The sequence below is a fragment of the Glutamicibacter sp. V16R2B1 genome, from assembly GCF_005774635.1.
Lineage (GTDB): Bacteria > Actinomycetota > Actinomycetes > Actinomycetales > Micrococcaceae > Glutamicibacter > Glutamicibacter creatinolyticus.
Window position 1 is genome coordinate 114,105 of record NZ_VATX01000010.1, and the last position, 43,265, is coordinate 157,369.

At 67.7% G+C, this 43,265-nt stretch carries 35 protein-coding genes and 1 tRNA gene (1 of these 36 only partly in view); 12 read left to right on the forward strand and 24 right to left on the reverse strand.

From position 1 onward, the window contains the following. From FDN03_RS06885 to FDN03_RS06895, 3 genes are all read right to left on the reverse strand, one after another. Nucleotides 1-858 carry the 5' portion of a SufS family cysteine desulfurase gene (locus FDN03_RS06885; protein ID WP_138175353.1) on the reverse strand. 441 nt of this gene lie to the left of the window's left edge, so the window shows 858 of its 1,299 coding nt (coding positions 1-858); the start codon lies at nt 856-858; the stop codon falls past the left edge of the window. Between the two features lie 336 nt (nt 859-1,194). Beyond that, on the reverse strand, nt 1,195-1,776 hold the full coding sequence (gene pth / locus FDN03_RS06890; RefSeq protein ID WP_138175355.1) for an aminoacyl-tRNA hydrolase: 582 nt from the start codon (nt 1,774-1,776) through the stop codon (nt 1,195-1,197). A gap of 29 nt (nt 1,777-1,805) precedes the next feature. Further along, nucleotides 1,806-2,090 (reverse strand): 50S ribosomal protein L25, encoded by a 285-nt coding sequence (locus tag FDN03_RS06895; protein ID WP_138175357.1) that lies wholly within the window; start codon nt 2,088-2,090, stop codon nt 1,806-1,808. Nucleotides 2,091-2,430: 340 nt separating this feature from the next. Here FDN03_RS06895 and FDN03_RS06900 point away from each other — a divergent pair, with 340 nt between their 5' ends. Next, entirely contained in the window at nt 2,431-2,841 is a 411-nt protein-coding gene (locus FDN03_RS06900; protein ID WP_249354395.1) for a DUF1801 domain-containing protein, read from the forward strand. A gap of 87 nt (nt 2,842-2,928) precedes the next feature. Here FDN03_RS06900 and FDN03_RS06905 read toward each other — a convergent pair whose 3' ends face one another. The 3 genes from FDN03_RS06905 to FDN03_RS06915 form a co-directional block, all read right to left on the reverse strand. Beyond that, entirely contained in the window at nt 2,929-3,909 is a 981-nt protein-coding gene (locus FDN03_RS06905; RefSeq protein ID WP_138175361.1) for a ribose-phosphate diphosphokinase, read from the reverse strand. Between the two features lie 70 nt (nt 3,910-3,979). Next, the gene (gene glmU / locus FDN03_RS06910) at nt 3,980-5,431 is read right to left on the reverse strand and encodes a bifunctional UDP-N-acetylglucosamine diphosphorylase/glucosamine-1-phosphate N-acetyltransferase GlmU (protein ID WP_138175363.1); all 1,452 of its coding nucleotides are present in this window, start codon (nt 5,429-5,431) and stop codon (nt 3,980-3,982) included. 123 nt (nt 5,432-5,554) lie between these two features. Continuing rightward, nucleotides 5,555-5,626: transfer RNA gene (locus tag FDN03_RS06915), tRNA-Gln, on the reverse strand. Nucleotides 5,627-5,932: 306 nt separating this feature from the next. On the opposite strand from FDN03_RS06915, the gene FDN03_RS06920 reads away from it, so the two are divergent. Then, nucleotides 5,933-7,720 (forward strand): ABC-F family ATP-binding cassette domain-containing protein, encoded by a 1,788-nt coding sequence (locus FDN03_RS06920; protein ID WP_138175365.1) that lies wholly within the window; start codon nt 5,933-5,935, stop codon nt 7,718-7,720. 31 nt (nt 7,721-7,751) lie between these two features. Here FDN03_RS06920 and FDN03_RS06925 read toward each other — a convergent pair whose 3' ends face one another. Then, on the reverse strand, nt 7,752-8,453 hold the full coding sequence (locus tag FDN03_RS06925) for a methyltransferase domain-containing protein (RefSeq protein ID WP_138175367.1): 702 nt from the start codon (nt 8,451-8,453) through the stop codon (nt 7,752-7,754). Nucleotides 8,454-8,799: 346 nt separating this feature from the next. Between FDN03_RS06925 and FDN03_RS06930 the strand changes: the two genes are divergently transcribed. Both FDN03_RS06930 and FDN03_RS06935 read left to right on the forward strand, forming a co-directional pair. Continuing rightward, entirely contained in the window at nt 8,800-9,513 is a 714-nt protein-coding gene (locus FDN03_RS06930; protein ID WP_138175369.1) for a PIG-L family deacetylase, read from the forward strand. Between the two features lie 126 nt (nt 9,514-9,639). Continuing rightward, entirely contained in the window at nt 9,640-10,698 is a 1,059-nt protein-coding gene (locus FDN03_RS06935; protein ID WP_171021154.1) for an aminotransferase class I/II-fold pyridoxal phosphate-dependent enzyme, read from the forward strand. Between the two features lie 35 nt (nt 10,699-10,733). On the opposite strand, the gene FDN03_RS06940 is transcribed toward FDN03_RS06935, so the two are convergent. The 7 genes from FDN03_RS06940 to FDN03_RS06965 all read right to left on the reverse strand — a co-directional run bounded on the left by FDN03_RS06940 (nt 10,734) and on the right by FDN03_RS06965 (nt 17,312). After that, nucleotides 10,734-11,012 carry a hypothetical protein gene (locus FDN03_RS06940; protein WP_054820608.1) on the reverse strand — a complete coding sequence of 93 codons (279 nt, stop codon included), beginning with the start codon at nt 11,010-11,012 and terminating at the stop codon, nt 10,734-10,736. Nucleotides 11,013-11,238: 226 nt separating this feature from the next. Beyond that, nucleotides 11,239-12,609, reverse strand: a complete 1,371-nt coding sequence (locus FDN03_RS06945; RefSeq protein ID WP_138175373.1) for an FAD-binding oxidoreductase — start codon at nt 12,607-12,609, stop codon at nt 11,239-11,241. A gap of 121 nt (nt 12,610-12,730) precedes the next feature. Then, a complete protein-coding gene (locus FDN03_RS16395; protein ID WP_171021155.1) occupies nt 12,731-12,895 on the reverse strand; it encodes a hypothetical protein in 165 nt (54 codons plus the stop codon). Between the two features lie 88 nt (nt 12,896-12,983). Beyond that, a complete protein-coding gene (locus FDN03_RS06950; RefSeq protein ID WP_138175375.1) occupies nt 12,984-13,922 on the reverse strand; it encodes a 4-(cytidine 5'-diphospho)-2-C-methyl-D-erythritol kinase in 939 nt (312 codons plus the stop codon). Beyond that, on the reverse strand, nt 13,919-14,800 hold the full coding sequence (rsmA, locus tag FDN03_RS06955; RefSeq protein ID WP_138175377.1) for a 16S rRNA (adenine(1518)-N(6)/adenine(1519)-N(6))-dimethyltransferase RsmA: 882 nt from the start codon (nt 14,798-14,800) through the stop codon (nt 13,919-13,921). Before rsmA ends, FDN03_RS06950 begins: the two co-directional genes overlap by 4 nt. A 120-nt stretch (nt 14,801-14,920) precedes the next feature. Next, nucleotides 14,921-16,090: a resuscitation-promoting factor gene (locus FDN03_RS16925; protein WP_171021159.1), complete on the reverse strand. Its 1,170-nt coding sequence runs from the start codon at nt 16,088-16,090 to the stop codon at nt 14,921-14,923. A gap of 265 nt (nt 16,091-16,355) precedes the next feature. Beyond that, nucleotides 16,356-17,312, reverse strand: coding sequence for a TatD family hydrolase (locus FDN03_RS06965; protein WP_249354397.1), 957 nt, complete (start codon nt 17,310-17,312; stop codon nt 16,356-16,358). Nucleotides 17,313-17,553: 241 nt separating this feature from the next. On the opposite strand from FDN03_RS06965, the gene FDN03_RS06970 reads away from it, so the two are divergent. The 3 genes from FDN03_RS06970 to FDN03_RS06980 are packed head-to-tail and all read left to right on the forward strand — an operon-like array spanning nt 17,554 to nt 22,263. After that, a complete protein-coding gene (locus FDN03_RS06970; protein WP_138175381.1) occupies nt 17,554-18,525 on the forward strand; it encodes a MoxR family ATPase in 972 nt (323 codons plus the stop codon). Beyond that, complete coding sequence (locus FDN03_RS06975) at nt 18,512-19,882, forward strand: DUF58 domain-containing protein (protein ID WP_138175383.1); 1,371 nt, start codon at nt 18,512-18,514, stop codon at nt 19,880-19,882. Before FDN03_RS06970 ends, FDN03_RS06975 begins: the two co-directional genes overlap by 14 nt. After that, on the forward strand, nt 19,879-22,263 hold the full coding sequence (locus FDN03_RS06980; protein ID WP_138175385.1) for a transglutaminase domain-containing protein: 2,385 nt from the start codon (nt 19,879-19,881) through the stop codon (nt 22,261-22,263). Before FDN03_RS06975 ends, FDN03_RS06980 begins: the two co-directional genes overlap by 4 nt. 65 nt (nt 22,264-22,328) lie before the next feature. Here FDN03_RS06980 and FDN03_RS06985 read toward each other — a convergent pair whose 3' ends face one another. Then, nucleotides 22,329-23,813: an NAD-dependent succinate-semialdehyde dehydrogenase gene (locus tag FDN03_RS06985; RefSeq protein ID WP_138175387.1), complete on the reverse strand. Its 1,485-nt coding sequence runs from the start codon at nt 23,811-23,813 to the stop codon at nt 22,329-22,331. Nucleotides 23,814-24,127: 314 nt separating this feature from the next. Then, a complete protein-coding gene (gene rsmI / locus FDN03_RS06990) occupies nt 24,128-24,961 on the reverse strand; it encodes a 16S rRNA (cytidine(1402)-2'-O)-methyltransferase (RefSeq protein ID WP_246049847.1) in 834 nt (277 codons plus the stop codon). Nucleotides 24,962-25,119: 158 nt separating this feature from the next. Here rsmI and FDN03_RS06995 point away from each other — a divergent pair, with 158 nt between their 5' ends. From FDN03_RS06995 to FDN03_RS07005, 3 genes are all read left to right on the forward strand, one after another. After that, nucleotides 25,120-26,730, forward strand: coding sequence for a phospholipid carrier-dependent glycosyltransferase (locus FDN03_RS06995; protein ID WP_138175391.1), 1,611 nt, complete (start codon nt 25,120-25,122; stop codon nt 26,728-26,730). A 73-nt stretch (nt 26,731-26,803) separates the two neighbouring features. Next, nucleotides 26,804-28,645, forward strand: coding sequence for a long-chain fatty acid--CoA ligase (locus tag FDN03_RS07000; protein ID WP_138175393.1), 1,842 nt, complete (start codon nt 26,804-26,806; stop codon nt 28,643-28,645). A 69-nt stretch (nt 28,646-28,714) separates the two neighbouring features. Further along, nucleotides 28,715-29,365: a methyltransferase domain-containing protein gene (locus FDN03_RS07005; RefSeq protein WP_138175395.1), complete on the forward strand. Its 651-nt coding sequence runs from the start codon at nt 28,715-28,717 to the stop codon at nt 29,363-29,365. Between the two features lie 92 nt (nt 29,366-29,457). Here the strand turns inward: FDN03_RS07005 and FDN03_RS07010 are convergent, their stop codons facing one another. The 3 genes from FDN03_RS07010 to FDN03_RS07020 all read right to left on the reverse strand — a co-directional run bounded on the left by FDN03_RS07010 (nt 29,458) and on the right by FDN03_RS07020 (nt 33,169). Continuing rightward, nucleotides 29,458-30,882 carry a TIGR01906 family membrane protein gene (locus tag FDN03_RS07010; RefSeq protein ID WP_138175397.1) on the reverse strand — a complete coding sequence of 475 codons (1,425 nt, stop codon included), beginning with the start codon at nt 30,880-30,882 and terminating at the stop codon, nt 29,458-29,460. 189 nt (nt 30,883-31,071) lie between these two features. Next, complete coding sequence (ahcY, locus tag FDN03_RS07015) at nt 31,072-32,538, reverse strand: adenosylhomocysteinase (RefSeq protein WP_138175399.1); 1,467 nt, start codon at nt 32,536-32,538, stop codon at nt 31,072-31,074. Between the two features lie 247 nt (nt 32,539-32,785). Beyond that, nucleotides 32,786-33,169 carry a DUF3499 domain-containing protein gene (locus FDN03_RS07020; RefSeq protein WP_138175401.1) on the reverse strand — a complete coding sequence of 128 codons (384 nt, stop codon included), beginning with the start codon at nt 33,167-33,169 and terminating at the stop codon, nt 32,786-32,788. 86 nt (nt 33,170-33,255) lie between these two features. Between FDN03_RS07020 and FDN03_RS07025 the strand changes: the two genes are divergently transcribed. Beyond that, complete coding sequence (locus FDN03_RS07025) at nt 33,256-33,714, forward strand: metallopeptidase family protein (protein WP_171021156.1); 459 nt, start codon at nt 33,256-33,258, stop codon at nt 33,712-33,714. Between the two features lie 9 nt (nt 33,715-33,723). On the opposite strand, the gene FDN03_RS07030 is transcribed toward FDN03_RS07025, so the two are convergent. The 4 genes from FDN03_RS07030 to FDN03_RS16930 form a co-directional block, all read right to left on the reverse strand. Beyond that, nucleotides 33,724-35,349, reverse strand: a complete 1,626-nt coding sequence (locus tag FDN03_RS07030) for an ATP-dependent DNA helicase RecQ (protein WP_138175405.1) — start codon at nt 35,347-35,349, stop codon at nt 33,724-33,726. A gap of 183 nt (nt 35,350-35,532) precedes the next feature. Further along, complete coding sequence (locus FDN03_RS07035; protein WP_138175407.1) at nt 35,533-38,031, reverse strand: DUF5719 family protein; 2,499 nt, start codon at nt 38,029-38,031, stop codon at nt 35,533-35,535. Then, the gene (locus FDN03_RS16795) at nt 38,031-41,522 is read right to left on the reverse strand and encodes a glycosyltransferase (RefSeq protein ID WP_283205477.1); all 3,492 of its coding nucleotides are present in this window, start codon (nt 41,520-41,522) and stop codon (nt 38,031-38,033) included. The genes FDN03_RS07035 and FDN03_RS16795 overlap by 1 nt, the downstream gene beginning before the upstream one ends. Next, complete coding sequence (locus FDN03_RS16930) at nt 41,522-42,043, reverse strand: WhiB family transcriptional regulator (protein WP_138175411.1); 522 nt, start codon at nt 42,041-42,043, stop codon at nt 41,522-41,524. The genes FDN03_RS16795 and FDN03_RS16930 overlap by 1 nt, the downstream gene beginning before the upstream one ends. Before the next feature lie 286 nt (nt 42,044-42,329). On the opposite strand from FDN03_RS16930, the gene FDN03_RS07050 reads away from it, so the two are divergent. Continuing rightward, a complete protein-coding gene (locus tag FDN03_RS07050; RefSeq protein WP_138175413.1) occupies nt 42,330-43,049 on the forward strand; it encodes a TIGR03089 family protein in 720 nt (239 codons plus the stop codon). Here the strand turns inward: FDN03_RS07050 and FDN03_RS07055 are convergent. Continuing rightward, nucleotides 43,046-43,265, reverse strand: a 220-nt coding sequence (locus FDN03_RS07055) for an integrase core domain-containing protein (RefSeq protein WP_138175415.1), incomplete at its 5' end; no start/stop codon positions are given. The two genes, FDN03_RS07050 and FDN03_RS07055, sit on opposite strands and share 4 nt — an antisense overlap.

Sequence of the window (43,265 nt, forward strand, 5' to 3'; positions counted from 1 at the left end):
TTCCATGTCCACCAGGGTGATCATGGATCCACCGGTGAGGAACGGGGGCATCGCGTCGAGCAGTTCGGCCCGGCCGTAGAGGGCCCCGATGCCTGTGGGGCCGAGCATCTTGTGCCCGGAGAAGGCCATGAAGTCCACGTCCAGGTTCTTCACGTTCACCGGCAGGTGTGGAACCGATTGGCAGCCGTCGAGCACCGTCAGGGCCCCGACCCGGCGGGCGGCCTGCACGAACTTCGGTACGTCGATCACGGTGCCCAGCACGTTCGAGACGTGGGTGAAGGCGACCACCTTGGTGCGTTCGGTGACCAGCTCGTCCAACAGGTCGTAGCGCAGCACCCCCTGGTCACTGACCGGGACGTAGCGCAGCGTGGCGCCGGTGCGGAAGGCCAGCTCCTGCCACGGGATCAGATTCGCGTGGTGTTCGAGTTCGGTGACCAGGATCTCGTCGCCCGGGCCAAAGGCGAAGCGGCGGGCCTCCGCTCCCCCGCGGCCCAGTGAGGCGTTGGAGAAGGAGTAGGTCAGCAGGTTCAACGCCTCGGTGGCATTCGAGGTCCACACCAGCTCGTTTGGTGCCGCCCCAATGAAGGAGGCGACCGTCGTACGGGCGTTTTCGAAGACGTCGGTGGCCTCCACAGCCAGGCTGTGCGCACCACGGTGCACCGCCGCGTTGGCGGTTTCGTAGAAATGCTGCTCGGCCTCGTAGACGCAGCGCGGTTTTTGGCTGGTGGCCCCGGAGTCCAGGTAGACCAACTCGTGACCGGAGACCGGTTGATCGAGAATCTGGAAGTCTGCCTTGATCCGCGCGACTTCCTGACTCGTCAATGGCTGCTGCAGGGTCGAAGTGGTGCTACTTGCCAAATGCACGTGTCCCTCCGGTGGTGGTGGTGGCCTCTCCCCGCGCAATGATTAGGGAAAGCGAACATGGGCTAATTATTCCACCTCATCCGCGAACTGACACCTAAGCCGGTCCTTAGTTAGCGGCCCCTGCCCGTTAACGCGAAGACGCCGACAACTGACTCTTGGGGGAGTTAGGCCGTACTTGGGGGAGGCCTGTCAGCTGTCGGCGACTTCATTCGGCTTCTCAACCGAAGCCGAATGAGAGAATATAGCCATACTTTTTGGCGCACAACTGGACTATTACTGCTTGGTAGATTGCTTGCGCGTACTCTTAGCAAACGGGGTTGACTAGGTATTTTAGGAGCCGTGGAATTTTAGTTGTGTGCGTTCCAGGCCCTGGGTGATCAGGCTTTCCACCGCGTCGGCCGCACGGTCCAAATGCAGCGGCAGGCTGGCGCGTTCGGTCTTGGAAAAGTCGCGCAGCACCCAGTCCGCGGTCTCCATGCGGCCAGGTGGACGACCTACGCCAACCCGCACGCGCAGGTAGTCTTTGGTGCCCAGTGCCTTGGAGATATCCCGCAGGCCGTTGTGTCCACCCTCTCCCCCGCCCTGCTTGAGCTTGATCTGCTCGAAGGGGATGTCGACCTCGTCGTGCACGACGATCACGTGGTCGGGGCTGACGGAGAAGAACTTCGCCAGTTTGCCCACCGGTTGACCCGATAGGTTCATATAGGTGCCGGGCTTGGCCAGTACGAGGCGTGGCCCGCCGATTCCCATGCGGCCCTGGATGATTTGGGCGCGTGAAGGATGGGATTTGAACTTGCCGCCCACGCGGGAGGCCAGTTCGTCGAGCACCATGTGCCCGACATTGTGTCTATTGCCAGCGTAGCCGGGCCCGGGATTCCCGAGCCCGGCTACCAGCCAGGTCTCATCACTCATGATGATCAGCTATGGGTCTGCTGCGTTGGTTAGGCGGCAACCATCAGGTCGATGTGATCGATGTTGCGGCTCAGCGCGTTGATCTGCAGCTCCTTGACGGTGGTCTTGACTTCCTTGCCATCCACGTTCAGGACCAGCTCAACGGAGCGGTCGCGGACGGCCAAGGTGGTTTCCTGGGCCGGCAGCAGCACGTGCAGCGGCTGGGAGCTTGCGCCGTAGACCACGGCAGGGATCTTGGCATCGCGGCGGGCACGGCGGGCAGCGCCCTTGCCGAAGTCTTCGCGGACGATGGCGTCGAGGTTTACAGAGCTCATGGTGTTCTCCTTCGGTTGTTCAATGCTTCGTTGTCGCCCTCGCGCGGACCAGGGAAGCATCGGCACAAAGCCCACCGAAGTGGTTCTCACCGAGCGTTTCCGGCCTTGTCGATAACGGTCCCGGCTTTTGACAGCCGGTCCCCTCGCCTGGGCACAGTCAATGATTCTAGCAGTGCCTGCGCGCTGGATGAAAACCTGTTGCCGGAAACACACGGCGGGAAGCCCGCCAAGTCGGTGGACCAGCGCTCCGGCACCGTCCAAGGGGTGCGCGTCATCGCATAGGATGGCGAACAATCAGCTGTTTTTCGGAAGGACGATCATGGCAGGCAAGGAACCGGCAATGTCACCCTCGGATCTGCCCGTCGGGCCGGTACTGGATCGCGCCAGCGGTCCACGCCGCGCTGAGGTCGAGCAGCTGCTGGAGCTGTTCGGGCAGATCAGTGGGCAGGAACCGGTGGTGTGGGCCGGACGCATTATCGGCTTCGGGCAGTACGAGTACCGGTACGCCACCGGCCATGGGGGGCATGCCCCGTTGCTGGCCTTTGCCCCGGGCGCGAGCCGGCACACCATCTACCTGGTCAGCGACTTTGCCCAGCGGTGGCCGCAGCTGCTGGAACGACTGGGCAAATACAAGGCGAGCAAGGCGTGCCTGTATTTGACCCGGCTTGAGGGTGTGGACCAGGCGGCGCTGCGCGAACTGCTGGAAGCTTCCCTCGCCGCAACCCTGGCCGACCCCTTTGCGGTGAACTGAGCCGGGCCGCCGGGCACCTTCCCAAAGACCGCTGGCCGGCACCCCGGGAGCGGGGGCCGGCCAGCGGTCGTGGAAGTTCAGCTGCGCTTAGGCGCGGCCGTCGAACAGGTTGGTCACCGAACCGTCCTTGAACACTTCGCTGATGGCGCGGGCCAGCAGCGGTGCGATGGACAGCACGGTCAGGTTCTCGAAGCGCTTTTCCTCCGGGATCGGCAGGGTGTTGGTCACCACGACCTCACGGGCACCGCATTCGGCCAGGCGCTGGGAGGCCGGCTCGGAGAACACGGCGTGGGTGGCGGCGATGATGACGTCCTTCGCACCGGCTTCCTTCAGCACGCGCACCGCCCCGGCGATCGTGCCGCCGGTGTCGATCATGTCGTCAATCAACACCGCTGTGCGGCCCTTGACCTGGCCGACCACGGTCTTGGACTCGGCCTGGTTCGGCATGGTCAGATCGCGGGACTTGTGCACGAACGCCAGCGGGGCGCCGCCCAGGCGTTCGGCCCACTGCTCTGCCACGCGCACGCGTCCGGTGTCCGGGGAAACCACGGTAATCTTGTCATCCTCGACGATGTCGCGGATGTAGTCGGCCAGCAGCGGGAAAGCGAAGAGGTGGTCAACCGGACCGTCGAAGAAGCCCTGGATCTGCGCGGTGTGCAGGTCGCAGGAGATGATGCGGTCCGCGCCGGCGGCCTTGAACAGGTCGGCCACCAGGCGGGCCGAGATCGGCTCGCGGCCGCGGCCCTTCTTGTCCTGGCGGGCGTAGGGGTAGAACGGGGCGACCACGGTGATGCGCTGGGCGCTGGCCCGCTTCATCGAGTCGATCATGATCAGCTGTTCCATCAGCCAGTTGTTCAGCGGTGCCGGATAGGACTGCATCAAAAAGACGTCCTTGCCGCGCACCGACTCGTCCGAGCGAACGTAGATCTCACCATTGGCGAAATCGTAGGCGTTCAACGGAAGCAGTTCGGTGTCCAGTGCCTTCGCCACTTCTTCCGCAAGCTGCGGGTGGGCGCGGCCGGTCGCCAAGACCAGCTTCTTGTCGACGTTATGGCTAATTTCACTCATGGGTTTGCTTTCTCGCTCGCTTCGCTATCACGTAGAGGTGGTTTCTGAGGAAATTCCGGGGGATGCCTGGCTACTCGATATCCGAGGTGTCCAGGGCCGCCTTGAAGGCAGCGTCTGCCGAGGCGCTGCCCGGGCGCTTGGCCAGGGTCCACCCTTCGGAGTTGCGCTGCGGAGCCACGGACAGTGCCAGGGCACCGGCCGGGACGTTCTTGCGGACGACGGCTCCGGCACCGGTGTACGCGCCGTCCCCGATTTCGACCGGGGCCACGAACACGGTGTTCGAGCTGGTGCGCACGTGCGAACCGATCTTGGTCCAGTGCTTCTTCACGCCGTCGTAGTTTGCGGTGATGTTGCCACACCCGATGTTGGTGTACTCACCGATTTCAGCGTCCCCGGCGTAGCCGAGGTGCGAGAGTTTGGAGCCGCGCCCGATGCTGACGTTCTTCGTCTCATAGAAGGCGCCGATCTTTCCGTCCGAGCCGAGCTCGGTGCCGGGGCGCAGGTAGGTGAACGGGCCGACGGTGGCCCCTTCCCCGATGCGCGAGTCGGTGGCGTCGGTGCGCTTGACGGTGGCGTTCTGGCCGACGACCACGTTGGTCAAGGTGGTGTCCGGGCCGATCACCGCGCCGGTGCCGATCATGGTGTTGCCGTGCAGCTGGGTGCCGGGCTTGATGGTCACGTCCTGGCTGAGCACCACGGTGGTGTCGATCCAGGTGGTGGAGGGGTCGATGATGGTCACGCCCTGGCGCATCCAGTGCTCGCACAGCCGCTCGTTGAGCACCTGGCCCAGGCGCTGAACCTGGACGCGGTCGTTGGCGCCCTCGATCTGCCAGCGGTCCGAAATCTGGGCGGTGGCCACCCGGCCGCCGCGGTTGCGGGCGATGGCCAGCACGTCGGTCAGGTACATTTCGCCCTGCGCGTTCTCGGTGGTCACTTCCTGCAGCGCGCTGGTGAGCATGGCGGCGTCGAACGCGTAGATGCCGGAATTGATTTCCTTCACCGCCAGTTCCTCGGCGGTCGCATCCTTTTGTTCACGAATCGCGGTGACATCCCCCTGCGCGTCGCGCAGGATTCGGCCGTAGCCGGTGGGGTCATCCAGTTCGGTGGTCAGCACGGTGACCGCGTTGCCCTGGGCTTCGTGGACGGCAACCAGGTCCTTGAGGACTTCGCTGGTCAGCAGCGGCACATCCCCGTAGGTCACCACGACAGTGCCTTCCAGGTATCCGTCCACGGCCTGCAGTCCCTGCTGCACGGCGCGGCCGGTGCCAGGCACCTCGTCCTGATCCGCGATGGTCAGCTGCGGGAAGTGGTCCAGGATGTGCGCGGCGACCAGATCACGCTGGTGGCGCACCACGGCGACCAGGTTCTTCGGTTCCAGAGCCGCTGCCGCGTGCAATGCATGGACCACCATGGAGCGACCGGCGATCTCGTGCATGATTTTGGGTTTCGCCGATTTCATTCGGGTACCGGCGCCTGCGGCGAGGACGATGACAGCTACTGGTGCGTTGACCTGATCGCTCAAGTTGTGTTCTCCTGCGATGTCGTTTCAAGGCTCTCGTGCCTATATTGAGAAACCCATGGGATAGTCTAGCGCGCGGAATGAACATCGCATGAACGCAGTGGGCAGGGCCATACTGGCCGTGAGTTCCGCCCCTAGGATTCGAACCTAGAATGCACAGCTCCAAAGGCTGGCGTGTTGCCATTACACCAGGGCGGATCGTGCTCCGGCACCGGCTGCCCGGGTCAAGCACAGTTCATTATTCTGCCATGATCACCGCGCGTAGTGAAATCACAAATCGCCGTGCCCCGCACGGGATTCCTGCGTCTTTAAGACGAGGGGAGCACACGCTTCTCCCCTGCCCGAGTTCCCTTGTTCCCAGACCCCCTTCGCCGCTTACGCCCACACGCGCAGATTGGCCATTCCGGCATTCGCCCCATCCGCAGCCTGTGACAAGCGGCACAGTCTCAATCGCGTCATGGAGGTGGTATTCATGGATTTGGTACCGGTTCGTAGACTGGAGACGTGGCACATTTACTCGGGGGCGAAGCCCTGCATCTGGAATATCCCACCCACACCGTCTTTGATTCGGTAACCATCGGCATTTCCGACGGCGACCGCATCGGCGTGGTGGGGCGCAACGGCGACGGCAAGTCCTCGCTGCTGCGCATGCTTGCCGGACGGCTGGAGCCCAACTCGGGCCGGGTCACGCAGCGTTCGGGGCTGCGGGTGGGGGTCCTGGATCAGGCCGACACCCTGGACGAGGCCCTGTCAGTGCGCGAATCGGTCGTGGGCAACCAGGCCGAACACGAATGGGCCTCGGACCCCAAGATCCGCGACATCATCGCCGGGCTGGTCTCCGACCTGGAATGGGAAGCGAAGATATCCACGCTCTCCGGCGGTCAGCGTCGCCGGGTGGCACTGGCCGCGCTGTTGGTCGAGGACTGGGACGTGATCATCCTCGACGAGCCGACCAACCACCTGGACGTGGAGGGCATCGCCTGGCTGGCACAGCACCTGAACCACCGCTGGGCCAAGAACACCGGCGGGCTGATGGTGGTCACGCACGACCGCTGGTTCCTGGATGCGGTGTGCACCACCACGTGGGAAGTGCACGACCAGATCGTCGAGCCCTTCGAGGGCGGCTATGCGGCCTATGTGCTGCAGCGGGTGGAGCGTGACCGGATTGCAGCGGTGACCGAATCCAAGCGCCAGAACATGATGAAGAAGGAACTGGCCTGGCTGCGCCGCGGCGCCCCGGCCCGCACCTCAAAACCAAAGTTCCGCATCGAGGCGGCCAACCAGCTGATCACCGATGTGCCAGAGGTCCGCAACCCGATCGAGCTGAAGAAGATGGCCACCGCCCGGCTCGGCAAGGATGTGGTGGACCTGATCGACACGTCGGTCAGCTTTGACGGCCGGCAAATCCTCAAGCCGTTCACCTGGCGGATCGGTCCGGGCGAACGAACCGGCATCCTGGGCGCCAATGGCGCGGGTAAATCCACCCTGCTGGGCCTGATTGCCGGCACCGTGGAACCCAGCAGCGGGCGAATCAAGCGGGGCAAGACCGTGAAGCTGGCCGTACTGGACCAGCAGTTTCGGGAACTTCAGAAAATTGGCCAGGACAAGGTTCGTGAGGTGCTCTCCCGCTTCAGCACCACTTTTAACGTCGATGGCAAGGATCTGACCCCGGCACAGCTGCTGGAGCGCCTGGGCTTTTCCCGGGCGCACCTGTCCACCAAGGTCGCCGAGCTCTCCGGCGGACAGCGCCGGCGCCTGCAGCTGCTGATGATCCTCATGAACGAACCGAACGTGATGATCCTGGATGAGCCCACCAACGATGTGGATACCGACATGCTCGCCGCCCTGGAAGACCTGCTCGATTCCTGGCCGGGCACCCTGATTGTGGTTTCCCACGACCGCTACCTGTTGGAGCGCGTCACGGATCAGCAGTACGCGATCCTTAAAGGGCACTTCCGCCACGTGCCAGGCGGCGTCGATGAATACCTGCGTTTGCGCGAGGCCCAGGAATCCGGCTCCGGAGCCAAGCCCGAGGCCGGGGCAGCGCAGGTGCCCAAGACCGCTGGCCCCTCGGGTGCCGAGATCCGTGCGGCCCAGAAGGAAATGAACGCCAACGAGCGCAAGGTGGGCCAGCTGAACGAGAAGATCGGCAAGCTGCACGAGAAGATGGCCGCGCACGATCAAAGCGACTATGAGGCCTTGGGAAAGTTCACGGCCGAATTGCGGGAACTGCAGGAGCAGGTCGATGAACTTGAGGAACGCTGGCTGGAACTTTCAGAGATCGTCGGTTGAGCACCGGAGGCGGCTGCTGGCGGCTTTCTCGCTACCCATCGGGACGTAGAACGAAGAAGATGAAACTCAAAAACGCGGTTCGGTCTTTGAACTGAGGCGGAATGATTTCCGCGGGAGCTTCGGGCGAATACCCTGGCTCGCTGAGCACCTCGATTCGAAATCCAGCTTCCGAAAAGGCGTCGGTCATCATGTGCAGCGGGCGGTGCCAGTAAGTGAGCTTCGCGGATTGACCGTCGAAGGTGAGTTCATCGCTGTACCGGGTGAGCTTGAAGTAGTCTTGGCCCGGGCGAGTCCACGGGTAAAGGATTGGGTGATTGACGGATACGATCAACCGCCCATCGGGCCGAAGCACGCGACGAAATTCCCTAAGCGGCGCCACCCAATCTTTCAGGTAATGAAGAACCAGGGATGCCATTACCTCGTCGAATGAATCATCGGAATAGGAAAGTGGCCGGCTAAGGTCTGCAACCGACAAATCTGCCGCCGAACCGAGCCTGCTGCGGGCGAGGTCGATCATGGCTGCGCTGGCATCGAAGCCAACAACATTGGCGCCCCGATTGCGCAGCTCTTCCATGAGGGGGCCAGATCCGCATCCGGCATCCAGTACCTGATGCCCCTCAACGTCTCCGGCAAGTTCAAGCATGGCCGGTCGCTCGTAGTACGCGTTGAGCAGGCTACCCTGGTTTTCCGTGGAATACGCGGCGGCGAAATGGTCATAGTCGGTTTCTTTCATGATCCCTCCGGGTCGAGCACTTCATGAAACGATAGCTGGTCAGCCGACAGAGCACTGACCGAACGACGACTTCCACACAGGGCGACGGCAAACGCGCTCATTGCTGTCTTCGGAGTAGTCTCAGCAACCTCGGCACGGCTGACACTACCCCAACGGTCCGCAATTCCTCCGTCCCGACGGGCAGCTCGTTAACATGCAGTGCCCCAGAATCGCTGTCCTCCCTCTCTGATGGGCCGCTAAAGCAAAGGCCTTGGCCTGGAACCCAAGCAGGACGGCGCCTGTTTCTGGCTTCTGGCGATTTTTTTGAAGTATTGGCAAGTCACCGCTTATCGGGAAGAATCGCGGCATGAGCCTAGAACTGTTTGATGAGGACTGGAACCGGGCCCTGGTGCTGATGGCCCACCCCGATGACCCCGAATACGGAACCGCACTGGCGGTCAATCGCTGGACCGGGCAAGGCAAGGAAGTCAGCTACGTGCTGGCGACCTCAGGCGAGGCAGGCATCGAGGGCATCGCACCGGCACAGTCCGGTCCACTGCGTGAAGCGGAACAACAGCGGGCCATCGGACATGTTGGGGTGCAAAACCTCGAATTCCTCGGGATGCCGGACGGCCGCCTGGAATACGGCCTGCAGATGCGACGCAAATTCGCCCAGAAAATCCGGGCCTACCGTCCCGACGTCGTCATCACCCTAAACTTCGATCGGGCCTTTGGTGGAGTGAACCGCAACTCGGCTGACCATCAGGCGGTCGGCCGGGCAGTGCTGGATTCGGTCTCCGATGCCGCGAACTCCTGGATCTTTCCGGACCTGGAGGAACCTGTCTGGACCGGCGTGCGGATGATCGCGGTATTTGCCGACGAGAGCCCCACCCACTATGTTCCGGTCGGCGAGGCCGATATCACCGCCGCGATCGCTGCACTGTCTGAGCACCGGGAGTACCTCACCCGGCTGAGTGAAGACCCGATTGAGGAACAGGCACGGGCCCAGGTGGTGGATCGAGTGCTGGGCGGCATCGACCCCGCTGCCGGGGGCGAAGTCGCGTTCCGAGTGTACAACTAGGGACGGGGTGGACTGATGACGGAGCATCGGAAGCAGTGGGACCAACGCAGTGTTCAGTCCCTACGATCGGGCGGGTCCCTGAAGTGGACAGGTTTTCCCGACGCCATGGGCGCCTGGGTGGCGGAGATGGATTTTGGTCTGGCTGCGCCAATCCGCACGGCGCTGGAGGAGTATGCCTCCTCCGAACTGACCGGTTATGCTCCCCCGTGGCTGGAACACGAGCTGGCCCGGGCCACCAATGACTACTATTCGACGAACTTCGGTTGGGCCCCTGGCGTACAGAACATCGTGCCGACTGGAGACGTACTGGCCGGGCTGGGCGGCGTGCTGGATTATTTCCTTGATCCCGCGGCGCCGGTGGTGCTGCCCACCCCCGCCTACATGCCGTTCCTGAAGTTCCCGCGTCTGCGCCAGCGGCGGGTGATTGAAGTGCCGATGTTGCGGGATGAGCACGGCTGGCACATGGATCTGGCCGCCATCGACACGGCACTGGCCCCGGCTGGCGGCCTGGTGATTCTGTGCAACCCGCACAACCCCATTGGGAAAATGTACTCGCGCACCGAGCTGGAGGAGCTCTCGGCCATCGTGGCCCGGCGCGACGCACGGGTATTTTCCGATGAAATCCACGCGTCCATCAGCTTTGACGGACGGGATCACCTGCCCTACGCCTCGGTTAACTCGGCCGCGGCGCGCCAGACGATCACTGCGACCGCGGCGTCCAAGACCTTCAACATTCCCGGCCTGAAGTGCGCGCAGCTGATCTTCTCAAATCCGCAAGATCTTGAGCGCTGGCAGGAGTACGGTTTTTTCATCAGCCATGGCGCTTCCCTGCCGGGCATGCGGGCGACCGTGGCGGCCTATGATCATGGTGCTGCCTGGCGTGATGACGTGCTGCAGTACCTGCAGGGCAACCGTGATCTGCTGGGGCAACTGCTGTCCGAGCAACTGCCGGGCATTGACTGGCTTGCGCCGCAAGGCACCTATCTGGCCTGGCTGAACACCAGCGGGCTCAGCCTGCCGCCCAATGCCCAGCAGTTCATGCTGCAGCAGGCCCAGGTGGCGGTGGTGGACGGTGCGGAGTGCGGTTCCGGCCTGGAGGGTTTTCTCCGCATGAATTTCGCGATGCCCCGTCCGCTGCTGATCCAGACCGTACAGCAGATGGCTGACGCCGTGGCGCGCCGGTAGTTCCGGCGCGGGGCGGACCTGGATTGACAGGGTCGCTACATTCCGTCAACAAGCAGGGTGAGGATGATGGGCATGGGCAGCAGCCCCAGGCCCAGGATGGCCGAAGCGGTCGCCCAGGAATAGTCTCGGCGAGCGAGGCCAAGCAGGCTTCCGACGGACCCGAAGATTGGCGGCAGCAGGAAAACCCAGATCGGGCGTTCCTGGCCGGATCCGGTCCAGTCCACCGACATCAGGGCGACAAGAAGTGCGCCGCCCATCATGACCAGCGTGGGGATTGGATACGGAGTTTGGCGCAAAGCCACGCGCTCTTCCATAGTTCTCCTTAGGCAGGTGTTCGATAACTTATTCCAGGGTTTACACAGGCCATGACGTCCACTGCAATGGTCGCTAAAAATAACCGATCCCAGAACAATAAATCACTTCAGGTCACGGTACTCGTGATCTTCATAGTTCGCCATCGTTCTTAAGGAGGATAGCGCGAACAAGCTCTCTGCGTTAACTGGGAAGGATCTCAGATGTTCGAATTGCGGATTGAACAGCTCAAGATTTGCCGGTGATGAGATCGGCGATCCGGGCAATCGGCGAGGTGCGTTCACGTCCGGCGGCCTCAGACCGGTCGGCGGCATGATAGGCCGCATATAGTGAGGTGGTGGCGAGCCAGCGCAGCGGCTCGGGTTCCCATCGGCGGGCCTGGCGATCCACCCACGGCAGGTGCACCAGCTCGCTGTCGCGTCCCAGGATCAAGTCGGCCAGGGTCCGTCCGGCCAAATTGGTGGCGCTCACCCCCGTACCCACGTATCCCCCGGCCCAGGCCAGCCCGGTGTCCCGGTCCAGGCCCACCGTTGCCGCCCAGTCCCGGGGCACGCCCAGCACCCCGGACCACGCGTGCTCGATGCGTGCCTGACTGGTGACGGGAAAGAAGCGGTGCAGGATGCCGCTCAATGCCGCGACGGTCGATGACGCGGTGCGCCCATCAAGGTCGGTGCCGGACCCATATTTGTAGGGCACCCCGCGGCCCCCGATGGCGATCCGGTCATCGGCGGTGCGCTGGGCGTACATGTACACGTGCGCGTAGTCCCCCAACACCTCCCCCTTGGACCAGTTCAGCTCATCCCACACCACTGGCGGCAGCGGCTCGGTCACAATCATTGAGGAGTTCATCGGCAGCCACAGCCGGCGCAGCCCGGGCAGGGCGGCGGTGAACCCCTCGGTGGCCCGCACGATGTGTTCGGCTGCGACGCTGCCGTGGGTGGTGTGCAGCAGGTGGGGCAGGATATCGGTGACCCGGGTGTCTTCGTAGATCTCCACACCGATCCGTTCCACCGCCGCGGCCAGTCCGGTCACCAGCTTTGCCGGATGGATCCGCGCCGCATGCGGGTGCCACAGTGCCGCCCGTGTTCCGGCAACGTTGATCCGGGCGCGGGCCTCTGCGGCCTGCAGCAGCTGCACGTCGGTGTGCGCCCAGGTGCGCTCGGACGCAAAATCCGCGCGCAGCCGGGCCTCCTGGGCCGGGGTGTAGGCGACTTGGAATTCCCCGCCGCGCTGAATGTCGGCGTCGATCACCTCGGCCCGGCAGACATCGATGACCTCATCCACGCTGCGGTTCATGGCCTGCTGGAACGCCTCGGCGCCACTGCGACCAAAGCGGGCCACGTGGCGTTGCCGGCCGCCGGTGATGGAGTTGGTCAGCCACCCTCCGTTCCGTCCCGAGGCCCCGTAGCCGACGTGACGTTGTTCAAGCACCACCACGCGCAGCAGCGGCTGCAGCTTTTTCAGGTAGTAGGCGCTCCACAGGCCGGTGAATCCGCCGCCGACGATGGCCACGTCGGTGGACAGGTACCCGGGCAGCGCCGGACGCGGCTGGGGGCTGCCCAGTTGTTCCCACCAGTGTGAAACCTGCCCGTTGATCATCTAACGCACCGCCCCGTTGCAGCCTCGGGCCGGCGAAGACGGGCCCACTTGCAGCTAAGCGTAGGCGGGCGGCGCCTTCCTGGCAATGGCGGCGTTTCGCCGCCTGAGCGGCGCAAGGAATTCAGTATTCGCCACGCCGCTGGCCCGTGGGCGGTGCCTGGTTCCAAACCAGCAGGGCACCGGCGGCGGGGAAGAGCAGCAGCGCCGGCAGCCATTGAAAGACGGCCAGCAGTGCCAGGGCGATCAGCAGCAGCGTCAGAGCCGCGTTGCGGGGCCAGGCTTGCATCAGATCCCCTCCTCCTGATCCGCCCCCACGGGGGCTGGGTGTTCGCGCAAGCCTACCGGGGAAGGGCGGGGATGGGAAGGGCGGGAGGCTACTGGCTGTGGACGATCCGCGCCCCGGGCGCGGGGGCCTGCACGGCCAGGGTGGCGACCCCGACCTCATCGCCCAGCTGGGCCATGACCTCGCGGGCGTGCTCGGCGTCGCGCACCAGCAGCGCCAGGGTGGGTCCGGAGCCGGAAACCATGGCCCGCAGCGCCCCAGCCCCCTCGGCCAGGTCGCGCACGGTGCCCAGTTCGGGGGCCAGCGCCAGCGAGGCCTGGGTCAAATCGTTGACCAGGGTGTCGGCCAGCGCCTGCGCGTCGGGTTCCATCAGGGCCTTGATGACCTGCGGGTCCACTTCGGTGGGCACCGGGATCGACTGCCCGGCGCGCAGCCGGTCCAGCATGGCGTAGACCCGTGGGGTGGACAGCCCGTAGCTGGCCGGGATCAGCACCCAGTCGGTGCGCGCCCGGGTCAGCAGCGGGGCCAGCTGGTCCCCCACGCCCAGTCCGATGGCGGCCCCGCCCATCAGCGCAAAGGGCACATCGGCGCCCAGCCGGGCGCCGAGCCGGCCCAGTTCCTCACGGTCCAGCCCGGTGCCCCACAGTTCGTTGCAGGCCACCAGGGTGGCGGCGGCGTCGGCGGAGCCGCCGCCCATGCCCCCGGCGATCGGCACCCGTTTGAGGATCTCCAGATCGGCCCCCAGGTTCACCCCGGCGTGTTCGCGCAGCAGCTGTGCGGCCTGGTGGACCAGGTTGCCCGGGCCCAGCGGGAAGGTTTCGGGTTCGTCGACCACCGTGGAGGCCTCATCCAGGCGCAGGTGAAGTTCGCCGTCTTGGCGCAGGGTTGCGCGGATCTCCTCGAACAGGGAGACCGCCACGTAGAGGCTGGCCACGTCGTGGTACCCGTCCTCACGCGGCGGGCCGACCCGGAAGTAGCAGTTGATCTTGCCCGGGGCGTGGGCGATCACGAAGTTCTTGGGTTCGTTCATGGGGTTTCATCCGCTGCGTCGGTGACTTCTGCGGCGGCGCGGGCGATGGCGATGAACCCGTCGATGTCCAGCTTCTCGCCGCGTTCGCGCGGGTCGATCCCGGCACGGTTGAGGATCGCTTCAGCCCGGGCCCCGGAGCCGGCCCAGCCGGACAGGGCGGCGCGCAGCGTCTTGCGGCGCTGGGCGAAGGCGGCGTCGATGACGGCGAAGACCTCGGTGCGCGGCGGGGCGTCGCCGCGCTCCGCGTCCCGGGTGAAGGAGACCAGCCCGGAGTGGATTTTGGGGGCCGGCCAGAACACGTTCATGCCGATGACCCCGGCCTTGCGCATGGTGCCGTACCAGGCGCCCTTGACGGAGGGCACCCCGTAGATCTTGCTGCCCGGGACGGCGCTCATCCGGTCGGCCACCTCATCCTGGACCATGACCAGGCCGTGGCGGATGGAGGGGAAGTGCTCCAGCAGGTGCAGCACGACCGGCACGGCCACGTTGTAGGGCAGGTTGGCCACCAGCGCGGTGGGCTCATTGGGCAGTTCGGTGACCTTCAGTGCGTCGCTGAGGATCACGGTGAGATCCGCTTCGCGGCCCGGACGGAACTCGGCGACGGTTTCGGGCAGCCGTCGGGCCAGCGGCGGGTCAATTTCCACTGCCACCACCTTCGCGGCGGCGTCCAGGATGCCCAGGGTCAGCGAGCCGAGGCCGGGTCCGACCTCCAGCACCGTCTGGCCGGGGTCAAGGTCCGCGGCGGCGACGATGCGCCGGATTGTGTTCCCGTCGATCACGAAGTTCTGGCCCAGGGTTTTGGTGGGACGGATGCCCAGTTCATCGGCCAGGCGTCGGATCTCGGTGGCTCCCAGGAGCGGCAGGGGTTCTTCAGGCATCACGCCTCCAATACTAGTTCAGCGTCCGGCCCGCGTTCAGCGCCGCCGCGGCGCCCCATAGAACAGCGACGCGACCGCCCGCTGGGGTGGTCGCGTCGCTGTGGGGGGAAATTCGTGGTTCTAGAGCAGGCCGAGCTTGCGGGCGCAGGCCGGCCAGTGGCCCCAGCCGCCGCTGGCGCGCAGCTTCTCCGCTGCGGCCACCTGCTCCTGCGGGGTGGCCTGGTGCGGCAGCGGTGCGTACTTGGTGCCGCCCACGGCACGCCAGGAGGAGGCGGAGAACTGCAGGCCGCCGTAGTAGCCGTTGCCGGTGTTGATCGACCAGTTGCCGCCGGATTCGCACTTGGCCAGGGCCGACCAGGCGCCGGAGACGCTCTTGGGGGTGGCGGTCTTCTTCTTGGACTCGCTCTTGGATTCGGCCGGCTTCTTGGTGCCGACCTTGATGACCTTGGCGACCGGTTCCTTGGTGACCTTGGACTTCAGGACTTCTTCCTCGCCCTTCGTGCCGTTGCGGGTTTCCTGGCGCAGGGTCAGCTCGCGCTCGCCCTTTTCGCCCTTGGTCTTGACCTTGGTCTTGCCCTTCTGAAGCTTGGAGTCCTTGACTTCCTCGGTGCCGAAGGCGATGTCGCGGGTTTCTTCCCAGGTCTTGACCTCGACCTGGATCACGTCGACGTCCATCTTGTCGCTGATCTCGGTGCCCGGCTTGGCGTCCTTGGTGGTCTCGCCGTCGGCCTTCAAATTGATCTCGTCGTTCTCATCCAGCTTCACGCCCTCGGCGTCCAGCAGTTCGGCGACGCTCTGCGCGGTGGTTTCCACCTGCTGCCGCTTGTCCTTGCCGACCTTCAGGTTCACGACCTTCGGGGTGATGATTTCGATGCTTTCGCTCAGTGACATCAGGGCGATGTCATCGGAGAGGGACACTTCGGCGCCCTTTTCCAGTTCCAGCTGCTTGACCACGTCGGCCACGGTCATCCCGGTGGTGTGCACGACCCGGTCGGTGCCGTCCACCGAGACCTGCACCGACTTGTTGCGCTTGACCTTAACGGTCTGCTCGTCATCCAGCGAGGAATCCAGCGCCGGGAAGACCTCGTCGCGTTCCCCCAGGGCGATGTCCTGCTGGGCGAGCAGATCCTCGACGGTGGCGGCGCGGGTGTTCAGCACCTGCTGGTCCCCGTCGATGGCCAGGGTTACGGACTTCTGCCCGGCAATGTAGAAGACGGCGCCGGCGATGATGACGGCGACCGCTACGGCCTGGGCCAGGAACTTGACCGAGCGTTTCTTGAGCAAGTGCATCACAGTGAATGGTTCCCCATCGGTTGTGGGCCGCCGGTTCCCGGTGCCTGAGGCCCGGGCGGGCCCAGTGACCCGTGGGTCACCAATACGTACATACAATTTCCATGCGTCGTGCCGCTGCCACCCCGTACGGGGCTTTGCGGCGCTGTCGCGGCGTCGCTGTGGGGGCGGTTCCAGCCACTCCCGGCGCGAGACACTTGTAGTACCGTAACCGAATTGTAATAATCAGGCAAGCGTGAATGGCGCACGACACACCTGCCCGGGCTTAGAATGCGCCGTACACCTCCAGGGTGTTCGCCATGACCTGCGAGCACAGCTGCTCCAGGTCCGCACCCCGATGCCCGGCCATGAAACGCAGCGTGTAGGGGATCATGTAGCTGGCGTTGGGCCGGCCCCGGTAGGGGTGCGGGGTCAGGAACGGGGCGTCGGTTTCCACCAGGATCAGCCGGGGGTCGGCCAGGGCCAGGGCGTCCTGGATGCCGGTGGAGTTCTTGAAGCTCACGGTTCCGGCGAAGGACATGTACCAGCCGTTTTCGTTGCAGATGCGCGCCAGCTGGCCATCCCCGGAGAAGCAGTGGAAGACCACCCTGGGCGGCAGCTGCTCATCACGCAGCACGCGCACCACGTCCTGGTGGGCGTCGCGGTCGTGGATCTGCAGGGCCTTGCCGTGGCGGCGGGCGATCTCGATGTGGCGGCGGAACGATTCCTCCTGCACCGGCCGACCCTCGGGTCCGGTGCGGAAGTAGTCCAGGCCGGTTTCCCCCACGGCCCGCACCCGCTCCTGCCCGGCCAGCTCGTCGATCCGCTCGATCGCCGCGTCCAGCTGTCCGCGTTCGGCCAGCCGGGCCGCATCATTGGGGTGGATGGCCACGGCGGCCAGCACGGCCGGGTTTTGCTGGGCGGCGCGGACCGCGAATTCCGAGGAGGGCACATCGCAGCCGACCTGGATCAGCCCGGCCACTCCCACCTGGGCGGCGGCCTGCACCGCCTGCTCCACGCTCACATTCAGCTTCCCGTCCCGGAAGTCCAGGTGGGTGTGGTTGTCGATGACCGGCAGCGGCAGGGGTTCGGGAGCCTCGGGGTAGATCAGGTTCCGCTTGCTTCCGTCCTTCTCCTGCGTGGTCGAACGGCTGCGTTCGGCGTCATCCGCCGCGCCCTCCTGCTCACGGGGGCGGTAGGCCTCCGGAATTGCCTGATAGTTGATCTGCTTGCCTCGCCCCACCGTGTTCCCTTCACTTCTCCTTGCGGTGCCCGGCACCGGTGCCCGCCGCCTACGATTCTGCCATCCTGCCCGCCGCGGCGCAGTGTCCCGGGCAACGCCGCAGCACTGGTTGGCTGGATGTGCGCGGACTGCCGGAACCTATTCGTGATGTACCTCACCTTCCGTTGGTAGGGTTAAGCCAACCGGGCAGGACCTGTCCCGGAGCCGGCGACCGCCGCACTTTTCCACCGGGAGGGGCCAGATGAGCGTTCACCAGACGCTGCCAAGTGTTGATGCCGATTTCGGTGAGCAATGCCAGCGAATCATCCAGGGCATGTCCACGGTGATCGATGGCAAGCCGCAGGCCATCAAGACGGCGTTGGTGGTGCTCCTGGCCGGCGGTCACCTGCTGGTGGAGGACGTGCCGGGAGTGGGCAAGACACTGCTGGCCAAGGCGCTGGCCCGCAGCGTGGACGGCACCGTGAACCGCATCCAATTCACCCCGGACTTGCTGCCCAGCGACGTGACCGGGGTATCGGTGTTCTCCCCGCAGACCCAGGACTTCACCTTCCATCCCGGCCCGGTGTTCGCCAACATCGTGATCGCCGACGAAATCAACCGCGCCAACGCCAAGACGCAGGCGGCGCTGCTGGAGTGCATGGAGGAGCTGCAGGTCACGGTGGACTCGGTCACCCACCCGCTGCAGCGGCCCTTCATGGTCATCGCCACGCAGAACCCGATTGACGCGGAGGGCACCTTTGCGCTGCCCGAGGCGCAGCGCGACCGGTTCATGGCCCGCATTTCCATGGGCTACCCGGACCGGGCGGCGGAAATCTCCATGCTCTGCACCCACCACGGCCACGACCCGTTGGCCGAGATCGGTGCGCTGCTGGGCCTGGAGCGGCTGCGCCGGATGATGTTGCAGGTCCAGCGGGTGACCGTGACCGAACGCCTGGCCGGCTACGTGGTGGATTTGGGCCGGGCCACCCGGGAGCACCAGCACGTGCTGGTCGGTGCCTCGCCGCGCGCCCTGCTGCAGTGGGTGCGGGCCGCGAAGTCCCACGCGGCGGTCTGCGGGCGGGACCATGTGCTGCCCGAGGATGTGCGGGAGGTCGCCCCGATGCTGCTGGGCCACCGGCTGCTGCTGACCCGGCGGGCCCTGGCCGAGGGCGTGCACCCCGAGACGGTGGTCGGCGAGGTCCTGCAGCACACTGCGGTGGGTGGGGCGGGCTGAGATGGGCCCGGTTCCCCGCTTTGACCCGAACGACTCGCTGTCCTGGGTGCGCGAGCCCGAACGGTTCGGCGTGCTGCGCAGCTGGCACCTGGACTTGGTCTCCCGGCGCGGCTGGGTGGTGGCCGGCAGCGGGCTGGCGGCGCTGTGGCTGGCCCATCTGCTGGGGCGCCGTGAGCTGATGGCCGTGGGGCTGACCCTGCTGGCCCTGGTGGGGTGTGCCTGGCTGGTGGTGCGCCTGGGCCGGCTGGCCGGTCAGATCACCCGGGTGTTGCCCGAACGCCCGGTCAGCGTGGGCGAGGTGGTGCCGGTGAGCCTGCGCTGTGAGCAGCCGGCGGTGATCCGCGAGGTCTTGCCCGAGGGCTACCCGCCCGCCCCCAGTTTCCAGGCTCCGGGCCGTTTCGACTACGAACTGGTCTTCCGCCGCCGCGGTCTGCACCTGCTCGGCCCGGCCCAGCAGCGCCTGGCGGACCCGTGCGGGCTGGTGGACGGGCTGGTGGACACCGGTGAGGCAAGCGGCGTCGCGGTGCGCGCCCACTGTCTGCGCCTGGAGCACTCCACCGCGCTCGGCGAGCGCATGCTCACCGGTGAGGCTCGGCACACCCGGAGCGCCTCGGTGGACTACTACGATGTGGGGATCCGTGATCACCAGCAGGGCGATTCGCTGCGCCAGGTTCACTGGAAGGCGACCGCCCGCCACGGCCGGCTGATGGTGCGCCAGGAAAACTATGTGGCCACCGCGCACAGCCTGATCGTGCTGGACCGGCGGCGCAGTGCCTGGCATGGCCCCGGGGATTTGAATCATGAGATCCCGCAGGGCACCGGCGCCCCGCTAGCCAGCACGCTGCGCTTTGAAAAGGCCCTGTCCCTGTCCTGCAGCATCGGCGAGCTCTATGCCCGGCACGGCTACCAGCTGATGGTGCGAGATCTGGCCGGGCAGGAGCTGGACAACCCGCGCCCGGCCCCGTCCGGGCGGGCCGGTGAGATCCCGTTCCCGCAGGCGGCGGTGTCCGGCGCCTCGGCGCTGGACCGCTTCGAGGCCTTCCACGCCGCAACCACCAGCCTGGGCCTGAGCGAGGGCGGGCAGGAGGCTGACGCGCGCGGGCTGGCCGAATCGCTGGGCAAGCTGCTGTTGGGATTCGCCGATGAACCGGTGTTCCTGGTGCTCGGGGAGCTGGGCGTCGCCCAGGCCCGCTGGCTGGCCGGGCTGTCCCGCACGGTGCGCAACGTGGACGTGTTCCTGATCTGCGCGCACCCCGAACGGCACCGGGAGGCGGCCGCCCAGTTCGCGCTCACCCCGTGGCGGGTGCACCTGCATGGGGCGCAGGATCCGCTGGCCCGGCTGTGGGAGTCGCCATGAGCACCGCGCTGCGTGAGCCGCCGGCCCCCGCGGCAGCGGCACCGGCCGAACCGGCCGCAATGCCCCGGCCCGGGCACCCGCTGGCGCACCTGGTCACCGCGCTGTGCCTGTGGGCGGCCCTGCTGGCCGGGATGGCCAGCCTGCACGGGGTGGTGGAGGGCCACGGCTGGCTGTGGAACCTGTGGTTCCCGCTGTTGCTGGTGCACGGCACCGGGGCGGCGGTGCGTGCCAGCCGGTTGCCGGTCTGGCTGGCGCCGCTCGCCTGCCTGCTGGTCGCGGCCGGCTGCGCCTGGTTCTCCCCGGCGCTGGCCGATCCGGGCCTGGGCGGCGGGCGGGGGCAGCGCTTCGGGCAGCTGGTGCACAACGCGAACCTGGAGTTTGCCACCCAGGTGCCCCAGGTGGCGTACACCGCGGCGGTGGATTTCACGTTCCTGCTGCTGGGCCTGGTCCTGGCGGTACTGGTCGAAGCCCTGACCAGCTCCCGGCGCCTGGCCCTGCTGGTGGTGTTGCCGCTGGCCTTCGCCCCGGTGCTGGCCTCCCTGTTCAAGCTCAGCGGGGCCGGGACCGGCTACCTGCTGATCCAGTTCCTGGCCATGATCGGATACGCCACGTTCCTGCCCTACCGGTATCACCGCCGGCCTTCGGCACTGCCCGGGCGGCGGCAACTGGGTTTTTCCGGCCTGCTGGGCCTGGTGGCCGCGGTGGTGCTGGTGGCCAGCAGCACCTGGATGCCCGGTTTTCGCCAGGGCATGTTCCCCGAAGGCACCCGCCCCTCCGGGGAACTGTTTGCCAGCAACATCGACCCGCTGCTGAACCTGGGCCGGGACCTGCGCAGCAACGGAAACAGCACCCTGCTCAGCTACTACACCTCGGCGTCGGCCGCCCCCTACCTGCGCACCGACGTGATCCAGGACCTGTCCGCCGCACGATGGGAACCGCAACGCGACCCGCAGGCCCTGGCGTACAGCGGGAACACGGTGCTGCGCGATCAGTACATGTCCTTCGGGGCGAAGCAGGAGGTCACCCAGCTCTCCTGGGACCCGGTGCCGCGCAACCTGCAGCTGCCGCTGCCGCAGAATTCCTATCTCATCCAGGGCCTGCAGGGGGCCTGGCGCTGGCAGCCGCAGACCGCCATCGCCTCCTTCACCCGCGAGTCCCGGCAGCAGACCGGCAGCGTGCTGGTCACCCACAGCGTGCCGGAGCTGAACCCCGAGCTGGCGCGGAACTTCGCGTTCTTCGAAAGCCGCACCCCGCCGCTGGATGAGCAGCTCACCCGGCTGCCGGAGGACGGGGGCGGGGCGGTGCACGAGCTGCTGGCGCAGAACCTGCGCCGCGCCTTCGAGGCCAACGGCACCCCGGGCAGCGACTTTGACAAGGCCGTGGCCATCCAGAACTATCTGCGCTCCACCCGGTTCAGCTACTCGGAGCAGACCCCGCTGCGTGAAGGGTATGACGGGGCAAACATGAAGGTTGTCGCCGCGTTCCTCGAGCGCCGCCAGGGCTACTGCGTGCACTTCGCCTCCACCATGGCGCTGCTGGCCCGGCAGGCCGGCATCCCTAGCCGGATTGCGGTGGGCTTCGCCCCCGGAGAGGCCACCGGGCAGAGCATCACCCTGGACACCTCCTCCCTGGCCGGGATGAACCAGGACACGGACCTTACCGAACGCACCCTCAACGGGTACCGGGTCAGTGGCCAGGACGCCCATGCCTGGCCCGAACTGTACCTTCCGGGCTTGGGGTGGACCCCCTTTGAGCCGACCCCCGGGCGCGGGGTGACCCCCAACTACGCCCCGGTCCGCCGTTCCGAACCGGCCCCGGATCCCACCCTCAACGACAACCGGGCGCTGGAGGAGACACCGCCCAGCAGCACCCCGGCGCCCACGGGGCAGGCAACCGAAACAACGCCGGGCCCGGGCGAGCAGCGCGGCTGGCCGGCCGCCACCGCGTGGCTGCTGCTGCCGGCGGCAGCGCTCGGGCTGCTCATCGCCCCGCTGCTGCGCGCCTCCGTCCGCCGCCGGCGGCTGGAGGTGGCGCAACAGGGCGGTGCGGCAGGCGCCGGCGCCGTGTGGGAAGAACTGCGCGCCCTGGGCGCTGACTACCAGCAGCCACTACGGTCCGGGGAAACCGAGGCCGCCTACTGTGCCCGGCTCGCGGCCCAGTTCCCGGCAGCCGGCCCACCCCTGGCCCGGCTTGATGCGCTGATTGAACGCTCCTTCTACGCCGCCCAGCACCCCGGCGCCGCCCAAGGTGTGCAGGCCGGGCAGGACCTGGCGGTCCTCGCCCAGCGAATGCGGGGCGCCTCGCCTTGGGGCCTGCGCCTGCGGGCGCTGGCATGGCCGGCCTCGCTGCGCGGCACGCCGGCACCAGGGATCCGGGTTTAAACAACCGTGGCGGGTGGCCGGACCCGTAGGCCGGCCACCCGCCACGGCGGTGTTTTGGGGTGCGACTACTTCGCGGCGTACGGGTCGGCGATGCCGATGTACTGCACGGAGGTGTACTCGTCCAGGCCCTCGGCGCCGCCCTCGCGGCCCATGCCGGACTGCTTCACGCCGCCAAACGGTGCCGCGGCGTTGGAGATCACCCCGGCGTTGAAGCCGACCAGGCCGAATTCGATCTGCTCGGCCACCCGCAGCAGGCGGTTGAAGTCACGCGAGTAGATGTAGGAGGCCAGACCGTATTCGGTGGAGTTGGCCTGCTTGATGGCCTGCTCCTCCGTGGAGAAGGTGGTCACCGGGGCGACCGGGCCGAAGATCTCCTGGGAGAGGATCGCCGAGTCATTCAGCACGTTGGCCAGCACGGTGGGCTGGTAGAAGAAGCCCGGGCCATCGACGGGGGCGCCGCCGACCACCGCGGTGGCCCCTTCGGCCACGGCGGATTCAACCAGCGAGTGCACTTCCTTCACGGCCTTCTCCTCGACCAGCGGGCCGACGGTGCTGTCCGGTTCGGTGCCGCGTCCGGGCTTGAGCTTGCCCATGGCGGCGGCGAACTTCTCGGTGAACTGCTTGGCCACCGATTCGTGGACCAGGAAACGGTTGGCTGCGGTGCAGGCCTCGCCCATGTTGCGCATCTTCGCGGCCATGGCGCCTTCCACTGCGGCGTCCAGGTCGGCGTCCTCGAACACGATGAACGGGGCGTTGCCGCCCAGCTCCATCGAGGTGCGCAGCACCTTGTCCGCGGCGTCCTTCAGCAACTGCTTGCCCACCGGGGTGGAGCCGGTGAAGGAAACCTTGCGCAGGCGGTCATCGGCCATCAGCGGTGCGGAGATCTTCGAGGCCGAGGCGCCGGAGACCACGTTGAGCACGCCCGCGGGCAGGCCGGCCTCGATCATGGTGGCGGCGAACAGCTGGGAGGTCAGCGGAGTGAGCTTGGCGGGCTTGAGCACCATGGTGCACCCGGCGGCGATCGCCGGGGCGACCTTGCGCGTGGCCATGGCCAGCGGGAAGTTCCAGGGGGTGATCAGCAGGCACGGGCCGACCGGCTTGTGCTGCACCAGGACCTTGTTCTTGCCCTCCGGGGTGGTGATGTAGCGACCGTAGTGGCGCACGGTCTCCTCGGAGAACCAGCGCAGGAACTCGGCGCCGTAGGTCACCTCACCGCGGGCCTCGGCCAGCGGCTTGCCCATTTCCAGGCTCATCAGCAGCGCGAAGTCCTCGGCGCGTTCGGTCACCAGGTCGAAGCCGCGACGCAGGATCTCGGCGCGTTCGCGCGGGGCGGTGCGTGCCCAGGAGGCCTGCACGGCGTCGGCGGCGTCCAGGGCGGCCAGTGCGTCCTGGGAGGTGGCGCTGGCCAGGGTGGCCAGCTTCTGGCCGGTGGCCGGGTCCAGCACGTCAAAGGTGCCGCCATCGGAGGAATCGCGCCATTCCCCGTTGATCAGCAGACCGGTGGGGACCTTGGCTAGCAGCTCTGCTTCGCGTTCGGCGGTAATGCTCATAGCGGCTTCTCCTGTAGTAGTAAGGACTGATGTTGGCGTCATAACCCCGACCGGCAGTCAGGGCGCTGCCAGCCGGGACACTTTCGAGTCCCGGTGGCTTCGCCGGGCGGCATGCCGCGGCCGGCGGCGCCGGGAACTGATCTAGGTCTGCTTCCAACGCTAGGGGGTGCCGGCTGTGGTGTAAACCGCACCTTGCACCAGTGATATACGATCCAATTGTGCATTTAGACTATGCACTTTGGGCCTTGGCGGCACTATTTTGACGCACCAAACCGTGCGGATCGAAGTATTGTTGCGCCGCGCGGGCAAAGGCGCTATTTTTCGCCCTGCTGCCGTGCGGCCAGCACCGCCTCATACAGTTCGCGCTTCTTCAGCCCGCGGGCCTCGGCGACCTCGGCCACCGCCTGCTTCATCCGGGTGCCGGCCGTAATCAGCTGCTGCACCTGCCCCACATGGTCCTCCGGCTTCCCGGCAGCCGGGGCCTGGGCCCCGGAGACCACCACCGCGATCTCCCCGCGCACCCCGTCCTGCGCCCAGGCCAGCAGCTCGGGCACGCTGCCGCGCCGGACCTCTTCGAACTTCTTGGTCAGTTCCCGGGCCACGGCGATCTGCCGTTCGGCGCCGAACACCTCCAACAGGGACTGCAGGAAGGCGGCCAGGCGGTGCGGGGCCTCAAAGAACACCATGGTGCGCTCCTCGGATTCCAGCGCCTGCAGCCGCTTGCGCCGCTCCCCGGCCTTGCGCGGCAGGAACCCCTCGAAGGTGAAGCGGCCGGTGGGCAGCCCGGACAGGGCCAGCGCGGTCAGCACGGCGCTGGGACCGGGTACCGCGGTGACCAGCAGCCCCTCGTCCAGGGCCGCCGCCACCAGCGGGAACCCGGGGTCGGAGACCGCCGGCATCCCCGCGTCGGAGACCACCAGCACCGTCGCCCCGTCGCGCACCGCCTCCAGCACCTCGGAAATCTTGTGCGTTTCATTGTGCTCATGCAGGCTCATCACCCGGCCGGTGGGCCGCACCCCCAGGCCCTGTGCCAGGTGGTGGAAGTTGCGGGTGTCCTCCGCCGCGATCAAGTGCGCGCTGGCCATGATCTCGCGCAGCCGCGGAGAGGCGTCGGAGAGGTTGCCAATCGGGGTGGCCCCCAGCACGATCTGCCCCTGGCCCTCCGGATCCCGTGTGGCGCGGGCCTCGGGTGCCGGCGCGGAAACTGGGGATTCTGGGTTTTCTTTAGCCTGTTGCACCTTATTAGCCTATCCCTAGGTGTGTAACTGCGGCATTTGTATTTTGCCCACCGGTAGCATGAATGACAATGAGCCTCACCGAGTCAAAATCCCAGTCGGCCAGCCCGGTCCGTTCCCCGTACCAGGCCTTCACCGCCAGCGCATTGCGCGAGCGGCTGCTGCCGGCCACCGCCCCCGGCGGCGTCCTGGCGTGGCTCATCCCCCTGGTCATCACCCTCCTGGGCGGGTTGCTGCGCTTCGTGCACCTGAACCACCCGCACGAACTGATCTTCGATGAGACCTACTACGTCAAGGACGCCTGGGCGCTGCTGCATTTCGGACACGAGATGGAATGGGTGGATGAGAGCAATGACCGGTTCATTGCCGGGGACCCGCAGCTGGAGGGTGGGGCCTCCTACGTGGTGCACCCGCCCTTGGGCAAATGGCTGATTGGGCTGGGGATGCTGGTCTTCGGGGAGTACAACGGGCTGGGTTGGCGCACGGCCACCGCACTGTTTGGCACCCTGGCGGTGCTGCTGGTGACCCTGTGCGCCCGGGCGCTGTTCAACTCGCACGCACTGGCCGGGATTGCCGGGCTGCTGCTGGCCGTGGACGGGCATTCGATTGTCATGTCGCGCACGGCGCTGCTGGACGTGTTCCTGATGTTCTTCATCCTGGCCGGGTTCTACGCCCTGGTGCTGGATCGTGCCGACGGGCGGCGGCGGCTGATCGCCAAGCTGAGCATCCCGCCGGGCAACCGGGCGGACTACTGGATGCTGCGCCACGGGCCGATGATCTGGTTCCGGCCCTGGCGCCTGGTGGCCGGGTTGATGCTGGGCTGCGCGGTGGGCGTGAAGTGGTCGGCCCTGTCCTTCGTCGCGGTGTTCGGGATCCTGACCGTGCTGTGGGACTTGTCGGCGCGACGCACCGCAGGGATCCGCCACTGGGTGGTCTCGGGGCTGTGGCGGGACGGGATCCTGGCCTTTTTCCAGATCATCCCGCTGGTGCTGGCCACCTACCTGGCCACCTGGAGCGGTTGGCTGGCCGGCAGCGAGGGGCGCTACCGCAACTGGGCGGCCGAGCATCCCGGGGAGGGTCTTGGCTGGCTGCCGGCGCCGCTGCGGTCGCTGTGGCAGTACCACGTCTCGGCCTACAGCTTCCATACCGGGCTGGATTCGCCGCACAGCTGGCAGTCCCCGCCCTGGACCTGGATGTTCGCCGGGCGCCCGGTGCTGTTCTACTTCGAGGGCTATGACGAAGCGGTGAACGGCTGCACGGTCTCGCGGTGCACCGAGGTGATCACGGATCTGCCCAACCCGGTGATGTGGTGGGCGGCGGCCCTGAGCATGGTGTTGCTGATCCTGTGGTGGATCGGGGCCCGGGACTGGCGGGCCGGGGCGATCCTCTCCAGCGTTGCGGCCGGGTTCCTGCCCTGGCTGCTGTACCCGGAGCGGACCATGTTCTTCTTCTACACGCTGCCGATGACCCCGTTCCTGATGCTCGCCCTGACGTTCATGATCGGCAAGTTCCTCCCGCCCGGCGGGGCGGCCTCCCCGCGCTATCCGGCGCGGCTGGTGCTGGTGGTGCTGTTCCTGGCGGTGTTGCTGGTGGTCTCCGCTTTCTTCTGGCCGATCTGGTCCGGGCAGATGATCCCGGACACCGCCTGGCGGGCCCGGGTCTGGATTCCCAGTTGGAGCTAAGTACGTTATATTACCGTGAAGTAACTGCCAGGTATTGGCGGTATTTCCCCGACCTGGCAGGAAGATTGAGTTGATGCGCGAAGAGACTGTCGAGCTGCGGCATGACCTGGATGCGAACTACAACACCACCAACCTATTGCTCGAACGCGTCCGGCAGGCCCCGGACAAGCCGCTGTTCAGCGTGCAGCGCCAGGGCACCTGGCGGGACATCAGCGCCCGGCAGTTCCTCACCGATGTGCAGCGCCTGGCCACCACGCTGATGAGCAACGGGGTGCAGCCCGGAGACCACGTGGCAATCATGTCCCGCACCCGCTACGAGTGGGCCCTGGTCGAGGAGGCCATCTGGTTCGCCGGGGGCATCTCGGTGCCGGTCTATGAGACCAGCAGCGCCTTCCAGATCGAATGGATCCTGCGTGATTCCGGGGCCCGGGTGGTGTTCGCCGAAAACGCGGACCAGCGGGTGGTGATCCGCCAGGCGGCCGCGCAACTGGGCGAACGGGTGGAGGTCTACCTCTTTGACGCCGGCAACCCTGCCCGGGAGAGCTCCATCCCCTCCTCCAAGCTCAGCGAACTGCTCGCCGACCCCGACCAGGTCAGCCAGCGCCAGCTGGAGGCGGCCCGGAGCCGGGCCGGGCTGCAGGACGTGGCCACCTTGGTCTACACCTCCGGCACCACCGGGCGGCCCAAGGGCTGCATGATGACCCACGCGAACTTCTCCCTGGTCGCCTACAACCTGGTCGACTACATGCGCACCGTGCTCGGCGAGGACCAGCGCACCTTGATGTTCCTGCCGCTGGCCCACGTGCTGGCCCGCGCCGTGCAGCAGGCCTGCATCCACGGCGGGGCGGTGATCGCCCACTCCCCGAACACCGCAACCCTGGTCGAGGACCTGCAGGCGGTAAAGCCCGGCTTCCTGCTGGCGGTGCCGCGGGTGTTTGAGAAGATCCGCAACACGGCGCTGTCCAAGGCCGAGGAGGGCGGCAAGGCGAAGCTCTTCGCGCAGGCCGAACAGGTGGCCATCGCCTACTCCAAGGCCCTGCAGGCCAAGCAGCACGGCACCGGGCGCGGGCCCGGCCTGCTGCTCAAATCCAAGCACAGGCTCTTTAATGTGCTGCTCTACCCCAAGCTGCGCGAGGTCTTTGGCGGGCAGTGCGGTTACGCGATCTCCGGGGCCAGCGCCCTAAACGAGGATCTGGCCCACTTCTTCCGTGGCGCCGGCATCCAGCTGGTGGAGGGCTACGGGCTGACCGAGACCACCGCGCCGGCCACCGTGAACCAGCCCGAGCACACCAAGGTGGGCACCGTGGGCCGCCCGATCCCGGGCACCAGCGTGCGCATCGCCGAGGACGGGGAAATCCTGATCAAGGGCATCGGGGTGTTCGCCGGATACCACAACAACCCCAAGGCCACCGCCGAGATGTTCACCCCCGAGGGCTACTTCACCTCCGGGGACACCGGGGAGCTGGACGCGCAGGGCTACCTGAAGGTGACCGGTCGGAAGAAGGAGCTGATCGTCACCGCCGGCGGCAAGAACGTCGCCCCCGGCCCGCTGGAGGAAACCGTGCGCGCCGAACGCATCGTCGCGCACTGCATCCTGGTGGGAGACAACCGCCCGTTCATCTCCGCGCTGGTGGCGTTGGATCATGAGGAGCTGGCATTGTGGGCCAAGGCCCGGAACCTGGGTGACCTCTCGCTGCGCCAGGCCGCCACCCACCCGCAGGTGATCGCCCAGGTGCAGCAGGCGGTGGATGCGGCCAACCTGACCGTCTCCAAGGCCGAGTCGATCCGCAAGTTCCAGATCCTGCCCGATGAGCTGACCGAGGCCTCCGGGCACCTGACCAGCTCGCTCAAGCTCAAGCGTCAAGAGGTGCTCGATACCTACGCCACGGTGATCGGCGGGCTCTACCAGCGCTGAGCTGCCCGCCGGCTGGCAGATGCACCCCGGTGCTGGCCTTCCGGTCTCCGCGGGTGCAAGGATGGGGCCATGATCACCCCCGACCTGCAGCAGTACGCCCAGAAGATGCGGGACCTGGCCACGGCCGGCGTGGACCTGGAAACCGATGCCCGGTTCCTGGACGCGCTGCTGCCGCGCCGGGCCCGGGTGCTGGATCTGGGGTGCGGGATTGGCGCCGCGGTCAACGCGCTGCGTCGCGCGGGCCATCTGGCTTGGGGCATCGACACCTCCGGGGAGGTGCTCCAGGTGGCCGCGGAGCTCTTCGATCCCGCCTGGTACCGCCGGATGCCGGTCACCGACATCGGCTCCGCCCGGCTGCAGCAGGCCGGACTAATCCAGCGCTATGACGGGCTGCTGATGGCGGGCAACGTGGCCGCGTTCCTCTCCGCGCGCGAACTGGCCGGCGTGTTCCGGCAGGCCGGCGCGCTGCTGGATCCGCAGGGCGTGTTCATTCTGGGCACCACCGCCGCCGTCTTTGGCGGGCCCGCGGACCAGGACCGGGCGGCGGAAGGCACCGGGCTGCAGCTGCTGGGGCGCTACGCCGACTGGCACCTGCGCCCCTTCACCCCCGACTCCCCCTGGTGCGTGAGCATCTTCGCGCCCACCACTGCTCGCCAGCTGCCCGGGGCCCCGGACGGGATCTTTGTGCTGGGCGGTCAGGTCGCCCACCCCGACCGGTGAGCGGTGCGGCGCACCGCCGCTGGGGGCCGTTAACGCACCGTGGCCCCAAGGCAGGTTGATCTGCCTTGGGGCCACGGTGCGCGTTCGCGGTGTTAGCTGTTGCCCAGCCCGAAGACCCGCGCATCCTGGCGCAGCCGGGAGGCTTCGCGGCGCCGGCCGGTGGGCCAGCAGGTGATCAGCACGATGATGACCACCAAGAGCAGCAGCACCGCCAGGCTGATCGCCGAGTCAATCCAGAACTGCTGCGGGTAGAGACGGATCAGCGTGTCGGTGACGTAGAACGTCCAGCTGCCCTCGGAGAAGAAGAGCTCATGGAACTTGGTGAAGAAGCCCTGCCAGCCGATCACGGCGGCGACCACCAGCGCGGCCATCAGCCCGAGCGTAATCAGCGCCCCGGCGAACAGCCCGCGGCGCACTCCCCCGGCGTAGCGGCGCATCAGGTAGACGATCAGCACGATCGCCAGCACCGCCAGCACCGCACCGAGCACGTACGCGAACCCGATCAGGTTCTTCACATCCACCATGTGCTGCACCTCGGCGTCGGTGAACAGCGCCGAACCATCCGCCTGACGCAGCCCGGAGAGGTATTCGGGGCCGGCGAAGTTGTTCAGGTAATCCACCCCGTAGCTGCCATAGGTCAGCCGTTCGGGCCAGGAGAAGCCGTAGGCGTCGGCCGGGAAGCCGGGGCGGCCATAGGCCAGGGCCAGGAAGGCGGGGGTGGCGACCAGGCGGATCGCGGCGATCAGCGACAGGACCGGGAAGATCAGGGCCAGCAGCACCTGGGCGGTGCGTCCCAGCGGCGGCTTGGAGTTCAGGGCACGCTCCCGGGCGACCCGGCGCTTCACGGCGGCCTCGGAGGGCTCGGGTTCCGGGACGTAGCTGCCAAAGACCCGGGAGCGGGCTTCGGCCACGGCGGCGGCCGAGGCGTTGCTCTTCTGGCTGGCGTTGGGCCCGGCGACCGTCACCGGCGGCACGCTGGCGGGCCGGGCGGCGCTGGACCCGGTGTTTTGGGCGGCCTTGGCCTTCTTCTCCGCCGCGATCTCATGGGGCAGCTTAATGGCCCGGATGACATCCTCCACCGGTTCGGTGGCCGGTTCCAGCTTGCTGACCGGTTTGGTGGCCGGGGCGGCCGGCTTCTTCGTCACCGGCTGCACGGTGGTCTTCGGTGCCGGCTGCGCGGCTGGTGCCTGCTCGGCCTTCGGCTTGCCGGTGGCCGGCTGGGTTGCCCCCGAGCCCGGTGCGGCCGGCTTTTGCGCCCCCTTATCCGCCGCGGCGGGCTTGTCCCCGGTCGGGGTCCTCGGGCTGGGCTTTTGGGCCTGCTGCCCGGACGCGGCGGGCGGTGTTGCGGCTTCGGCCTGGGTCGGCTTGGGCTGCTGGTTCTTGTGCTCTTCGAGGCGCGCGGCCAGCTTCTCGGCCTTCTCGCTGAGCGAGGCCTTCACCGTCGGGGCGGGAGTCGTCGGTGCGGGTTGTGGCTTTGCACCTTCGTTCTGCTTGTTGTTCTCCGGCGTTTCAGCCATGAGATGTCCTCCCGGGTGTGCGCGTTGGGCGATCGACGATTTGCTTCAGCCTGCTGATGGCTGTCGCGATTTCAGCATAACCAGTGACCAGCGCACTTTCCCGGATTACCACACCGCTAGCCTCCAGCTTCGCCGGTGGGGTGCCGGGCCGGGCCGCCCGCCAAGGACCGGCCCGGCCGTCGGGCGCCTTTAGTAGCGGTAGGCGTCGGACTTGTAGGGTCCTTCCACCGGTACGCCGAGGTACTCGGCCTGTTCCGGGCTCAGGGCGGTCAGCTCCACGCCCAGGGCGTCCAGGTGCAGGCGCGCCACCTTCTCATCCAGTGCCTTGGGCAGCACATAGACCTGCTTGTCGTAGTGCCCGGTACCGGCCTTGGTGAACAACTCGATTTGGGCCATGACCTGGTTGGTGAATGAATTGGACATCACGAAGGAGGGGTGGCCGGTGGCGTTGCCCAGGTTCAGCAGCCGGCCTTCGGAGAGCACGATGATCGAGCGTTCCTGCCCGGTGCCGGGCTCCAGCACCCATTCGTGCACCTGCGGCTTGATTTCGATCTTCTGCACGCCGGGCACGGCGGCCAGCTCGGCCATCTGGATCTCGTTGTCGAAGTGCCCGACGTTGCCCACGATGGCCTTGTCCTTCATCGCCAGCATGTGCTCGACCCGGATGATGTCCTTGCCGCCGGTGGTGGTGATGAAGATGTCCCCCTGGCCGACCACGGATTCCAGGCGGGCGACCTGGTAGCCGTCCATGGCGGCCTGCAGGGCGCAGATGGGGTCGATTTCGGTGATGATCACCCGCGCGCCCTGGCCGCGCAGCGCCTCCGCGGCCCCCTTGCCCACATCCCCGTAGCCGCACACGACGGCGACCTTCCCGCCGATCAGCACATCGGTGGCGCGCATGATTCCGTCGGGCAGCGAATGGCGGATCCCGTACTTGTTGTCGAACTTGGATTTGGTGACCGCATCGTTCACGTTGATCGCCGGGAAGAGCAGTTCGCCGCGTTCGGCCAGCTGGTGCAGGCGCAGCACGCCGGTGGTGGTTTCCTCCGAGACGCCCTGGATCTGCCCGGCGATGCGGGTGAACTTCTGTGCGTCGCGGACCAGGGATTCGCGCAGCACCGAGAGGATGATCCCGTGCTCGTGGTTTTCCGCCGCGTCCGGGCCGGGCACCGCGCCGGCCGCCTCGTACTGCACGCCCAGGTGCAGCAGCAGGGTCGCGTCCCCGCCGTCATCCAGGATCATGTTCGCCCCCAGGCTCGGATCCTGTTCGGCCCCCGGCCAGGTGAGGATATTCTCGGTGGTCCACCAGTAGTCCTCAAGGGATTCGTTCTTCCAGGCGAACACCGGCACCCCGGCCGGCTGTTCGGCCGTGCCGGTGCCGACCACCACCGCGGCGGCGGCCTCATCCTGGGTGGAGAAGATGTTGCAGCTGGCCCAGCGCACCTCGGCGCCCAGGGCCACCAGGGTTTCAATCAGCACCGCGGTCTGCACGGTCATGTGCAGGGAGCCGGCAATGCGTGCCCCGGCCAGCGGCTTGGCGTCACCGAACTCGGCGCGCAGGGACATCAGGCCGGGCATTTCCTGTTCGGCCAGCCGGATCTGGTGGCGGCCTTCCTCATGGCGGGTAATGTCGGCGATCTTGTAGTCAATACTCATGGGCTCCCAGTCTTTCGCGACGTCGGTGGCTGGGCGCTGCCGGGGTACCGGCCTGGCGCAGCACTTAGTGCTTGATGCTAGTCACATTCGCCGGTGCGGGGGCAATCAGGTGACGTTTTATCGCGGCTTCTCTCAGCACCACCGGCACTGGACGCGGTGGGAGGCGGCGCAGGGCATTGCGCGCTAGGCCGCCGGCGGCGGGGACGGGGTGACTTTTGCGTCCACGGCGGCGCGGGGCCGCAGCCGGTTAGCGGCCGGTGTCCTGCTGGTCCTGGGGCAGCACGGCCAGGCGCGGGCGGGCGTCGAGCTTCGCGCCGCGGGCGCTGCGCTGGGCGGGGGCGGGCTTCTCTGGGGCCGGGCGTTCTTCCTTCACCGCATGGGCCAGCGCGTAGAGTTCATCGTCCTGCGCGGCGGACTGCTGCAGCGAGTCCGGCAGCTGCAGGCGCATCAGCTTCCAGCCGCTGGGAACGGTCAGCCGGTCGGCGTGCTGGGCGCACAGGTCATAGCAGTGCGGCTCCGGGTAGGTGGCCAACGGACCGAGCACCGCGGTGGAGTCCGCGTAGACATAGGTCAGTGTGGCCCGCGCCTGTTCGCGGCACGCGGGACGAGAGCATAAACGAAGACCTTCCACGGTGCTAAGTCTACTCGCCGCCGGCCCACAAACCCGGCAGGCGCGGGCACCGCACGGCCGGGGTGTTTCCTTGTATGCTGGCGGGCATGAAGGAGAAATCCCGACCCCCGGCCCTGCCCGCGCGCCGGCGCCGCCACGGGCGTGGCCGGCGTGGACCGCTGGTGCCCATGCACCTGCCCGGGTACCGCACCCGCCCGGAACGCTTCGACGACGCGGTGGTGGCCAGCGCGCAGCGCCTGGCCGAACGCTGGGGCACGGCGGTGGAGGCCATCGACTTCCGGATCCGCCCGGTGCCCAGCGGCAAGCTGCTGGAGAATGCGGCGGCCTCCGGGGACCGGGTGCCGCTGGCCTCCTCGCGCACCGCCACCCCCGGCCGGCGGGCAAGGATCAGCATCTACCGGCTGCCGATTGAGCAGATCGCCGAGTCCTACCCCGAGGTGGTGGACATCGTGCACCAGTGCGTGGTGCACGAGCTCTCCCAGCTGTGGATGCAGTCGGTGCATGAGATCGACCCGGAGTACTTCCCCGAGGACCCGGACCTGTAGCGCCCCGGCCTATTGCCGGCGCAGCACCCCGGTCTCGTCGATGACATCCTTGGACAGCGTCTTGTAGCCTTCCTCCTCGAACAGCACGGTCAGCCGGTCCTGTTCGCTGCTCATCACGATCCCGCTGCCCCACTGCTCGTGGATGACCGGTTCGTTCAGCGGGAAGCTCTCATCGGCCTCGCTCAGGTCCTGCGCCGTGCCGGCCAGGCAGTTGTCGCAGTTGCCACACGGGTTTTCCAGCTCATCGCCGAAGTAGCCCAGCAGGTACTGGCGCCGGCACCCCTCGGTTTCCGCGTAGCCGCGCATCATCTCCAGGCGGGAACGCTCGATCCGGATCCGGGTCTCGGCCGACTCCACCGCCTGCTCGACCGCCTGGTCCACCTCCGGGCCCGGTTCGGCGATCACCAGGTTGCGCCGGGTGCGCACCACCCCGGCCGATTCGAGCAGGTTCACCAGGTTGGTGACCTTCCGGGCGGAGAACTGCCCGGCCAGCTCCCGCTTCAGGGTTGAGGGCCTGACCCGCCGCCCGGCCCCATGCAGGGCGGTGAGCACCCGGCGCACCTCCTCGGGGTCCGCGTGGTGGGTCCCGAAGAAGGTCTGCAGCCCCAGGTCCTCGGAGCGGTAGTGCAGGATCGCCCGCGCCGCTTCCCCGTCCCGGCCGGCCCGGCCGATTTCCTGGTAGTAGCTGTCCAGGGAGCCGGGGATGTCCCCGTGCACCACGAAACGCACGTTGGGCTTGTCGATTCCCATCCCGAAGGCGGTGGTCGCCACCACCACGTCCAGGTTCCCGTCCAAAAAGTCGTTGTGCACCGCCTGCCGGTCCCCGCGGTTGCGCCCGGCATGGTAGGCGGCCGCGCGCAGGCCCCGGTCGTTTAGTTCCGCGGCGTACAGCTCGGTGTCCTTGCGGGTGGAGACGTACACCAGTCCGGGGCGCGGCAGCGCTGCGACCTGCTCAAGCACCGCCGCCCGCTTCTGCCCGTCCTCGTGGTGCCGGTTGACCTCCAGGCGCAGGTTGGGACGGTCGAAGCCCTCGGCGATCACCAGGGCGTCCTTCAGCCGCAGCCGTTCCACGATTTCCTCACGCACCGGGGCGGAGGCGGTGGCGGTCAGCGCCACGGTGCCCGGCCCGCCGATCGAATCCTTCAGCGCTCCCAGACGCAGGTAGTCGGGCCGGAAGTCATAGCCCCAGGCGGAGACGCAGTGCGCCTCGTCAACCACGAACAATGCCGGCTTCAGCTTCTTCAGCCGGTCGATCACCTCGTCCTTGGCCAGCTGTTCGGGGGCCAGGAAGAGGAACTTGATCTTTGCCTCGGCCGCGTCCTGCCAGGCCTGGCGCTGCTGCTTCTCGGTGGCCGCGGAGTTCACCGCCACCGCCCGCACGCTGCCGGGCAGGGCGTTGATGTCCTCCAGCTGGTCGGACTGCAGCGCGATCAGCGGGGAGACGACCACCACCAGTCCCTCCAACGCCATCCCGGCCACCTGGTAGATCGCGGACTTGCCGTAGCCGGTGGGCATCACCGCCAGCACATCCCGTCCATCCACGGCGGCCTTGATGGCCTTCAGCTGGTCCGCGCGGAAGGATTCCCACCCGAAGACCTCGCGGGCCAGGCGCTTGAGTTCGGCTACATCGGCCATGTCTACCACCTTTCGGCGGCCAGCTTATGCCACCGTGGGCGGTGCGCGGAGTTTTCCTGTCAGTAGCCTTGGAACCGGGGCCCGCGCCACCGGCAGTGCGTCCGGGCGGGGCACAATACACAGAACCCCGGCCGGCAGCGACCGTGTGGGGTCCTGCCGGCCGGGGTCCAATTGGTGGTGGCGCTAGCCCCCGACGTTCACCACGATGCCCTCGCTGCCGACACTGGCCGGCGGCATCTTCGCCCAGCTGACCGAACGGTCCGAGCCGAGCAGGGTCTGGGCAATGTAGGCGTTCGCGTCGGCCTGGAACAGCACCGCCTGGGCGTCTTCGGAAACGTCGGTGGGCTTGAAGGTGCGTGAGGTGCCGGCCGGCACCTTCAGCTCCTGGCCTTCGGCCATCGATCCGTCATTGGAGATCACCACGGCGTTGACGGTGGCTTCACCCTGCGGGGCGGCGATCGTGAAGGTCGCGTTGCCGTGGGCCGAAAGCGGGGTCACCTGGTTGCCCACCAGCGGCTGGGAGCTGCTGGCCCAGGCGGTGTCCGAGGAGTCCTTCGGGTTCTTTCCGCGCACCATGCGCACCGCGGCGGTCACCGGGTCATCGGCCTCCACCACCACGGTGTAGTACCCGGAGTCCAGCTGGCGCAGGTCCACGATCGAGGTGGCGTTCGAGGCGACGGCCAGGTGGTCATCGAACTTCGCGGCGACCTCGCCGCGCTCGTCGAGCACCTTGACGCTGAACCCGGCCCCGGCGGCGCCGGTGGCGGACACGTGCAGTTGCGGCACCAGGTTCTTCGCCGCAGCATCTGCGGTCAGTTCGTCGATGTTCGACTTCTCATCGATCCACACCCCGGGGATCACCTGGGTGTTGGCCGCCGGGGCGCTGGCCGCGACGAAGTCCACCCCCGAGGGGGTCAGCCCGCGCAGCGCGGACTGCTGGATGCTGGCGGTGATCTTCCCGCCCAGCGAGCGGATGTTCGCGGAGACCGACTCCTGGCCCTGCGCGTAGCCGCCGAGCACGATGGCCCGGTTCGCCCCGGGGGCCAGCACGATTTCCTGCAGCGTGGAGGTGTCGACCAGCCCCTGCGGACCGCGCAGCTCAATGGAGACCTGGGCGGTGGTGGAGGTCGGGTTGGCCAGGTGCAGCACCGAGGAGCTGCCAGTGGTGGTCTGCAGGCCGGTGAACCGCCAGTTCGACGCGGCGGCAACACAGTTGCCCGCGGCCAACCCGGCCAGGTCCCCGTCCTTGGCCTGGTAGCTGCGCAGCCCGCTGCCGATGGAGGGCAGATCCCCCAGCGGCTGGATGCGCAGCACCTGCAGCGGGTCCAGGTTCGCGGTGTTGCTCACCTGGGCGGTGCGCCCGGTCAGGCCCTGGTCATCCGAACCGCGGGCCTCGCGGGCCTGCTCGTCCGGGATGCGCTTGGTCAGCTGGCGGGATTCGTCCTGGCCCAGCTCACCGAGCCCGGATCCCGGAATGCGCTTGGCCAGGTCGGAGACCACGGCACTGCGGATGCTGGTGGACACGTCCTTGGCGCCCGGGGCGAACTGCGGGTCGGTGCCGTCCACGCCCTTGAGAAGCTGCGGCACCTGCGGGCAGGTGTACACGCTGTCCCCGGCCGGCAGGCTGGTGACGGCGCTGGGCAGTTTGCCCGGTTCGGCCTGCGGTGCGAACAGCGATCCCGCCGCGACGGCGCCGCCGGCCAGGAGCACCACCAGGGTGCTGCCGGCCACCGCCCCGGCCTTGCGCCGTCCGGAGTGCCGGCTGTCGCGGGCCGCGGCGGCCTGCGCCTTCTCCCGCTTGCGGCGGCGCTTGGCCGCCTTCGAGTCCAGGTCGGTGGCGGCGGCACCGGCCGCCGTCGCCTGCGGGGCCGGGGTTCCGGGCTGGGCGCCAGTCGTGCCGTCGCTTTCGCCCCGGGTGTCCGAAGCGGTCGGCTTCTGTTGGGCGGCGGCGCCGCTGGCGGCCTGGGCCCCGGCGGCACTGCCCGCGGCGGCACCGGACACCGCGGTGCTGCCCGCGTCCTTGGCCGTGGCGGGCCGCTCCGGGGCGGACGCTGCATCGGTGGACGCCGGCTTGTGCGCGTGCTCCGTGGTCCGCGCCGGCCCGCCGGGCTGGGCCGGGGCGGCGTCAGAGGCGTCGGCCGGCTTGGGCACCGGGTTCGCGGGTTTGCCCGCGGCCCCGGGTCCGGCGCCCTCGGGCGTGCTGGCCTGGGGGCGATCCGTGCCCGGCTGGGCGGTCCCGGGCTGTGGGCCGGAGGGCTTTGCGGGTGCCGAAGCCGGAGCCGTGGCCTGCGGCTGGCGCTGCGCGGGCTTCTTCGCGGGTTCTGCTGCGCTGCCGGCGGCAGGTGCCTCGTTCGGCTCCTTGCCCCGGGTGCGCCCGCGCGCCTTCTCCCGCTTCTGGCGCAGCTTCTGCGCCTTCTTCTCGGCCTTGGCCTCCGCCTTGGCCCGGCGCTTGAGTTCGGCGGGGCTCGGCGCGTCGCCCTTGGGTGCGCCGGCACCCGCACCGGGCTCGGCGGCGCGGTGCGACCCGCTGGCCTCGGTGACCGGTTGCGGGGCCGCCGGCTTGGGTTCGGGCAGCGCGCCGGAAGCCGGCTTCGGGGCGGGGGTTCCCTGCGCTCCCTTGGCGTTGTCCTCCCGCCCGGTGTTCGGCTGGTCGTCCATCGGCTTCTTCGATTCGTCAGCCACTATTTCTTCTCCTGCTCAACGCTGGAATCGGACAACCGGTCACTGGCCTTCGGGGCCAGCTGGTCGCGCAGCTCACGCTGGCGCTCCCGGGCCTGGCGTCGGCTGAGCGGGGTGTCGGGCACCAGCTGCGGGGCCGGTTCCTCCAGCTGCTCGGCGTGCGTCGTCGGCTCCGGGCGCTGCGGGGCCACGGTGGCACCGTGCGCGGTGCCCACCGATACCGGTTCCTCACGGAAACGGAAGTCGGCATCCCGGTATCCGGAGAGCCGGCGCCCGGCCGGGACCGGGATGGCCAGCAGCCCGGTCACCAGCAGCACCACCGCGCCGAGCACCAGCAGCGGCACGGCCAGCAGCTGCTGGTAGCCGACGTTCAGTGCCCCGCCCTGGGCGGGCACCTCGAACGCCTGCGCCCAGCGTTGTTCCCCGTCCTGCGGGTAGGTCACCGGGCGCAGCTGCTGCCCGTCCAGGCTGGCGTTGAAGCGGCTGTCCACACCGGTGGCCAGCACCAGGGTGCGCGGCTGCTGCGCGGCCGGAATCTGCACGTCGCGCAGGGTGCCGCGGCGGCTGTCGAGCACCTGCACGCTGCCGTCCTCGGCGATCAGGCGGGCGAATCCGGTACCGGCGTCCACCGCGTTATCGTAGGTCACCCGCCACAGCCAGCCGCTGTCGGTCTGCCCGATGGCGGCCAGGCCGCTGGCGGCGTCCAGGGTGCGCACCATGGCCGAGGGTTCCCCGGCCTGGTCCAGCACCACATATCCGACGCCGAGCTGGCGCAGGTTTTCCCGGGCGTCCACGGTCGAATCGGCCAGCAGCATCGCCACGGCCTGGCGCTGCAGGTCCTGCGGCACCGAATTCTCATTGCGTTCAGGGTGCAGCAGCGAACCGGTCAGCTGCGCCACCTGGGAGCTGCGGCTGAGCGAGTCCAGGCTTTGCCCGGCCCCGGAGACCAGTTCACTGTCGATGCTGCCATCCGCCCGCTGGCGCAGCACCAGGGTGCGCTCCTGCAGCGGGCCGCGTCCGGCATCGGCGGCCGTGGCCGGGATGCTGCGTTCAGCCGAGGCGTGCACCTGCTGCCCGGCCACCAGGGCGGTCGGGGACTGCTGTGGGGCCGGCACATCCAGGGTGGCGGCCACGGCCACCGCACCGCAGGCCACCACGCTCACCGCGGAGCACACGGCCAGCAGCTTCAGGGTCGGCGCGGCGCCGCGGGCCCGTTGCCCGTGGGCGTGGTGTTCGGCGCGCAATGCGGCGACCGCGTTGGCCGCCGCAGCCAGCAGGGCGAACACTGTCAGTGAGACAAACGGGCCGGTGTAGGCGCTGACCGTCTGCTGCGAGTCGATGCCCACCGGGATGAAGCCAATCCCCCACCCGGCGACGAGTGACAGCAGGGCACCGAGCACCATCATCCGGCAGTTCGAACGCAGGGTGCGCTGGCCGGTGGCGGCGCTGCCGATGGTGCCCACCACGGCCAGCGCCACCAGTGGGGCGCCGACCAGCAGGGCCAGCACCAGCGCCCACGGGCCCTCGGGCAGGAAGCCGAAGCCCAGCGGCGTGCCGGCGGCGTCAAACGCCTCCGGGAAGCCCAGCAGCTGCTGCCACGGGGCGGCCGGGGTGAACGCGGAAGGCACGCCCGGCTCGGTGAACAGCAGGCGCGGGTTGCCCAGCGCCTCCAACAGCAGCGGCAGGTTCCACACCAGCGCCGGCAGCGGCACCCACCACAGGGTGCGCGCCTGGCGGGCGCGGGTGATGGCCACCAGGTACAGCAGCACGCACAACAGCAGGAAGAACGGGAAGGACCCGGCCGAAATCAGGAACAGCAGCAGCGCCGCGCAGGCCGAGGCGGTCCACGCCGAGGCGTTGGAAATCCCGGCGGCACCGGCCGTGGGCTCATGCCCGATCCCGGCCTTCAGCGCGCGCAGCACCGCCAGGAACAGCAGCGGCAACAGCACATGGATCAGCGCCGCGCCCACCCGGCCGGAGGCCAGGGCGGAGAACAGCACCGGGGACAGGCCCCAGAACAGACTGAGCACAAAGCGCACCGCCCGGGAGCGGGAAAGCGCCCCGGCGCCGAACCAGGCGAACAGGGCGGCCAGCGGCATCGCGGCCAGCAGCAGCACGGCGCTGGCCTGGTTGGCGTGGTCGAAGCTGAGCGCGGAAAGCAGCCAGTACAGCAGGTCGGTGTTATCCGGTGCGGCCCCCAGGCCGCTGCCGGCCGGCTGCCACCAGCCAAAGGCGTTGCGGGAAATCTCGCTCAGGCTCAGCGACAACGGCTTGAGCGCCCCGCCGCCCAGGGCCTGGGCGCCGAGCAGCGAACGCCACGCCACCAGCGAGACGCCGGTGGTCAGCAGCAGGGAAAAAATCAGGGAGAAGACCGCGGTGGTCTTCGGCGGCCCGGCGATGCGCACAAAGTCGGAGAAGTTGTCCCCGCTGGGCTCGGCCGCGGGCTCCGCGCCGGTGCCGTCGCCGAACACCTGGTGCTCCTCGGCCTTGGCGCTGAGGTTGCGCCGGTATTCGCGCACCTCCACCGCCGGAACCATCAGCCGGGTCGCCTGGTGGCGGGAGACCCGCCGGCTGGCCTTGGCCTGGCGCCGGGAGGCGGCCAGCTTCACCGGGCTGAACAACCCGCGCAGCGTGGCACCGAGGTGGTTGAACGCATGGCCCGGGTCCTTGGCCAGCAGCGAGAGGAAGAAATGCCCGATCCCGGCCAGCAGGATCCCCAGCCACACAAACGGCAGCGCCGGCGCCGAGGCGTGCTTCAGGCGCAGGTAGACCTCGGAGCGGCGGGCCTCCTTCGGCCCGGCCAGCGCCGCATGCACGTCCGTGCGGTGGTACATCTTCGCCGCCGGGACCACCACCACGCGGTGACCGGCCAGACGGTTGCGCCAGCACAGGTCGATGTCGTCACCGCGTCCGGGCAGGGCCGGATCAAAGCCGCCCAGCTCCTCGAACACGTCGCGGCGGATGAACATGCCGGCGGAGGAGACCGCAAAGTAGTCGCTGCGCGCGTCGTACTGGCCCTGGTCCACCTCGTCGATGTCGACCATGGTCAGCCGCTGCGCCTTGCGGTCGGTGCTCAGCCCCACGTCGATCAGCCGTCGCGGGGAGTCGATGTCCAGCAGCTTGCACCCGGCGATCGTCACCGACTCGCTGGCCTCAACCACCGTGGTCAGCGCCTCCAGGGCGTCGGGGGCCGGCATCGAGTCGTCGTGGATGATCCACAGCCATTCATCGCGATCCGCGCGGGCATCGGGCAGGCTGGCCACGGCTTCGGCCACCGACAGGCCCAGCGAGTGCTTGTCCGCCCTGACGATCAGCGCATTGGACGGCAGGTTGGCGCTCAACACCTGGGCGGAGCCGTCGGTGGAGCTGGCATCAACACCGATGAACCGTTCAATGGGCCGGGACTGGTTGCGCAGCGCGGCTAAAGTGCGTGGTAAAAAGTCAGCGCCATCGTGCGTGGCAACGATGGCGGTGACATGAACTTGCGGGCGAATTAGATTGCTCGTTTCCGTAGACGACGACGTTCACGCTCGGACAGGCCTCCCCAGATGCCGAAGCGCTCATCATTGCTCAATGCGTACTCCAGGCATTCGGAGCGGACCACGCAGGCCCCGCAGACACGCTTGGCGTCGCGGGTCGAGCCGCCCTTCTCCGGGAAGAAGGCCTCCGGGTCGGTCTGCGCACACAGCGCACGGGCCTGCCAACCGAGTTCACCCTCGTCGACTTCCCCACCGATTCCCAGCCAGACAGCCTTAATGCTCTCACGCATCTGGTCGTTTTCATCCAGTTCCGGAGCCCAGGAGCCGGTGTTGTCCTCGTCCGGCTGCGACTGGGTCTGGTGTTCACGCAGGAATGCATCCGCGGCATTCTCCAAATCAGCGGCGACGGAGGACTGCGATGCCCCGTCGGCCTGCGGATCGACAAACCAATCGGACGGAGCGCCCTGAACCCCATACTGGGCGGACGCAACAGCCGATGTCGAATACTCGGAGTACCCCTGCTCCATCTTCGCCATGGTGATGTTGACCCTTTCGCTACACGTCTCGTCTCAGGCATCCTGACGATGCCACACGCCCCGACTCCGGTTAGTCCATCGAAATATCGAAAAACTCTTACCGGCGTCCGGCGCACCATCTAATTACATCGGTGTAACTCCTCGAGAGTCAAGCGGGGAGGTTATTCTATGGACAGATCTCGGCATTGTGTCTTCACAACACGCCGGAGAAATCCCCCGCCAATCCGGGCGAGTCGCCAGTTCCGCGCATTCCCGGTGAATTCCCAGCAAGCGATTGAGGTTCAGCATGACAATCGATACCAATTCGTTACCTTTCGTCGAAAAGTTACTTGGCCCCCGCCGCGCCGACGCAACCCCCTGGCTGATCTGGCATTCAGCCGACGGTGAGCGCATTGAACTGAGCGGACGGGTCTTCGACAACTGGGTGGCGAAAACGGCGAACCTGCTCGCCGAGCTGTTCGACGTCCAGGAAGCCAGCAAGCTGGTCTTCGACCTGCCCGTCCACTGGAAGAGCCTGGTGCTGGCCGTCGCGGCCTGGCACCACGGGGCGACCGTCATCACCCCCGACGACCCGCAATCCGCCACCGCCGCGTTGTGGATCAGCGACCGTCCGGCCGGGGAGCACATTCCGGCAAGTGCGGACGTGCTGGGTGTGGACCTGGCCGCACTGGCCCTGTCCTTCACCGGGGATCTGGGACCGGCCGAGGACTACAACGCCGAGGTACGCGCCTTTGCCGACGACTACTACCCGCAACCGGTCGACGGCGGCCTGAGCGCGCTGCGCACCGCCAACGCCGAGCTCAGCTACGAGCAGCTCTTCTCCCACCCGGGCCGGGCGCAGGGAACGATCCTGGTCTCCAGCGAGCTGGGCATGGAAAGGCTGCTGCCCTTTGCCATCGGCCAGTGGCAGGCCGGGGACGCGCTGGTGTTGGTCGGGCCGGGAGTTGAAATCACCCCGCGGCTGCTGGAGGGTGAACGCGTCACCGCCCGCCACCCCGAACACTAGGTGTTCTTCCCATGGACGTTGTGTACGCGGTCGATGGGTGATTTGCCGCCGATGCCGGTATGGGGTCTGTGATGATTGTACTCATGGAGCCAGGCCGGGTAAGCGGCGGCGCGCTCGGCTTCTGAGCCGTAGTGCCGGGCGTAGGCCCATTCGAACGCGAGAGTGCGGTGGAAGCGCTCGATCTTCCCATTCGTCTGAGGCCGATACGGCCGGGTG

Bases quoted from the DNA above. Each gene is read 5' to 3' on its own strand.
- FDN03_RS06905 (WP_138175361.1), bottom strand. From the start codon at position 3,909: ATGAGTGAAATTAGCCATAACGTCGACAAGAAGCTGGTCTTGGCGACC.
- FDN03_RS06935 (WP_171021154.1), top strand. From the start codon at position 9,640: ATGGATTTTGGTCTGGCTGCGCCAATCCGCACGGCGCTGGAGGAGTAT.
- FDN03_RS16930 (WP_138175411.1), bottom strand. From the start codon at position 42,043: ATGGCGAAGATGGAGCAGGGGTACTCCGAGTATTCGACATCGGCTGTT.
- pth (WP_138175355.1), bottom strand. From the start codon at position 1,776: ATGAGTGATGAGACCTGGCTGGTAGCCGGGCTCGGGAATCCCGGGCCC.
- FDN03_RS06980 (WP_138175385.1), top strand. From the start codon at position 19,879: ATGAGCACCGCGCTGCGTGAGCCGCCGGCCCCCGCGGCAGCGGCACCG.
- FDN03_RS06970 (WP_138175381.1), top strand. From the start codon at position 17,554: ATGAGCGTTCACCAGACGCTGCCAAGTGTTGATGCCGATTTCGGTGAG.
- FDN03_RS06950 (WP_138175375.1), bottom strand. From the start codon at position 13,922: ATGAACGAACCCAAGAACTTCGTGATCGCCCACGCCCCGGGCAAGATC.
- FDN03_RS06940 (WP_054820608.1), bottom strand. From the start codon at position 11,012: ATGGAAGAGCGCGTGGCTTTGCGCCAAACTCCGTATCCAATCCCCACG.
- FDN03_RS07005 (WP_138175395.1), top strand. From the start codon at position 28,715: ATGATCACCCCCGACCTGCAGCAGTACGCCCAGAAGATGCGGGACCTG.
- ahcY (WP_138175399.1), bottom strand. From the start codon at position 32,538: ATGAGTATTGACTACAAGATCGCCGACATTACCCGCCATGAGGAAGGC.
- FDN03_RS16395 (WP_171021155.1), bottom strand. From the start codon at position 12,895: ATGCAAGCCTGGCCCCGCAACGCGGCTCTGACGCTGCTGCTGATCGCC.
- FDN03_RS06945 (WP_138175373.1), bottom strand. From the start codon at position 12,609: ATGATCAACGGGCAGGTTTCACACTGGTGGGAACAACTGGGCAGCCCC.
- FDN03_RS07010 (WP_138175397.1), bottom strand. From the start codon at position 30,882: ATGGCTGAAACGCCGGAGAACAACAAGCAGAACGAAGGTGCAAAGCCA.
- FDN03_RS06900 (WP_249354395.1), top strand. From the start codon at position 2,431: ATGTCACCCTCGGATCTGCCCGTCGGGCCGGTACTGGATCGCGCCAGC.
- FDN03_RS07025 (WP_171021156.1), top strand. From the start codon at position 33,256: ATGAAGGAGAAATCCCGACCCCCGGCCCTGCCCGCGCGCCGGCGCCGC.
- FDN03_RS06895 (WP_138175357.1), bottom strand. From the start codon at position 2,090: ATGAGCTCTGTAAACCTCGACGCCATCGTCCGCGAAGACTTCGGCAAG.
- FDN03_RS07050 (WP_138175413.1), top strand. From the start codon at position 42,330: ATGACAATCGATACCAATTCGTTACCTTTCGTCGAAAAGTTACTTGGC.
- FDN03_RS06995 (WP_138175391.1), top strand. From the start codon at position 25,120: ATGAGCCTCACCGAGTCAAAATCCCAGTCGGCCAGCCCGGTCCGTTCC.
- FDN03_RS06930 (WP_138175369.1), top strand. From the start codon at position 8,800: ATGAGCCTAGAACTGTTTGATGAGGACTGGAACCGGGCCCTGGTGCTG.
- FDN03_RS16925 (WP_171021159.1), bottom strand. From the start codon at position 16,090: ATGCACTTGCTCAAGAAACGCTCGGTCAAGTTCCTGGCCCAGGCCGTA.
- FDN03_RS06925 (WP_138175367.1), bottom strand. From the start codon at position 8,453: ATGAAAGAAACCGACTATGACCATTTCGCCGCCGCGTATTCCACGGAA.
- FDN03_RS07000 (WP_138175393.1), top strand. From the start codon at position 26,804: ATGCGCGAAGAGACTGTCGAGCTGCGGCATGACCTGGATGCGAACTAC.
- FDN03_RS07030 (WP_138175405.1), bottom strand. From the start codon at position 35,349: ATGGCCGATGTAGCCGAACTCAAGCGCCTGGCCCGCGAGGTCTTCGGG.
- rsmA (WP_138175377.1), bottom strand. From the start codon at position 14,800: ATGCCTGAAGAACCCCTGCCGCTCCTGGGAGCCACCGAGATCCGACGC.
- FDN03_RS06985 (WP_138175387.1), bottom strand. From the start codon at position 23,813: ATGAGCATTACCGCCGAACGCGAAGCAGAGCTGCTAGCCAAGGTCCCC.